This is a genomic window from Rhodococcus sp. 06-156-4, from assembly GCF_002259345.1.
GTDB classification, from domain to species: domain Bacteria; phylum Actinomycetota; class Actinomycetes; order Mycobacteriales; family Mycobacteriaceae; genus Rhodococcoides; species Rhodococcoides fascians_E.
On sequence record NZ_NPGB01000014.1, the window covers coordinates 225,516 to 269,263 of the forward strand.

41 protein-coding genes (1 of these 41 only partly in view) are annotated in these 43,748 nt (G+C 60.5%); 32 read left to right on the forward strand and 9 right to left on the reverse strand.

Annotation, left to right across the window (positions count from 1 at the left end; translation table 11 throughout):
• Window positions 1–103, reverse strand: the 5' end (the start) of a protein-coding gene (locus CH290_RS09185; protein ID WP_033190787.1) for a universal stress protein. It extends 344 nt beyond the left edge of the window; only the first 103 of its 447 coding nucleotides appear in the window; the start codon lies at window positions 101–103; its stop codon lies beyond the left edge, outside the window.
• Between the two features lie 425 nt (window positions 104–528).
• Here CH290_RS09185 and CH290_RS09190 point away from each other — a divergent pair, with 425 nt between their 5' ends.
• The 14 genes from CH290_RS09190 (at window position 529) to CH290_RS09260 (ending at window position 15,955) form a co-directional block, all read left to right on the forward strand.
• Window positions 529–1,401, forward strand: coding sequence for an ABC transporter substrate-binding protein (locus tag CH290_RS09190; protein WP_141216206.1), 873 nt, complete (start codon window positions 529–531; stop codon window positions 1,399–1,401).
• 56 nt (window positions 1,402–1,457) lie between these two features.
• Window positions 1,458–3,173 (forward strand): ABC transporter permease, encoded by a 1,716-nt coding sequence (locus CH290_RS09195; RefSeq protein ID WP_052083354.1) that lies wholly within the window; start codon window positions 1,458–1,460, stop codon window positions 3,171–3,173.
• A gap of 122 nt (window positions 3,174–3,295) precedes the next feature.
• Window positions 3,296–4,348, forward strand: a complete 1,053-nt coding sequence (locus CH290_RS09200; protein ID WP_170947599.1) for an ABC transporter ATP-binding protein — start codon at window positions 3,296–3,298, stop codon at window positions 4,346–4,348.
• Between the two features lie 142 nt (window positions 4,349–4,490).
• Window positions 4,491–5,429: a zinc-binding dehydrogenase gene (locus CH290_RS30945; RefSeq protein WP_371828603.1), complete on the forward strand. Its 939-nt coding sequence runs from the start codon at window positions 4,491–4,493 to the stop codon at window positions 5,427–5,429.
• A gap of 519 nt (window positions 5,430–5,948) precedes the next feature.
• The gene (locus CH290_RS09215; protein ID WP_080748818.1) at window positions 5,949–7,340 is read left to right on the forward strand and encodes an MFS transporter; all 1,392 of its coding nucleotides are present in this window, start codon (window positions 5,949–5,951) and stop codon (window positions 7,338–7,340) included.
• 241 nt (window positions 7,341–7,581) lie between these two features.
• Window positions 7,582–8,325: an SDR family NAD(P)-dependent oxidoreductase gene (locus CH290_RS09220; protein ID WP_033190791.1), complete on the forward strand. Its 744-nt coding sequence runs from the start codon at window positions 7,582–7,584 to the stop codon at window positions 8,323–8,325.
• A gap of 9 nt (window positions 8,326–8,334) precedes the next feature.
• Entirely contained in the window at window positions 8,335–9,552 is a 1,218-nt protein-coding gene (locus CH290_RS09225) for an acetyl-CoA C-acetyltransferase (RefSeq protein ID WP_371828602.1), read from the forward strand.
• Between the two features lie 4 nt (window positions 9,553–9,556).
• Window positions 9,557–10,417, forward strand: a complete 861-nt coding sequence (locus CH290_RS09230; protein ID WP_052083367.1) for an aspartate/glutamate racemase family protein — start codon at window positions 9,557–9,559, stop codon at window positions 10,415–10,417.
• Window positions 10,404–10,745 (forward strand): carboxymuconolactone decarboxylase family protein, encoded by a 342-nt coding sequence (locus tag CH290_RS09235; protein WP_033190793.1) that lies wholly within the window; start codon window positions 10,404–10,406, stop codon window positions 10,743–10,745. Before CH290_RS09230 ends, CH290_RS09235 begins: the two co-directional genes overlap by 14 nt.
• 86 nt (window positions 10,746–10,831) lie before the next feature.
• Window positions 10,832–11,608, forward strand: a complete 777-nt coding sequence (locus tag CH290_RS09240; protein WP_033190794.1) for an SDR family NAD(P)-dependent oxidoreductase — start codon at window positions 10,832–10,834, stop codon at window positions 11,606–11,608.
• A 69-nt stretch (window positions 11,609–11,677) separates the two neighbouring features.
• Complete coding sequence (locus CH290_RS09245; protein ID WP_230621143.1) at window positions 11,678–12,451, forward strand: SDR family oxidoreductase; 774 nt, start codon at window positions 11,678–11,680, stop codon at window positions 12,449–12,451.
• Between the two features lies 1 nt (window position 12,452).
• Entirely contained in the window at window positions 12,453–14,072 is a 1,620-nt protein-coding gene (locus CH290_RS09250; protein ID WP_033190796.1) for a class I adenylate-forming enzyme family protein, read from the forward strand.
• A complete protein-coding gene (locus tag CH290_RS09255) occupies window positions 14,065–14,880 on the forward strand; it encodes an enoyl-CoA hydratase/isomerase family protein (RefSeq protein WP_230621144.1) in 816 nt (271 codons plus the stop codon). Before CH290_RS09250 ends, CH290_RS09255 begins: the two co-directional genes overlap by 8 nt.
• A gap of 85 nt (window positions 14,881–14,965) precedes the next feature.
• Window positions 14,966–15,955 carry an aldo/keto reductase gene (locus CH290_RS09260; RefSeq protein ID WP_033190842.1) on the forward strand — a complete coding sequence of 330 codons (990 nt, stop codon included), beginning with the start codon at window positions 14,966–14,968 and terminating at the stop codon, window positions 15,953–15,955.
• A gap of 77 nt (window positions 15,956–16,032) precedes the next feature.
• Here the strand turns inward: CH290_RS09260 and CH290_RS09265 are convergent, their stop codons facing one another.
• The gene (locus tag CH290_RS09265; RefSeq protein ID WP_033190797.1) at window positions 16,033–17,496 is read right to left on the reverse strand and encodes an aldehyde dehydrogenase; all 1,464 of its coding nucleotides are present in this window, start codon (window positions 17,494–17,496) and stop codon (window positions 16,033–16,035) included.
• Window positions 17,497–17,780: 284 nt separating this feature from the next.
• On the opposite strand from CH290_RS09265, the gene CH290_RS09270 reads away from it, so the two are divergent.
• The 6 genes from CH290_RS09270 to CH290_RS09295 all read left to right on the forward strand — a co-directional run bounded on the left by CH290_RS09270 (window position 17,781) and on the right by CH290_RS09295 (window position 22,124).
• Window positions 17,781–18,740, forward strand: coding sequence for an NAD-dependent epimerase/dehydratase family protein (locus CH290_RS09270; protein WP_170947598.1), 960 nt, complete (start codon window positions 17,781–17,783; stop codon window positions 18,738–18,740).
• A 51-nt stretch (window positions 18,741–18,791) separates the two neighbouring features.
• On the forward strand, window positions 18,792–19,664 hold the full coding sequence (locus CH290_RS09275; protein WP_033190798.1) for an NAD(P)-dependent oxidoreductase: 873 nt from the start codon (window positions 18,792–18,794) through the stop codon (window positions 19,662–19,664).
• Between the two features lie 281 nt (window positions 19,665–19,945).
• Window positions 19,946–20,659, forward strand: coding sequence for an alpha/beta hydrolase (locus CH290_RS09280; protein ID WP_170947597.1), 714 nt, complete (start codon window positions 19,946–19,948; stop codon window positions 20,657–20,659).
• Between the two features lie 84 nt (window positions 20,660–20,743).
• On the forward strand, window positions 20,744–21,130 hold the full coding sequence (locus CH290_RS09285; RefSeq protein ID WP_052083373.1) for a cupin domain-containing protein: 387 nt from the start codon (window positions 20,744–20,746) through the stop codon (window positions 21,128–21,130).
• A gap of 71 nt (window positions 21,131–21,201) precedes the next feature.
• Window positions 21,202–21,744, forward strand: coding sequence for a cupin domain-containing protein (locus CH290_RS09290; protein WP_033190799.1), 543 nt, complete (start codon window positions 21,202–21,204; stop codon window positions 21,742–21,744).
• A gap of 44 nt (window positions 21,745–21,788) precedes the next feature.
• Entirely contained in the window at window positions 21,789–22,124 is a 336-nt protein-coding gene (locus CH290_RS09295) for a carboxymuconolactone decarboxylase family protein (protein WP_033190800.1), read from the forward strand.
• Window positions 22,125–22,176: 52 nt separating this feature from the next.
• Here CH290_RS09295 and CH290_RS09300 read toward each other — a convergent pair whose 3' ends face one another.
• Complete coding sequence (locus CH290_RS09300; protein ID WP_329955251.1) at window positions 22,177–22,986, reverse strand: FadR/GntR family transcriptional regulator; 810 nt, start codon at window positions 22,984–22,986, stop codon at window positions 22,177–22,179.
• Window positions 22,987–23,250: 264 nt separating this feature from the next.
• Between CH290_RS09300 and CH290_RS09305 the strand changes: the two genes are divergently transcribed.
• A complete protein-coding gene (locus CH290_RS09305) occupies window positions 23,251–24,699 on the forward strand; it encodes an aldehyde dehydrogenase family protein (RefSeq protein WP_033190802.1) in 1,449 nt (482 codons plus the stop codon).
• Between the two features lie 77 nt (window positions 24,700–24,776).
• Here CH290_RS09305 and CH290_RS09310 read toward each other — a convergent pair whose 3' ends face one another.
• The 3 genes from CH290_RS09310 to CH290_RS09320 all read right to left on the reverse strand — a co-directional run bounded on the left by CH290_RS09310 (window position 24,777) and on the right by CH290_RS09320 (window position 27,927).
• The gene (locus CH290_RS09310; protein ID WP_094620695.1) at window positions 24,777–25,097 is read right to left on the reverse strand and encodes a WhiB family transcriptional regulator; all 321 of its coding nucleotides are present in this window, start codon (window positions 25,095–25,097) and stop codon (window positions 24,777–24,779) included.
• A gap of 44 nt (window positions 25,098–25,141) precedes the next feature.
• On the reverse strand, window positions 25,142–26,332 hold the full coding sequence (locus CH290_RS09315) for an acyl-CoA dehydrogenase family protein (RefSeq protein ID WP_033190803.1): 1,191 nt from the start codon (window positions 26,330–26,332) through the stop codon (window positions 25,142–25,144).
• A gap of 116 nt (window positions 26,333–26,448) precedes the next feature.
• Entirely contained in the window at window positions 26,449–27,927 is a 1,479-nt protein-coding gene (locus CH290_RS09320; protein WP_033190804.1) for a 3-hydroxyacyl-CoA dehydrogenase NAD-binding domain-containing protein, read from the reverse strand.
• 135 nt (window positions 27,928–28,062) lie between these two features.
• On the opposite strand from CH290_RS09320, the gene CH290_RS09325 reads away from it, so the two are divergent.
• The 6 genes from CH290_RS09325 to CH290_RS09350 are packed head-to-tail and all read left to right on the forward strand — an operon-like array spanning window position 28,063 to window position 34,203.
• Window positions 28,063–28,833, forward strand: coding sequence for an enoyl-CoA hydratase-related protein (locus tag CH290_RS09325; protein WP_033190805.1), 771 nt, complete (start codon window positions 28,063–28,065; stop codon window positions 28,831–28,833).
• On the forward strand, window positions 28,830–29,762 hold the full coding sequence (locus tag CH290_RS09330; RefSeq protein WP_094620696.1) for an acyl-CoA dehydrogenase family protein: 933 nt from the start codon (window positions 28,830–28,832) through the stop codon (window positions 29,760–29,762). The genes CH290_RS09325 and CH290_RS09330 overlap by 4 nt, the downstream gene beginning before the upstream one ends.
• 53 nt (window positions 29,763–29,815) lie before the next feature.
• Window positions 29,816–31,021, forward strand: coding sequence for a CaiB/BaiF CoA transferase family protein (locus tag CH290_RS09335; RefSeq protein WP_033190846.1), 1,206 nt, complete (start codon window positions 29,816–29,818; stop codon window positions 31,019–31,021).
• A complete protein-coding gene (locus CH290_RS09340; protein WP_033190807.1) occupies window positions 31,009–31,788 on the forward strand; it encodes an enoyl-CoA hydratase/isomerase family protein in 780 nt (259 codons plus the stop codon). The genes CH290_RS09335 and CH290_RS09340 overlap by 13 nt, the downstream gene beginning before the upstream one ends.
• Window positions 31,785–32,957 carry an acyl-CoA dehydrogenase family protein gene (locus tag CH290_RS09345; protein ID WP_033190808.1) on the forward strand — a complete coding sequence of 391 codons (1,173 nt, stop codon included), beginning with the start codon at window positions 31,785–31,787 and terminating at the stop codon, window positions 32,955–32,957. Before CH290_RS09340 ends, CH290_RS09345 begins: the two co-directional genes overlap by 4 nt.
• Before the next feature lie 4 nt (window positions 32,958–32,961).
• Window positions 32,962–34,203, forward strand: coding sequence for a CoA transferase (locus CH290_RS09350; protein ID WP_033190809.1), 1,242 nt, complete (start codon window positions 32,962–32,964; stop codon window positions 34,201–34,203).
• 72 nt (window positions 34,204–34,275) lie between these two features.
• On the opposite strand, the gene CH290_RS09355 is transcribed toward CH290_RS09350, so the two are convergent.
• The gene (locus tag CH290_RS09355) at window positions 34,276–35,256 is read right to left on the reverse strand and encodes an NAD-dependent epimerase/dehydratase family protein (protein WP_052083375.1); all 981 of its coding nucleotides are present in this window, start codon (window positions 35,254–35,256) and stop codon (window positions 34,276–34,278) included.
• A 98-nt stretch (window positions 35,257–35,354) separates the two neighbouring features.
• A complete protein-coding gene (locus tag CH290_RS09360; protein ID WP_033190810.1) occupies window positions 35,355–36,071 on the reverse strand; it encodes a FadR/GntR family transcriptional regulator in 717 nt (238 codons plus the stop codon).
• 212 nt (window positions 36,072–36,283) lie between these two features.
• On the opposite strand from CH290_RS09360, the gene CH290_RS09365 reads away from it, so the two are divergent.
• From CH290_RS09365 to CH290_RS09375, 3 genes are all read left to right on the forward strand, one after another.
• Window positions 36,284–37,273: an acyl dehydratase gene (locus CH290_RS09365; protein ID WP_033190811.1), complete on the forward strand. Its 990-nt coding sequence runs from the start codon at window positions 36,284–36,286 to the stop codon at window positions 37,271–37,273.
• Entirely contained in the window at window positions 37,249–38,106 is an 858-nt protein-coding gene (locus CH290_RS09370; protein WP_080748823.1) for an HpcH/HpaI aldolase/citrate lyase family protein, read from the forward strand. Before CH290_RS09365 ends, CH290_RS09370 begins: the two co-directional genes overlap by 25 nt.
• A 166-nt stretch (window positions 38,107–38,272) precedes the next feature.
• Window positions 38,273–39,835, forward strand: a complete 1,563-nt coding sequence (locus tag CH290_RS09375; RefSeq protein ID WP_230621149.1) for an AMP-binding protein — start codon at window positions 38,273–38,275, stop codon at window positions 39,833–39,835.
• A gap of 81 nt (window positions 39,836–39,916) precedes the next feature.
• Here the strand turns inward: CH290_RS09375 and CH290_RS30520 are convergent, their stop codons facing one another.
• Entirely contained in the window at window positions 39,917–40,072 is a 156-nt protein-coding gene (locus CH290_RS30520; protein WP_170947596.1) for a hypothetical protein, read from the reverse strand.
• 19 nt (window positions 40,073–40,091) lie between these two features.
• Between CH290_RS30520 and CH290_RS09380 the strand changes: the two genes are divergently transcribed.
• On the forward strand, window positions 40,092–43,496 hold the full coding sequence (locus CH290_RS09380) for a pyruvate carboxylase (RefSeq protein ID WP_033190812.1): 3,405 nt from the start codon (window positions 40,092–40,094) through the stop codon (window positions 43,494–43,496).
• Between the two features lie 147 nt (window positions 43,497–43,643).
• Window positions 43,644–43,748, forward strand: a 105-nt coding sequence (locus CH290_RS30195) for an NAD(P)-binding protein (protein ID WP_170947604.1), incomplete at its 3' end; no start/stop codon positions are given.

The following is a 43,748-nucleotide window of genomic DNA, read 5'->3' on the forward strand; positions in this document are numbered from 1 at the left end:
TCAGGTGTAGCTCGGCGTCGAGCGCCACTGCCAGTTCAGCGGCGCGTCCTGCTGCGGCCCTGGCGGTGGGACTGCCGTCTACGCCAGCCAAAATTTTGACCATGATGGGTTCTCCGATTTCTTTTATGGATCCATAGCTTGAAAGCTCGAATCGACTGCCGCGCAGCGATTGCGGGAATGCAAGTCGGTTATGGCGGTTGAGATCTCGAGCGAGGATGATCGTAACTATAGTCGTACATTGATCAACTGAAACTGTCTTGACACACGGTATAAATTGTCTTACATTACGGCGCATGTGTCCCCTATCACAGAGGGGGATCAGGCGAGAAGGAGATCGAGTTGCGCACGTACAAGACAGTCGGGGTCGCTGGCGTGGTGAGCCTGATTCTGGTGACCGCACTCGCGGGATGTGGCGGTTCGGGCGCCTCCGGCGGGGGTGAGGCCGCGGGTCCACCCGTCGCAGCCGACGCCGAACAGTGGCGAACAATCGAGAACGACGCCAATGCGGAAGGTGCGCTTACTGCATACGTGTCGTTGACGGGCATGGACCCGGTTTTCGACGACTTCCGAAACGCCTACCCCGATATCGACGTCACCGTCGAGCAGGTGCCGACGGCGGACCTACTCCCTCGACTGGATCAGGAGATCTCGGTAGGTGCAGAGGGGGCAGATGTCGCCTTCCACGCTTCGCCGGGATGGTTTGCAGACAACACCCAGAACTTCGCAACGCTCGAGCTTGGTCCCGCGGTTCAGGAGACCGGTGGCGTCGATCGAGTGGGCGACCAGAACTACACGGGCGTGTACGGATTCCCGAATGTAATCTCGTACCGTACGACTGAGGCGGCGCCTGTGAACCTCGAGCAGCTTCTCGACACCAATCCAGATGCAAGGATCGGGATCGTAGATCCGCGCCGTTCGTCTCCATTTGTCACGTACCAATACAAGGTGCTCCAGGACGCGTTCGGCGACGACTTCATGACGCGACTGTCCGAAGCCAATGTCACTGTCGTACCGTCGAACCCACAACTGACCGAGGGCATCGCCGCGGGTGACTTCGATTACGCCTATCCGGACATCGCCAGCATCACCCAAGCTGTGATCGACAAGGGAGCACCCGTCGGCATCGTAGTTCCTGAGGGTCCCTCAGTGGCAGGGGTCCACTACAACGCTGCGATTCTCGAGAATGCAGCTCATACGAACGCGGCAAACGTGTTCATGAACTGGCTGATGAGTGCACCTGGCGCCACCTCTTTGGCTCGGCACCTGAAGCCGGCCGTAACTCCAATCGATGTGGAGGGCAGTCTTCCATGGGACTCTGTGAGCGTATTCGACGTCGACCAGTGGACCTCGGAAGCCCAGAACGACTGGATCTCAGAAAACTTCGCGCCGAACTTCGGCTGACTCATGGCACGTTTCCCGAATCGTGACGTTCAACCTCGGACGAGAAGGCAAGTGGCATGACGTCGATCATCGATCAGCCAGTGGAGAAGCGACAATTGGGACGTGCCGACCGGCCGAGGACTCGCTCGTCAGCGTCGGCGAGCCTGTGGATTCTCGGGACAGCGGCCCTCGCCGCCGTCGTGATGGTGCCGATCCTTCTGTACTTCGCGCGAGTATTCGAACCCGGGACACTCGACCGGGTTATGGACGTTCCTGACCTGGGCAGGACTTTGGGGATGACGGTCTTCCTCGCCGCCGGGTCGACTGTCATCGGTGCGGTGCTGGCGGTCGCACTGGCGGCGGCCGTCGCTCGGATTCCGGGAAGGCTGCAGTCATTCGCAGCGATTATTCCCCAACTCCCGCTGGTTGTTCCACCGGTCGCAATGGTCTACGGCTGGATCTTCGTTTTCTCGCCTACCGTCGGATACGGAAATTCGCTCTTGAGGATGACTCCGTTTTTCGACCACCTGTCCGAGGGCCCGATCGACGTTTACTCCGTGCCGGCGATCATGGTCATTACCTCGCTCGACTTGGCTGGATTTATTTACGCTTTCGTGCTGGCGCGAATATTCGAGATCAATGGTTCCGTAACCGCCTCAGCACGAGTGTGTGGTGCATCGGCATTCCAGACGTTCATGACCGTCACGTTTCCACTTCTGCGTCCGTCGCTAGTCGCAGGCGTCGTGGTGGCGTTCTTGATCGGTCTCGGTCAGTTCACTGCACCTTTGTTCTTGGGCACTCGGGCGAACGTAAATGTGATCGCAACCGAAATTTTCCGGTTGCGTGAGCAGTACCCAATCGACTACGCAGTGACAGCTGCTCTCGGCCTGCCACTTCTCGCATTCGGCATCGTGTCGATTGTCCTGCAACGCAAAATCGTCGGTGATCAGCGTCGATACATCACTTCATCGAGCGGCCGGGGAATCAGCACGCAGAACGGCCGCTGGCCCTTTGTCACGACGGCAACTTATGGCTTCGTCACAGTAATCGTGCCTATAGCCGCTATCGCCCTGGTTGCTCTGTCACCTTTTTGGAATGGAGATCTCAGCGCGATTACCTTCACTACCGTTCACGTCCGTGACGCCTTCGGCGACCCGAAGGTGTGGGATGCAATTCTCAATACGCTTCGTACATCGTTCATCGCGGCTGCCATCGTATTGCCGATCGGGTTCGTCGCTGCTATTGCGCTCAGCGGTGTGCTGAGAGCACCACGAGCCGTGCGAGCAACCTTGGACTTCATCTTCATCGCACCGCTTGCGGTGCCTCGTGCGCTCTTGGGCATGGCGATACTGTTCGTGTTCATCCAGCAACCGTTCTCGTTGTACGGCTCAGTGACACTGTTCGTCATCGGCTATGCCTTCATTATCTTGCCGTTCTCACTACGGTCCCAGTACAACAGCCTCATCGGCGTCGACTCCTCGTTGTTCGAGGCTGCCCGCGTGTGTGGTGCCGGGCAATTGCGGATGGTCCGCAGCGTCGCCCTCCCAGTCGCAAGGCGAGGAATGGCCGCCGCACTCGGATTGGCCTTTGTCCTGCTCTCCAACGACTTTGCGGTCTCTGTGATGGTCCGAACTCCGGGCAATCAGGTGCTGGGAACACTTCTGTACGAGAGAAGCGTGCAGGGTCTCGTCCCGGACGTAGCGGTGCTGGCCCTGATCATGACTGTCATCACCACGCTCGTTCTGCTACTCACCATCCGAATCGGTGGCAAGTCCAGTCTGAAAGGTTTGTGAACATCGTGCCCACACCTACAGCCGAGGTCGACGCGGTCGCCTCCTCGTTCGACAGGAACGTCAGCGCTTCGATTTCAAGGGTAGGCAAGTCCTTCACTGCGAAAGGCCGTCACGTCGACGCGTTGTCCGACATCGATCTGGAAATCAACGAGGGCGAGTACGTCGTGATCGTCGGGCCGAGCGGGTGCGGCAAGTCGACTCTCATTCGCTGCATCGCTGGACTCGAGGACCCGAACGCGGGGTCGATCACTCTGAATGGGCGGACTGTCTACGACGCAGGACATGGCATCAATCTGCGGGTGAACGACCGCAATCTCGGAATGGTGTTCCAAAACTACGCCCTGTGGCCCCATATGAGCGTCGAAAAAAATGTCGCCTACCCATTGCGCATGCGCAAAGTCGGAAAGGCGGAGCGCGATGCACGCGTGGGGAAGGTGCTGAAGAGTCTCGAGTGCGAGAGTCTCGCGAAACGCCTGCCTGCAGAGCTCAGTGGCGGTCAGCAACAACGTATCGCACTCGCTCGTGCTCTTGTGTACGAACCTGAAGTGCTGCTTCTCGACGAGCCTCTCAGTGCACTCGACGCACTCCTGAGAATTTCGCTCCGCACCGAGCTACTTCAGCTTCACCGAACACTTGGTTTTACGGCGCTTCACATCACACATGACCAGGAAGAAGCTCTGGAGATGGGGGACCGTGTTGTTCTGATGAGGGAAGGTCGAATCGAACAGGTTGGGCCACCGGCAGATGTCTACAAGCGACCGGTGTCGCCGTATGCCGCGCACTTTCTGGGGGTGCGAAATCAACTGGAGGTATCCAGGACTGAACGCGGCTTGGAGCACTCGGGCACCGCAATTACAGGGACAGCAGCCCTTGCACAACGAGTGACAGACGCCTCCGCGCAGTTGAAGTTGTTCGTTCGCGCGCGCGACACTCACGTCTTCCACCGCGACGCGGCTCCGCATCCTCACGACCATCAGATCGACCTCGAAGGGACACTCGCGCAGGTAGTGCTCGGGGAAGGCGGTCGGCAACAATTCGTGATCGATATTGCAGGTACCTCCTGGTTTGCGCAGCACGCAGAGGGGGCGCACTTGAACCGTGGTGATCGCGTCAAGGTCCGTGTTCCGGCGGAACAGGTGCTGCTTTACCAGAATGAGTCTCTGATCAGCGAGTGAGATTCACCAGTTCCGTGGCTCGCGAAGTTCTTGCTGGGTAAGCATCAACTCTAGGAGAGTGTTTGTGAAGGGTGTTGTTTTCGTCGGTGATCGTCGGCTCGAGCTCGTAGAGTTCGCAGATCCGAAACCTGGTCCAGGTGAGGTGGTGCTCCGCATCATGGCATCGGGAATGTGCGGAAGCGACCTCCATCCGTACCGTGCTGAGAGTCCCCCGGAGTGCATTGCAGGTCATGAACCCTCCGGGATTGTCGAGGAGGTAGGCGTTGGCGTGTCGGCGCACATGGCCCAGGTCGGTGATCGTGTCACTGTGCACCACTACGCCGGATGCAACGCGTGCGACCAGTGCAGGTCCGGTTGGTTCCAGCTTTGCCGTGCTGGGACCGTGCGTTACGGTGCGGACGCGAACGGATCGCATTCGGCGTACATGCTCGTCCCCGCCGTGACTTTGGTGAAACTTCCCGACCGGATGACCTTCACCAGTGGTGCCACGATTGGATGTGGGACAGGTACCGCTTGGGGCGGACTGAAACGCCTCGGTGACCTGAACGGGATGGATCTGCTCGTATCGGGCCAAGGTCCAGTCGGTCTGTCTGCCACGATGATTGCGTCAAGTCAGGGTGCGCGAGTGATTGCCGTCGACGTGCAGGCGTCCCGTCTGGAGCTGGCCAAGAAATTCGGTGCGGCAGAGGTTGTCGACGCGAGCGATGTGGACGTGGCCGTTGCAGTCCGTGAGCTGACTTGCGGGGTTGGAGCGCCTCGGGTCCTGGAGACCTCCGGTTCCAGCGGCGCCAGTGAAGCTGCGCTGAAGTGCCTGTCGACTTGGGGACGCGCGTGCTTCCTGGGGCTCGGAGGTGGTTCCTTCGAAGTCGACGTCAGTAAACTGCTCACTACCCAGGCGACCTTGATGACTTCGTGGACGCTGTCGATCGCCGAACTTCAGCGATGTGTCGATTTCGTCGGGCGACGATGCCTGCCCGTCGACGATCTGTTCACGAGCCGATGGCGTTTGGACGATGCGGAGGCCGCGTACGCTCACTTCGATCAGCAGAGCGCTGGAAAGGGAGTATTCATCTTCGATTGAGGTCTGCCCTTGTGCGTGATGCGATGAACGAGAGCTTTCTCAGCCGATGGCGACCCGAATATGCTGCAGGACATCGGTCGATAGCCAACTTGGCGATCGACATCATGCATGAGATGGGTGCCACTGCCTACAGCGTGCTCTATTTCAGCAGAATCATAATTTCTGCGGTACCAGAGACTCCGTGCCGAACCGGCCTGTCGAGGTCGCGAGCGAGCCTACGGTTCGTGGTCGGACTGCCGTCCGCTCGACAATAAAATTCTCGACAACTGAATGAGGGCCGCAGGGCCGATCCTCATCGGTCGCGTGGCCCCCGAAATGATCGAATTCCGCGGTGCGGACGTGAAGGAAGCCATGCTGCCGGGTTCGAGATTCGACGCCCGATCAAAGACCATTGGTAAAAGTAAGACTGTTTAGAAGCTGACTGTTGCATCACTGTCAATCTTGGTCTACTTTCTAGTGGTACACGTCACAGTCGACCACCGGCAGTCTGCTTCGGAGTCGCGTTGCTAGGAGAAGCTTATGAATGATGAGACTGTCAAGTCGCGCGGCACGAGTCAGCAGCCGAGGCATGTGAAGACGCCGCGAAAGGCCGCAGCGAGTGGATGGGTCGGCTCCGTACTCGAGTACTACGACTTCTTCATCTACGCGCAAGCGGCGGCACTGGTCTTTCCGACACTCTTCTTCCCTGGGTCCAATCCGACGGTTGCCATCGTTGCGTCCTTCGCGACATACGGCGTCGGTTACGTGGCGCGTCCGATCGGTGGATTCGTACTCGGTCAGTGGGGCGATCGGCATGGCAGGAAGAACGTCCTGGTGCTCTGCATGCTCATCATCGGCGTTGCCACATTCGGCGTGGGTCTGATTCCGTCGTACGCGGCGATAGGTGTTTGGGCGCCGACCCTCCTGGTAGTTCTCCGTCTGGTTCAGGGCTTTGCAGTCGGCGGAGAGATCGCCGGTGCGAGTGCGATGATCATGGAGCATGCACCGTTCGGCAAGCGTGGCTATTACACAAGTTTCACGATGCAGGGTGTAGCCGTCGGTCAGGTTCTGGCGGCCGCAGCATTCCTCCCCATGGCCATGTGGCTTCCTGAAGAAGCGTTTCAATCCTGGGGTTGGCGCATCCCGTTCTTGCTGAGCGCCGTTGTTGTATTTGCGGGCATCGTCATCCGTCGCAGGGTGCGAGAGACGCCGGCGTTCCTCGAAGAGCAGGATGCGGACAAGACGGCGCCGTCGCCGGTTGTCGAGGCAGTTCGCAACAATGGTGCCGACATGGTTCGTGTTTTCGTGTTGATGCTGATGACCATCATCCCGGTTGTCATGTTGGTGTTCGGCGCGACGTTTGCGACGAACAAGGCGTACGGAAACGGGTTCGCACCGGCCAACCTTCTGTGGCTCTCGTTGATCGGGAATGCGGTGGCGGCTCTTCTGGTTCCCGTCGCAGGCGCTCTCTCGGACAGGTACGGCAGGCGGCCGTGTCTGATCTTCGGGATGCTCAGCTCCACTGCGCTGTGCTTCTTCTACCTGTATGCCATCAGCGTGCACAACGTCGTACTCATGTTCGTCTTCGGGCTGCTTGCCTACGGCGTGACCTTTCAAGGTTTCCAGGGCGTGTTTCCAAGCGCCTTGCAAGAGCAGTTTCCGACTCGAACTCGCGTGACCGGCTTCGCCATCCCGCAGAACATCGCGGGAATGGCCACCGCGCTCATGACGACCGTCTTCGCCCTGATCGCGCCTCCTGGCGCCAATGTGCCGGTGATCGTCGGTTCGGTTGTGTTCGGAATCGGGGTGGCGGCAGCGGTCACCACCTACTTCATGCGGGAAACATATCGGGTACGGATGGACGATTTGGGGCATCGAGACGCACAGGAGGTATCGGGCGAAGAGTACGAACGAATCCGCTCCACTGCGTAGCCTGGACAGTAACTCTCAGGCTCGAAACACGCTGACAAGTATGTACTTTCGGTAGCCCGCCGTCGATATCGACGGCGGGCTACCTGTCGTGGACAGGTGGAAGAAATTTTGCGTCCTGGAGGACCCGTGATGGTCGGTTCATCGTGGTGCGCAGGCTCGCCCTTCGGCCGCTGCCGGAAGATTTGCAGCAACTGGACGCGGCAGCTTGACTAAGGGGCTAGTTGTCAGACATATTACAAGTATGTCTAATCCAGTGGTTGTCGTCACAGGTGCCGGGCGCGGCATCGGGGAGCACGTAGCGCGAGCCCTTGCGAAGGAAGGTGCGCGGGTCGTTCTGGCGGGGCGTACGGTGCTTGCACTCGAGGCCGTGCAAGACGCGATCGAGGCAGGCGGGGGCAAAGCGCTGGTCAGGCCGACCGACGTCACCGATCCAGACTCGATTGCAGGCCTGTTCGACGACACCGAGAAGTCTTTCGGCAAGCTCGACGTGTTGGTAAACAACGCCGGAATCGCCACCCAGACCAACTTGGTGGATCTGGACGAGGCGGAATGGGACCGAATCTTCGACACCAACGTTCGAGGGCTGTTCCTCTGCAGCAGGGAAGCCGGGCGGCGCTTTCGAGATGCAGGCGCGGGCCGCGCGATCAACATCGCCTCGGTGTTCGGCCTCGTCGGCCGCCCTGGCTTCTCGGCCTACTGCGCCTCGAAGGGCGCAGTCATCAACTTCACCCGCTCTGTCGCGGCAGAGTGGGCCCGCTTCGGAGCGCAGATGAACGCGGTTGCGCCCGGCTACATCGCTACCGATATCAATGCCGAGATGCGAGCGGACGAAGCGGCTTACAAGAAGGTGCTGCGCGGAATCCCCGCTTACCGGATGGGTACACCGGAAGAACTGGCGAATGTCGTCACTTATCTGGCCCTTCATGCGCCGGACTTCCTCACCGGGCAAACCATCGCCGTCGACGGCGGAGAATCGAGCGTCTGAGAAATGTCAATGACGACAATAGAAGCGGTCATCTGTGAGCCGGTACGCACACCGGTCGGGCGATACGGCGGGATCTTCAGGGACGTGCCGGTAACCACCCTGGCATCGACAGTCATTGCAGGACTGGTCGAACGCACCGGTCTGACCGGCGCCGACATCGACGACGTAATTTTCGGTCAGGGATACGCCAATGGCGAAGCTGCGGCCATCGGACGAGTCGCGGCGCTGGATGCAGGCCTCGATGTCACCGTGCCGGGGCTGCAGATCGACCGTCGCTGCGGCTCGGGTCTACAAGCAGTGCTGTACGCGTGCATGCAGGTCGCCACCGGTGGCTCCGACCTGGTCGTGGCCGGTGGTGCGGAGAGTATGAGCCAGGCCGAGTACTACATTCCGAACGGCCGCTGGAATGCCGGCGGGCAACCGAAGTTGCTGGACCGCCTTGCAGCCCCGCGCCGCAACTCGGGCGGCTGGCGCTACCCGGTCGAGGGCGGGATGATCGAGACCGCAGAGAACGTGGGACGCGACTACAACATCACCAGAGAGCAACAGGACGCCTGGGCTGTACGTTCGCAACAACGGGCCGGTGCCGCCATGGCTTCGGGGTTGTTCGATGACGAGACTGTTTCGGTATCGGTTCCTCAGCGTAAGGGTGACCCGTTGGTGGTTACGCAGGACGAGCACCCGCGTCCGGACACCACGGTCGAGTCGCTGGCGCGGCTCACTCCCATGCTGGCAGCCACGGTGCCTGGCGCGACGGTGACCGCTGGAAACTCGAGTGGGCAGAACGACGCCGCCGCGGCGGCCATCGTGACAACGCGTGAAAAGGCAGACCAGCTGGGCTTGAAGCCTTTCGCTCGCCTCGTGAGTTGGTCACTTGCGGGCGTCGAGCCGAACCGCATGGGGATCGGTCCGGTGCCTGCGGCAGAGCGCGCATTGGCGCGGGCGTCGCTGTCCTGGTCGGACATCGACCTGATCGAGCTCAACGAGGCCTTCGCAGCACAAGTCCTCGGCTGCTTTCGTGGATGGGGACTCGACGATGCGGACCTGGAGCGGGTGAACGTCAACGGCTCAGGAATATCCCTCGGCCATCCGATCGGTGCAACGGGTGGTCGCATCCTCGCGAACCTATTGCGCGAGATGGACCGTCGCGAAGCGCGTTACGGCTTGGAAACCATGTGTATCGGTGGAGGCCAGGGCCTCGCCGCGATCTTCGAACGAGTGGGATGAGCAGATGAAAATTCTCTACCTGAGTATGTCGCGTGAGGAGTACTCGCCGAACTATTTCCCTTACCTGAGGTCGTACATCGAGAAGGTGAAGTCGCCTGGCACCGAGGTCGAGCTGCGCGGCACCCGGGTGGGTAGGATCGATAGCTTTCGGTTCTTCGAGGTCCTCGACTGGGTGTCGATCATGGACTCTGCGATCGGTGCGGAACTGGACGGCGTCGACGCGATTGCGATCGGCAATATCCTGGATCCGGCTCTGCGCGAGGCGCGTTCCATGGTGGACATTCCGGTACTCGGTCTGGGTGAAACTTCGATGTTGACTGCCTGCATGATGGGCAGCCAGTTCTCCTTGGTGGGTGTCAATCCTTACTTCGGAGGCCGGTTCGAGGAGAACGTGGCCAAGTACGGGCTGCGTGAGCGGCTGGCCAGTATCGAGTGCATGGGACTTACACCGCACGAACTGGACGCCTGCTTCTCCGATCCGGAAGGTAGGCGGAAAGCTATCGACTCGTTCACCACGGCAGCTCGGGCCTCGCTGGACAAGGGCGCCGAGGTGGTGATCCCCGCGGGCGGCAGATTGACCGCATTCCTCAACGCCGTCGACATCCGAGAGGTCGACGGTGCCCCGCTGCTGGACGGCACCGTGTCCTTGGTCGCGGCGGTCGAGGCGGCAGTTCGGGTGCATCGTCAGTCCGGCTCGTTCGTGAGCCGGCGGAGGCTGTACGCACGCGCCCCCGAGGCCTCTATTCGACAGGCCGGCGAGGAATACGCCAGAGGCTACAACGTGCCTGCGCTCGGCAGACTCGCCGCAGGCAACAGCAGACGAACTTCGATCACGGTAAGGGACGAGAACGATGACGAAACCTGATTATCCCCTGAGCAAGCACGAGAATTTCGTTTCCAACCTCGACCGGTTGAGGGAGACTTCGCCCGCTACGGCGGATGCTTTCCGCGCGCTCCGAGTGGCTCAGGACGCCCACGGGCCGCTGGAGCCGGGACAGCGAGAACTCAGTCTCCTGGTCGGCTTCGCCGTGAGCCGCAACGAAGGCGGCTTTCGTGTGCACTGCAACCGTGCCCGGGACGCGGGTGTTCCGTTGGACGCCATCGAGCACGCGGTAATTCTCATGCTCGGCACCAGCCTCGGGTTGGTGCCAGTGGTGGAGGCCTTGAGTTGGGCGAAGGACGAACTTTCCTGAGCGGCAGGGACTTCTGGCAAGGACAAACAACTACCGATCGAACCGACGCGCATTTCTGCGCCGGTGTGACGACAAGGGGTAAACGCATGGCAGGACAAGATGAAACCCGCACGGCACTGGTGGTCGGCGCAGGTTCGGGTATCGGCCGTGCAACCGCACTGAAGCTGGCAGCCTCGGGCGCGCGCGTGGTCGCAGCGGATCTGAATGCCGACTCGGTAGCAGTGCTCGCGCTCGAACACGACAATATTGTTGATCTGGGCGAGTCGTGGAATGCCGTTCGGCCGGAAGAATGCGACCGGTTGGTCGCCTCGGCGGTGGAACGGGTGGGTCATATCGATACGGTGATCTCGACCGTCGGTTGGACTGCGATCACCAAGTTCCTCGACGAGACCCCCGACTACTGGCAGCGGATCATCGACGTCAACTTGATGTCTGCGATCTATCTCTCGGCCTCTGCTGCGAGAGTCATGCAGGAGCGCGGCGGCAGTATCGTGCTGACCTCGTCCGAGGCGGGCACCGTTGGCACGTCGGGAGAGGCTGTGTATTCCGCGGCCAAGGCGGCCGTCATCGGCCTGGTGAAGTCGTTGGCCCGCGAGTGGGCCCGTTACGGCATTCGGGTGAACGCTGTGGCGCCCGGAATCACTTCCACCCCACTCCTGGTGGAGCAGGGCATCACGGGCGGTGACGATTCCCAGGGCGACGGTGACGCTGTGCTCCGCAGCATCCTTCGTGGGGTTCCTCTGCGTCGTCTGGGCGAGCCGTCCGAGATCGCAGACGCGATCACCTTCCTCGCCGGTGACGGCGCCAGCTACATCACCGGCCAGACGCTGTGCGTCGGCGGTGGACTGACCATGGGCTCGTAGAGCCAACCGAACATTCGACGCTGCGCCTCACCCGCGCGTGTCACAACGAACCGAGAGGCATCCATGGACATGCGAGACAAAACCGTCCTCATCACCGGCGGATCCCGCGGAATGGGCCAGCAACTCGCCCTCAAGCTGGGGGCCAAGGGCGCGAACATCGTAGTGAACTATCGTCGCGACGACGAGTCGGCTATGCGCACCGTTGCCGAAATCGAGGCAGTCGGTGGCACCGGGTTGGCGCTCAAAGCTGATATTTCCGACACCGAGTCGGTGCAGCAACTCGTGGATGCGGCCGTGCAGCGATACGGGCGGTTGGATGTCGTGGTCGCCAACGCGGCAGCCAGTGCGTTCAAACCACTGATGGACATCCGCGCGCACCACATCGAGAAGACGATGGGAATCACCATTCAGGGATTCCTCGATCTCGTCCGTCTGTCGTTGCCGCACATGCAAAATGGCGGTCGGGTGCTCGCGGTGAGCGGATGGGACAGCTTTCGGGCGCTGCCGTTGCACGGTTTGCTCGGGGCAGCGAAGGCGGGCATGGAGTCGATTGTCCGAAATTTGGCCGTGGAGCTCGCCGGCGACGGTGTGACTGCGGTGGGGGTATGCCCCGGCCCGATCGATACCGACTCGTTCCGCTTGTACGCGGGGGAGTCATGGGACGACTACGCGAAGAACTGGTTGACCCAAACCCCATCGGGTGCATACGCGACTCCGTCTCAAGTGGCCGATGTAATGGCGTTCCTGTGTTCTCCGGAAAGCGCAGCTATCAACGGTCAAACGATCGTGGTCGACGGTGGTTTGTCGGTGGCAACCATGCCCATCGGATTCGGGCAGATTTGATATGAGCTACCCAACGTCCGCCGTCGCTCAGACCGTGGTTCAGCTGATGAGCCAGGTACAGCGGCGGCCCGGCCACGAGGTCGCAGTCGAGGAAGCGGCAGGTAATCGTTCGCTCAACATCGACCAACTTGTCTCGGTATCCAACAGTCTCGCGAACGCATTCATCGGCTTGGGTCTGCGGCCTGGCGGACGCGTGGCATGGGTCTCCGAGAATCACATCGAATATGTGGTGCTGGAGTTCGCCCTGCTCAAGGCAGGCCTGGTCAAGGTTCCATTGAACAATCGATTTGCACCGAACGAACTCCGTCGATGCCTGGATTTGGCTGATGTCGGACTGGTCGTCGCCGATCCGCCCTCGGCAGGCGTCCTCGACGGGGTGCTGGAGGGCTCGGCGGTCCTCAAAGTGGTTCTCGGCGCGAGAGACGGCTGGATGTCCTTCGACCAGCTGGTCGCGGGTGGAGCGTCAGCACCTGTGCAGGCCGTGACCGGGCCCGACGACTATTACCACATCCGTTTCAGTTCGGGTTCGACCGGAAAGCCGAAAGGCATCCCGATCACTCACCGAGGGGCTCGCGCAGCGATTCTGGGAAACACCTGGGTAATGAGCACCAGCGCCCCCACTGCGTCACCACGCACACTTCAGGTCGCTCCGCTGGTGTATGCGGGCGGCTGGAGTGTTCTGCCGACGCTGCTGTCTGGTGGAACCAACGTGGTCATGAGCAAATTCGATCCCGAGCAGATGCTCGACGTGATCGCCGATCGCGGCATCACCTGGATGTTCGCGGTGCCCACGATGCTGCGGCGGCTTTCGGAGATCTCCGGTCTCGAACGACTCCGCACCTCGTCGCTGGGTTGCATGATGCTCGCAGGCGAGCCAGCCGCGTTGCCTGCGCTCGACGTGCTCACCGAGTACACCGACGCGATGATCAACTGTTGGGGGCAGACGGAGGCCCCAGCATCCACCACGCTGCTGACACGATCTGAGATGCGCGACCGGGCCCTGTGGTCCTCTATAGGCCGTCCCGTACCAGGTGTCGAGTTCTCGGTGTTCGCCGACGGTGCAGTCCTGGATCGGCCCGAGCCGGGGGTCGACGGTGAGTTGGTCATCCGCACAGCAAGCGTGGCGCCAACCTTGCTGGGCGGCGAGGCCGAGCACGCCGATCGAACTCTGCCCGACGGCTGGTGGCGCACTTCTGATCTCGGCCATTTCGACGAGCACGGACGAATCTTCATCGTCGGTCGCGCGAGCGAGACCATCATCACGGGTGGGACCAACATTCAACCGGTGGAAATCGAGCGGGCCCTCGAACTACACCCGATGGTCCGCGAGGCCGTCGTGGTGGGCGTGCCCGACCCGAAATGGGGTGAAACTCCGGCCGCATACGTCCACGTCGACCCTGCGGTGACGGACGTGAGCGGAGAGTTGACCGACGTCCTGCGTGACAACCTTGCGGGATTCAAGCGCCCTGGCCACGTGTACATTTCGGCCGATCCGATTCCGCGTGCCTCGCAGGCTGCGAAGGTTGCGCGCGGCGACATCAAGCGGCTTCTCACCTCATGGGTCGAGGACCCCAGTGCGGTGCCGAGCAACGTTACGAAAGTGGTGAAGGAACGTGGTTGACCCAACAATCGAGACCGGCGATGACATTGTCGTCGAGGTGGTCGATGAAATAGGTACGGTGAGGCTGAACAGGCCCGATCGGGGCAATTCCGTCACCCCGGACGTGGTGACCCGAATGGGCGACGCGGTGGCCGGCCTCGCTGAGACCGATGGAGTCGGTGCGGTGATTCTCACCGGCACCGGCAAAGTGTTCTGCGCCGGCGCCGATGTGAAGGACATGTACGCCGTGTACTCCGCGGATGGTGCGGACGGTCTGATGAATTATCTTGCGGTGACCTGGATGCCTTCCGTCCAGCGCACGGTGCGGTTGCTGTGGAATGCCCCGATTCCAGTAATCGCCGCGTACAACGGACACGCAACCGCTGGCGGGTTGGACTTCGGACTTTCCTGTGACGTCCGTCTGACTGCGTCGAAAGCGAGATTTGCCGAGAGCTATGTCAACCTCGGAATGGTTCCTGTTGCGGGCGGTGCCTACTTGTTGACCAAGCTGATAGGACTGGAAAAGGCGTCTCGGATGATTGCGAGTGGCGAATTCATCGACGCCGATCAGGCACTCGCACTAGGCATGGTGAGCGAGGTGTGTGCCGCCGAGGACCTCTCAGGTCGGGCGGCCGAGGTGGCTCGCGCTATGACACACGGCCCTGCGGTGACCTACGCGAACGCGAAGCGGATTGCACGTGCCGCGTCGACGATCGAGTTGGAAGTAGCGCTAGAGGAGAGTTTGGCCGCGAACATCGCGCTGATCGCGAGACCTGAGGTGCGCAGCCTCGTAGTCGACGTCATGGAAACGTACAGCGTGGCGCATTAGGTCGGCGGACCACCGGGACGGTTGATCCGTCCGCCATGCAGTCCGAGATGATCTCCGGATTTTCTCGCCTCAGGAGGAGATGGAAATGGAATACAAGAATTTGGGACGCTCCGGACTCAAGGTGAGTCGAATCGGTCTGGGCGCGATGAACTTCGGTTTTGTCACGGACGAAGCCGGAAGCTTCGAAATTCTCGATCATGCAGTCGACAGCGGCATCAACTTCGTCGACACGGCTGATGTCTACGGTGGTCCGCAGACTCCAGACATGGAGAAAGGATTCGGCACTTCCGAGGAGATCATCGGGAAGTGGCTGACGCAGGACCGCTCGCGACGGGACAAGATCGTCCTGACGTCGAAGGTCTACCAACCGATGGAGACCGGTCCGAACGATCGGGGGCTGTCGGCCTATCACATCCGCCGGGCTTGCGAGGCGAGCCTCCGCCGACTTCAGACCGACCACATCGACGTGTATCAGATGCACCATGTCGATCGGACTACGCCATGGGACGAGGTGTGGCAGGCATTCGAGCAGTTGGTCAGGGAGGGCAAGATCAGCTATGTCGGTAGTAGTAACTTCGCAGGATGGGACATCGCGACTGCCCAGTGCATCGCAAATTCCCGTCACTTTCTCGGCCTGGTCTCGGAACAAAGTTTGTACAATCTGACCGAGCGCACAGTGGAACTCGAACTGATTCCAGCGTTGCGGAACTATGGGATCGGATTGATTCCCTGGAGTTCGCTGGGGCGCGGCCTCCTGGGAGGTGTGCTCGACAACGCCGGCAGCGGTCGCCGTAGTCGACCCGAAATGCAGGCCAGAATAGAACGGATCCGCCCCCAACTGGAGGCCTACGAAGAGCTCTGCCGGCAGATCGGTGAGCGTCCCTCCGACGTTGCAACCGCCTGGTTGTTGGCGAACCCCGTAGTTTCCACGATCATTGCGGGTCCCCGGACCGTCGAACAGTTCGAGCAGAGTATTCGTGCGTTGGACGTTTCACTGTCCGCGGAGACAATGGCGGAGCTGGATACCATCTTCCCGGGTCCAGGCGGAGAAGCTCCGGCCGCTTATGCATGGTGAGTAAGTCGCCTGGAAACAGCGAGGCCCGGAACCTGCGGAGGTTCCGGGCCCTTTGACTGTTGGTGGCTCCGCGCCTGTCAGGCGAGGTTTCGGGCGAACTCGGAGGGCAGGCCGATCGACCGCAGCTCGGTGTAAGCGTCCAAGCCTTCGACCCCGTTCTCGCGTCCGATTCCGCTCATTTTGAATCCGCCGAAAGGTGACTGCAGCCCGATCGGATTGCCATTCAGCTCGACGACGCCGGTGCGCAACTTGCTCGCAACGCGAAGTCCGCGTTCGAGATCCGAGGAGAACACAGCGCCGTTCAGACCGTATTGCGAATCGTTCGCGATTGCGATCGCGTCATCCTCGTCGCGGTAGGTGATCACGGAAACGACAGGCCCGAAGATTTCCTCCTGTGCCACAGTCGCGCCCCTGGATACCCCGGCAATGATCGTCGGTTCCACGTACCAGCCCTGTGCAAGGTCGGCCGGACGACCACCGCCTCTGACGATGCGGCCGCCCTCCTCCTGTCCTGTCCTGATGTAGTTCTCGACCGTGGTGCGGTGGCGTTCGGTGAATAGAGGGCCGATTTCGGTCGAATCGGCGTGCGGATCGCCGACTGCCATTGTGTCGATCATCGCCGCGAGTGAATCGAGAAGCTCGTTCTCGCGTTTCTCCGATACGAGGATTCGAGTTTTCAACGTGCATATTTGCCCGTTGTTTCGAAAAGAACCCATACGGAGTGCTTCGGCGGTTGCTGCCATGTCTGCATCGTCGAGAACAACTGCGGCCGATTTGCCACCGAGTTCGAGCGTCACGCGACGAAGGTCCGTGCCGCACAGTGCCGCAATTCGACGCCCCGCGCCGGTCGAGCCGGTGAACGTCACTTTGTCCACCCCGTGGTGCGCAATCAAGTGCTCCGACGCCTCACGCTCAGCTGGTACGACGTTGACAACACCCGGGGGGAATCCGGCTTGCTCGATGAGCTCCGCCAGCAAGTATGCGTCCAAAGTCGTCTGCGGCGCGGGCTTCAACACGAAAGTGCACCCCGCGAGGAGCGCAGGCACCATCTTCTGGACGCTGATACCCATGGGAACGTTCCACGGTACGACGGCCCCGACCACGCCGACGGGTTCTCTTGTCACCAACGCGTTCCCGAACGGTCCCGAACGAACGGCGCGAAACGGGTACTCGCCGATGAAATCCAGATACGCGTCGATCACCCTCACCGGGTTGACAGCCTGAATCGCCCGGGACTGGGTGATGGGACATCCCATTTCGGTTGTAATCAGGTCGGCGATGGATTCGCTGTGGTCGACCAGCACGTCGCGGAGTCGAGTGACCACTGCGATTCGCTCGTCGAGTGACATGCGTGGCCACGGTCCGACATCGAAGGCTTTACGTGCCGCGGCAACGGCAACGTCAATGTCGTCGGTCGATGCTGAGGCCACATCGGCGAGAAGCTTCTCGGTGGCGGGGGAGACGACAGGTATGCGCTCGCCGCGTGCGGCAATCCATTGACCATCGACGAACAACTTCCCGTGTCGGTCTTCCATCAGCATTGCTCGATCTCCTTTGGGTGGAACCTCGGTTGAAGGCGGGACGTCCTCGCAATCGACAACGCGGGCGTCGACAACACCCGACGCCTTGATCGTGACGGTTCGTCAGCGTCTGGCTCATGTGATCCACGAACTCCGCCTTCACAAAATATCATAAGTCAGATAGTTGACACTTGGTAAAACATCTGCTGAAATCGATTGTCAAATGTTGCTGCTTCTTCGATCTCCCGACTATCGATTCGAAGGTGCCAGTGGACTGGTGGGATGAGCAATCGAAAGAGGTGCGCGTGACGGTAACAAAGGAGAGCGTGTTGGTGACCGGCGCTTCCGGCTTCGTGGGATCGAAGCTCGTGTCGCAATTGAGCGAGTCGGGTCGCTACCACGTGCTGGCTGCGGACTCGCACTGGACAGATCGATCGGCGCCCTTCAGCGAACTGGCCGACGTCGAGAAGTGCGACATCGACCTTCGTGATCGCGGTGCTGTCGACTCCCTTGTTGCCAGATCGGGGAGCGTTGTACACCTTGCGGCTATTCGGGCAGTGGCTGGCCTCGACGATCCGCGGACCGCATTCGAAGTCAACGTCTCGTCTGCCTACGGCCTGATGGACGCGGCGAAGCGTCACGGAGTGCGGCGGATCGTCTACGGCTCATCGCACAGCGTGTACGGAAACTTCGCGACAAAGCGAACGTACGGGCATCGTGAGGACGAGGTCGCCGAGGGCAGTGGCATCGGAATGTACGGGGCCAGCAAGCTGGCTGTCGAGGCGTATTTGGAGGCGCACGCGAACACGGGAGGGGCCGAATTCATCTCCTTGCGGCTCGGCACCATCTACGGGCCAGGAGTGAACCGGGACAACTCGCTCGGCGGAATGATGATGGATGTCATCGACGCCGTCCGTGCCGGCGGAACTCCCGTGGTGCGGTGGGCGCCCGACGCGCTTCATGATCTTGTGTTCGTCGACGATGCGGCGGCAGCGCTTATGGCCGCACTCACCGTCGATTCGCGTGCGAGAGCGATCAACGTGGTTGGCGAGCCGATCAGCACCACCGAGCTGTTTCGCACACTCGTCGATCTCGTCGGGGGTGACACGTCCACGGTCGAGTGGCAGTCCGAACTGGTTCGGTATCAGCAGGTTTCCCGTGACTTGATGCTTGCCGACCTGGGGCCGGTGCTGAGCACCCGAATCGAGGACGGCCTTCGAGCTTTCGTCGACTGGCATCTCGGGGCATCCTTTTCGGCGGATTGAGCCTGTACAAGTTGCCCTGCCAATTGCATCGAAAATACAAGGAGTCACGCAATGACTGAAAAGATCGGATTCATCGGTATCGGAGCGATGGGCTCTGCAATCGCGGGCCGCCTGGTGGAGCCCTTCGACCTCTACGTCAACGATCGCAACCGGGCGGCCGCCGACGAATTGGTCGCGGCAGGTGCTACTTTCGTCGAGTCAGCAGAGATTGCCCGCACGTGTCGCGTCGTATTCCTATGCCTGCCAGCTCCGACGCATGTCGACCAATTACTGTTCGGAGACGACGGCATCGCCCAATATCTCGCTGCGGGATCGGTGGTGGTCGATACCACCACCGGCACTCCCACCGCTGACTACGAAGTGGTTGCGGCCCTCGCCGAACGAGGAGTGAAACTTCTCGATTCGCCGATCGGCGGCGGTGTGCGTCGAGCGCGGGACGGAACGGCGACGCTGATGGTCGGCGGCGACGACGACGTGTTCGCCGAGGTCGTCGAAGTCCTCCGCGCGGTGACGCCGGACGTGCATCATGTGGGGCCGGTCGGAGCAGGCCATGCAATGAAGCTGGTCAACAATCTCCTCAACAGCTGCAATCGTTTCGCTGCGTTGGAGGCGATCCGGCTCGGGCAGGCGTGCGGTATGGAGCAGTCCACCGTTGTCGCGGTGTTGAACAGCTCGACCGGGAGAAACTACACGACCGAGTACACCTTCCCGACGCTTCTGAGTGAACCCGAGTACCAACTGCAGGGTTTCACGCTCGACCTCATGAAAAAAGACGTGCACCTGGCAAACGAACTGGCCGAGAGCATGAATCATGCGACGCCGATCGGACACCTCGTCGAAGACATGACCGAGGCAGCGATCGAGCGCTTCGGCGGTCACGCCGATCAGAGTCAGCTCATGGCCGAGTGGTACAGCAAGTCCTAGGACCGCTGTTGGCATCGGACCCGAGCACGATGGAATCTGAACACTCGATTGAACGCCGACGGCGGTGCGCAATGTTGTTGCATCCTGTCGCGGAGGAGATGCGGCGTGCAGCCGTTGAACTCCCTCGGCTACACGAGGTTCCGCTCGACGTTGCTCGATCACGCATGCGGACTGCGCTCATCAGGCGGTCCGAGAACTCCTTGGTACGAGCTGACGACTTTGTCGTTCCCGCGAAGGGACGTGGTGTCCGCGTGCGTGCCTACGGTCCGTGTGGGCATCGAATGCCGGCTCTCGTCTTCTTCCATGGCGGTGGGTGGATCTTCAATGATCTCGACACGCATGACGAACTGTGTCGAACGATCGCCGATGTCGCCCACTGCCGAGTCTTCTCGGTCGACTACCGGAGGAGTCCCGAGCATACCTATCCGGCCGCGATCGATGATGGTGACGCAGTCTTCGAGTGGTTGATCGACCACAGCGACGAATTCGACATCGATCCGGCTGCACTCGCTCTCGGAGGTGACAGCGCAGGCGGGACAATCGCAGCGGCACTCGTAAAGCGAATTCGAGACCGTGGTGTTCGCCGGCTTGCGGCACAGTTCCTGCTGTATCCCGTTCTCGATTATTGGGATTCGGACAACGCCTCCTACTCGGAGCGAGGTGAGGGGTTCACGGTCGATCGCACCTTCATGAAGTGGATCTGGGATGCGTATCTGCCCCAGGAATGGGCGAGAGAAGACCCGTACCTGTTCCCGATCAAGGGTTCGATGAATTCACTGCCGCCGACGGTGCTGTGCGTTGCGGAGTACGACGTACTTCGCGACGAAGGGGCGGACTATGCGCGGTTGTTGTTGCGGGCCGGAGTTCCGGTGACATTCCTGTCCGCCGATGACCAGATGCACGGCTTCGCCCACCACACGGCGCTTATGGACTCTGCACGGGAGATGGTGGAGTCGGCAGCGACTCACCTCGGACGCGTCATCCGCGGAGGATGACGAATCGACGAAAACTACCGCGTGCCGTTTACTACGCCCTAAAATGTCAGGTATTAACACTCAAGCGAAAAGGTAGACCTTTCAATGTTGAACGTCATCAGGGGAGCAAACAGCGAGCCGTCCGCGCTGGCGCACGGTACCTTCACCGGCAAGGCCTGGCGTGACATGGTTTTGGCCCCCACCGACGGTGTCGCAGTGGGAAACAACTTCTTTTCACCGTGCGCCCGCACCTACTGGCATTCACACGTCGGTGGACAGCTGCTCATCGTCACGGCCGGTGAAGGACATGTGTCCGACGAGGACGGAATTGTCACCGTTCGCGCCGGTGACATGATCTGGACCCCGCCGGGCGTGCGTCACTGGCACGGCGCTGCTGTCGATCGCTTCATGCTGCACACCTCGATCACGCTCGGTGCCACCGATTGGGAAGTCGAAGTGACCGACGAGGAGTACGGCAAGGCTCGGGCTTGACACTGGCTTGTCCAGTGCTCCCGGCCCCCATGATCACGGGCTTCCCAGCCCATCCTTCGAAGGAGACCAGAATGACCAGTAACGACGAACCGGAGTTGGCTCGGGTTGTGATCACAGGCGTGAACGAACACGGCAAATCGGTTGCTTCGTTCGACGGGCCTACAAAGACCTGGACGAGACGGCCAACGGGCACCCTGGTGATGGAGTTGTGGCGCGAGGACGAGCTACCGATTTCGGTCGACTCCGAGTCCTCACTCGGTAGCGAAGTGATACTTGCGCCGCCTGCTAACGGCGTTGTGGTGCGGACGACGATCTTTCCGCCCGACAGTTCGATCTCCGAGGAGGCGGCTGCAGCGTTCGCGGCGGCTATGGAGGATATCTACGGCCCCGGAAACGAAGCGGGCGGTGCCGTACCGGGAATGCACACGACCGAAACCATCGACGTGATGACTGTGATCGACGGGGAGATCTGGGCTGTTCTGGAAGAGGGCGAAGTAGTCCTTCGCGCCGGCGACTCGATGGTTCAGCGTGGTACGCGTCATGCCTGGCAGAACAGGAGTGATCGGCCGACGACCGTGGTCACGACGATGATGCCCGCACACCGGAACCGGTGATGTACCGCGGCAAGTGTCTCGAAAGTGAATGAACAGGAGTAGCTATGTCGGCAAGCCACAAACGTCCGAGCGGCGATCAGCATCCTTTGGCACGGTTTTCTCCGGGCCTGATCGGTTTCACCGACAAAGTTCTGTTCGGTGAGGTTTGGGAGCGCACGGGCATCAGCCCGAAGGAGCGCAGCATGATCACCGTTGCCTGCTTGGTGACAGGCGGCAACGTGGACCAGCTGCGCTATCACCTGGTGCGAGCTCGAGACAACGGGGCGACGAGAGGCGAGTTGGTCGAAGTGATCACCCATCTCGCTTTCTATGCGGGTTGGCCGAAGGCTATGGCCGCAATGTCGGTAGCGGAGGAGGTGCTCGGCTCGGACGAGTCATGACACCGGAGACCGACAACGTCAGCGAGACACCCCTGACTGGACCGACGCACGCTCAGCAGGGAAGAGAGTACCGAAGAACGAAGTCGAGGTGTTTCCTCATTTCCTCGCCTGCTTTGTCGGCATCGCCTGCTTCGATGGCTTTGACGATCGCGATGTGTTGACGGATCGTCTTCTGCGCGACTTCCTTCGTCACGTCCAGGAACTGCGCTGGATGTGTCGCGTTGTGGACCGCGGCGATGAACGCTGCCAGCAGTCGGTTTCCGGAAGCGAAACCGATCGCGGTATGGAAACGTAGGTCGTACTCCGGAATATCAGGATCGTCGATGGTGGTCTTTTTCTGCTGCTCGATGACCGACTGCATCGCGGCAATGTCTTCGTCGCTGCGGTTTCTCGCCGCCCACTGGGCCGCAGGAATCTCTAGCACCCTGCGAACCTGAGTGATCTCGTCGACGTCCAAAGCGCCAATTCGTAAGATTGTGTCCATTGACTGACTGAGCATTTGACTCAGAGAGTCGGGCGTTACGGTATTGACAAAACTGCCACCCGCAACCCCCGGGATCTTGCGGATGAGTCCGCCGCTCACGAGCGCACCGAGGGCTTCGCGAACGGTCGGGCGACTCACTCCGAACAGAGTGGCAAGCTCCGTCTCGGGTGGGAGCTTCTCACCCTGAGCGAATCGTCCGTCCAGGATGGCTTCTCGAAGCTGAGCCTCGACCTGGTCTCGCGGACGGGTGACTTGCGTAGCTTTGAAGTTGCTTGGTGTGAACGCCATCTGGCCTCCAGGTGTCGTTGGGCGTGCGACCGGTAAATGTCGTACAGCGTCACACGTTGCAAGGTACCCCCACTGCGTTGTGACTGCCATTGAATGACACCCCCCGCTTACGGTGTCAAGTCTCTGCGTACGACGATCTTTTCTTAAACATCTGACAGTATCATCAGCTGTAGGTCAGGATGGACCGGACGGCGCTAGGACCACTCGAGGCGGACGGTTGGGAGCGGTTCGACAGGGTGCAATCAGCTCCTCGGCCCGCTCGAATTTCCCAGGTGGCGCATCGCGTGTTTTGGTTGACTTATAACACCTTCGTAATTAGTCTGACAATAGACATCGACGCGCTGGAGGAACTCAATGGACCACGACTTCGACAAGATGTACATCGACGGTGAATGGGTTGCGCCATCGTCCCCGGGCAGCCGTCCGCTCATCAACCCGGCAACGGAGGAGCCGTGGGCAACCGTGGCTACCGGCGGTGGGGTCGAAGATGTGGACCGAGCTGTGGCCGCGGCCAAACGGGCCTTCGGCGAATTCTCTCGAACATCGGTGCAAGATCGAATCGATCTCATCGACCGGATCATCGCGGCCTACGAGCGCCGCGGGGCGGACCTGTCTGCACTGATCGCCGATGAAGTAGGCATCCCAATCTCCTTCAAGGGGCAGGTCACGTCGTCTCCCGGGCACATGCGAGTTGCGCGAGACGTGATCCGAGACTATGCATTCGAGCGTCAGCTCGATGGCACCATCCTTCGGCGCGAACCAATTGGCGTATGTGGGCTGATCTCACCGTGGAACTGGCCGATTCAAACGTCCGTCATCAAGGTCATCTATGGAATCGCAGCAGGTTGCACGATGGTGCTCAAGCCATCCGATGCGTCGCCTGCCTCCGGTGTTGCACTCGCCGAGATCATGCACGAAGCGGGCACTCCTTCGGGCGTGTTCAACCTGGTCATCGGCCGCGGTAGCGTTGTGGGAGATCGACTTTCGCGGCATCCTGACGTAGATCTGATCTCGTTCACCGGTTCGACCTCTGCCGGGCGCCAGGTCGGCGAAGCTGCAGCCCAAACGGTCAAACGAACATGCCTGGAGCTTGGTGGTAAATCCGCGAACATCGTGCTCACCGACGGCGATCTGAAGAAGGCTGCACAGTTCAATATTGCGCGTGGTTTCTCGAATTCGGGTCAGTCGTGCCATGCTCCCAGCCGGCTCCTGGTGCACGAAAGTCAAGTGGACGAAATTCTTTCTCACCTGGTCGACGCAATCGACTCGATGACAGTCGGTGACCCCCACGACCCGAACACCACGCACGGACCGCTCGTTCACGCGCAGCAATTCAACAGCGTTCAACGACACATCGAAATCGGTCTGCAGGAGGGTGGTCAGCTCATCACCGGCGGTCCAGGGCGTGTTGACGGATTCGACCGCGGCTTCTATTGCAAACCCACCGTTTTGGCCGGCGTCACACCGGATATGACGCTGGCGAGCGAGGAAATCTTCGGACCGGTTCTGGTTGTGATGCCTTACCGCACGGAGAACCAGGCGTTGGAAATCGCAAACGATTCGATCTTCGGGTTGGGCGGTTACGTCTTCAGCGAGGACCGTAAGCGAGGTTACGAGTTCGCTTCGGGAATACGCGCCGGTCGAATTTGCTTCAACGGCTCGAACGCGAATCAAACAACCCCGATGGGTGGATACAAAGAGTCGGGCGTCGGTCGCTCGATGGGTGTCTACGGCCTGGAGGAGTACCTCGAGATCAAATCCATCTACGGATTCGAAGGGGAAGCCAGCACGCTTCCCTTCTAGGCTCTGCAGCAGAAAGCTCCGGGACCATGCAGATGGTCCCGGAGCTTTTTCGTGTAGAAATTCGTAGTTCTATGTCTTCACGTATCGACAGGACGGTAACGGTCGTGTCTGGACATGAGTGACCCGAATGCCCATCTGAGTCGATTACGCTCCTCCGAGGCGAGGGCACCCCACACCCCGTAGGGTTCATTTGCGTTGATTGCATGATCGCGGCACTGTTCGAGTACCGGGCAATCCAGGCACACTTTTTTTGCCGCGTCCACCGTTTCGGTGTCGTCAGAGTCGAAGAGTGACGACCATCGTTCGTCACGGCAACGTGCTCGAAGTTGCCATTGCCACTCGTGTGCAAGTGGCAATGGCAGGTATAGAAGTGCGTTACGTATGATTTTCGACCTCACTACTTCCCGGCGGAAGGCTTCGAAGAACGAACTCGTCCGAGCGATCAGATCTTGTAGTCCTTGAGAAGCGCGCGGCCGATGATGATCTTCTGGATATCCGACGTTCCTTCGCCGATCAGCATGAACGCTGCTTCGCGGTAGAGTCGCTCGATCTCGTACTCCTTGGAGTAGCCATAGCCACCGTGAATACGGAAAGAAGCCTCGACGACCTCCTTGCAGTACTCGCTTGCAACCAACTTGGCCATGCCGGCCTCGACATCCATACGCTCGCCTGCGTCCTTCAATTTGGCAGCGCGAACGACCATGGCGTGGGCCGTCTCTACCTTGGTTGCCATTTCGGCGATACGAAACAGAATTGCCTGATGCTCGGCGATCGGCTTTCCAAAGGTCTCTCGCTGCTGCGCGTAGGTAACACCGAGTTCGAAAGCGCGATTGGCTATACCGACCGCGCGAGCTCCGACATTCACCCGGCCGACCTCGACGCCATCCATCATCTGATAAAACCCTTGACCAGTAATGCCTCCCAAGACCTGCTCGGACGACGCTCTGTGGCGGTCCAGGATCATCTCGGTTGTATCGATACCTTTGTAACCCATTTTGTCGATCTTGCCGGGGATGGTCACTCCCTGAGCGGTCTCCCCGAAACCTGCGTCCTTCTCGACGAGGAATGTTGTCATGTTCTTGTACGAGGAGTCGGAGCCTTCGTCTGTCTTACACAGCACCGCAACGAGGGTCGACGATGCTCCATTGGTCAGCCACATCTTCTGCCCGGTGATCTCGTAGCCCTCGGCGGTACGAACAGCTTTGGTGGTGATCGCAGCTACATCGGAGCCGAGCCCGGGTTCGGACATGGAGAACGCGCCGCGAATTTCGCCGGTCGCCATCTTGGGGAGATATCGCGACTTCTGTTCGTCGGTGCCGTGTTGCTTCAGCATGTGCGCGACTATGAAGTGTGTATTGATCACCCCGGACACGCTCATCCACCCGCGAGCGATCTCCTCGACGACGAGCGCGTAGGTCAGCAGGGACTCTCCGAGGCCGCCGTACTCCTCGGGGATGGTGAGACCGAAGATTCCGAGATCCTTGAGCCCTTCTACGATCTCGGTCGGATACTCGTCGGCGTGTTCCAACTTCGTGGCGACCGGAATGATCTTCTTGTCGACGAACTTACGGACGACTTCGAGGATTCCCTCCTGCTCGACGGACAAGTCTGCGGTACGGACCAAACGACTCATGGGTACTCCTCCGAAATTTGTGTAACCAATAGGAAAGATGTCAGACACATTACATAAAACGTAGAACGTTACAGCCTTCTTGTCGGCCGAATGCCCAGCTCAAAAGGGTGCATGGTTCACCCTGTAGCGGGGTCGCGCAACGAACGACTGGCCCGGTAGCGCCCGTCGTGGTATGCGTCCCACAACTCGTCCAACAAGTTCAGTAGGGTGGCCCGGGACCAGGCAGTGGTCCACTCGAATGGGCCCGCGGGGTAATTGGTTCCGAGTTTCATCGCGACGTCGATATCGTCCTCGCTCGCGACACCGTGCAGGGTCGTTTCCCATGCCTCGTTCGCAATAACAGCCAAGGTGCGGGCGAGGACGAGACCGGGTACATCGGCGATCGGGTAGACAGTGATGCCGGCGCTGTCCATCAGCGCCGCGAGAGCAGGGAGAGTCTCAGGGTCGGAAGCCGACACAGCGATTCCAACAACGTTGTCCATCGAGATGCAACGGTCGATCAGGACCACCGGAGATCCACCTCGTGCCGCCGACTCGGCTCGGGCGGTCCGCCCGCGGGTGACGAGGACGGTGATGCCGTCCATGCTGAGCTCTCCAGTTGCGCCTTCGGATTTCGGCACAGTGCGTTCGATATCGATTCCAGCGCGCGCGACGAGTGTGTCCAGCGCGTCGCACGAGCCGTTCATGACGACTTTCTCGGGCATGATTCCGACGTCTGCAGTCGTCGGGAGATCACGCGTCGCGCCATCTTCGTACGAGTAGAAGCCCTGGCCGCGCTTGCGGCCGTACCGACCGGCCGAGACCAGTTCGTCCTGTATGCGTGACGGCTCGAACCTGGGATCGAAGTTGAAGGCGGTCCACACCGTCCGAGTCACCGCGGCGTTCACGTCGTTGCCGATGAGGTCCATCAGTTCGAACGGACCCATTCTGAACTGTCCGCCGTCGCGTATCGCCGCGTCGAGCGTCGCCGGCGAAGCCACGTTCTCCTGTATGAGCCGAAGAGGCTCACCGTAGAAACCCCGCGCAACCCGATTGACGATGAAGCCTGGTGCGTTTTTCACTCGTACGACCTGCTTGCCCCACGATTCGGCAAGCTTCGCGATGAAATCGCTGACCGGAGGAATCGTCTGCAAGGCCGACACCACCTCGACGAGTTTCATGACCGGAACGGGATTGAAGAAGTGCATGCCGACAACCCGGTCTGGGAGGGGTGATCTGGCGGCGATCTCTGAAACGGACAACGAGGAGGTGTTGGTCGCCAGGATGCATTGCTTGCCGAAGTGGTTTGCGGCGGAATCGAATACCGTGCTTTTCACGTCGAGTGATTCCAAGACTGCCTCGATGACCACGGTGTCCGGGGCCGGTGGCGCTTGATCGATCGACACGCACAGGGTCAAGCGCTCTGGCAGTTGTGCGGCAATCTCGGGATGGCGTTTCGCCAAGCGTGACTCGATGTCCGACGCTGCAGCGGTCAACTGGGTCTGTAGAGGATCAACCAGACTTACGTGGTGCCCGGCCGCGAGTGCAGTCTGCGCAATACCTCGCCCCATAGTGCCGGCGCCTACGACGCAGATCGGGACGGACGTGGTGGTCATGAGATCTCCTAGCGGTGGGAACCGGCCTTGCGGAGCGGTCGGGATACCTTGCTTCAATCTGTATGACAATGTACATTTCTGTAAAGAAACTGCCAACCAAGAAGTTTTGGAACGATGCGTGGGAGTGGTACCGCAATGACATATGAAGACATCGTCGTCTCGGTCGATGACGGGGTGGCGACAATCGCAATCAACCGACCCGAGAACGCAAACAAACTGCGGTTCACCACGGCCCGCGAACTCTTGGATGCGTTTCGAACCGTGCGCGAGACGAAGTCCATCGACGTTGCGGTTCTGACCGGAACCGGCGACAAATTCTTCTGTATCGGTGGCGAACACGAAGAACTCGAGTCGCTCGACTATTCCAGTGTGATGCCGGTGATCGACCTGTACGAGTTCATCGACACGATGCCGAAACCAGTGATCGCGGCCGTGAACGGATTCGCCGTCGGCGGAGGCAACGTTCTCCATGTTGTGTGCGACCTGACCGTGGCAGCACCGCACGCGATTTTCCGACAGGTCGGTCCGATGGTAGGGAGCTTCGACGCCGGCTACGGTACGTGGTATCTGGAAGAGACGATCGGTCGTAAACGTGCCAAGGAGATGTGGTATCTCAACCGAAAGTACACCGCCGAGCAGGCATCGGCATTGGGATTGATCAACGACATCGCCGAAGATCCGGTGGCACACGCGCAAGAGATTGCTCAAACTATGCGACAGCGTGGACCTTTCGCGTTGAGTGCACTCAAGACGGCGTTCTCGGGCCGCCACACAGGAGTAGTGGGGCAAGCGCGAATGGCGCACGATCTCTTACTGACTGCGTATCGCTCCACCCAGGAGGCGGACGAAATGTCGAAATCCTTCGAGGAGCGCCGCGAACCTGACCGGAAGAGGTTCAACAAGTGAACCCGTGGAGCCCAGAGGTAGCGGACTTCCTTGCCACCGCCGACAAGGTAGCTACGGGCTTTGCCGACACCTCAGATTCTCCATCTTCGATCAGAGGGACGCTGGAGGAGACGGGACTCCTGGATCTTGCGAGCGAAATCGTGGAGGAGTCGGATGAATTGGTCTGGCTCGCCCACACGGTTCGGGTCGCTGCGCAGTCAGCGCCGTCGTTGGCGTTCGCTCTTGCTGGTCGTTATGCCGCCGATGCAGTCGGGCGCGAGTGCGGGACCAACGGTTCTACTTTCGCTCTTTCGTTCGACGGCGCCGCGGCAGTCGCGTCGGAGGCGCTGGCGCCGGAGAGGGCCGTTGTCTGGGACGCTGCGAGCAACTCGATTCTCGTTGCTCCCTGGAGTTCGGTGTCCATCGATGCCAGCCAGCCACGGTCGGGACTCCATCGTGCAGAGCTTGTCTCCGTCTCGATGCCTACTGACGTAACGCGCAGCAACGCCAATCCTTCCGAGGTTATTGCTCGTTGGGACCTACTTACCGGGGCTGCGTTGGTCGGACTTGCTCGACGCGCAGTGCAGGAAACCCAGTCCTATGTGATGGGTCGCAGTCAGTTCGGTGTTCCGATCGGTTCGTTCACCGGTCTGCGCGCCATCGTTGCCGGGATGGACCTAGCGGTGGACGAGGCGGAAGCGCTTCTGATCCGGGCAGTCGACGGGGGCACGTCGAGTGCAACTGTGTCTGCGACTGCAGGACGGGTCGCTGTCGCGGTGTGCATCGATGCGATCCAGGCACACGGAGGTTACGGCTACATCGACGAGTATCCACTCGCCGGGTTGCTACGTGATGCCATCAGCATCCAAGCGCGTTCTGGTGGAAGACGATTTCACATTGCTCGGCTCGCTCAACGAGGACTCGGACCACAGGGGAGCGTGCTGCCATGACCGCGGAAAAGAGTTCGGCCGGCGCGCCGACAGTGAATGGAACGGAGTTCGACGTGGCCCCAGCAACCGGGCCCTTGGCCGGTATCCGCGTCATCGACATCTCGTCTTCTTATGCTGCTCCGACGACGTCGATGTACCTTGCGGATATGGGTGCCGACGTGATCAAGATCGAGCCGCTCCGGGGTGATGACGCGAGGGGTTGGGGCCCCCCGTTCCTCAACGGTGAGGCTGCCTGGTTCCTGTCGGTGAATCGGAACAAGCGCAGTATGTGCCTTGATATTCGAGGAGAATCGGGACGTGAGGTTCTCTTCAAGCTGTTGGAGTCTGCAGACGTCTTCATCGAGAATCTCAATCCCACCAAGCTCGTAAAACACGGACTCGATCCGGAGTCCCTCCGAGCGCGGTTCCCGAAATTGGTGATCTGCGCTTTCAGCGGCTTCGGATTGACCGGCCCCGATGCTGGTCTGCCCGGTTACGACCTGATCGCACAGGCAAGGTCAGGAATCATGAGCGTGACCGGTGCCGACGGGGTTCCTCAACGGGTAAGTACTGCCTTGTCGGATGTGGCAGCAGGAACAGTAGCGGCGTTTGCCGTAGCCTCTGCCCTTGTGCGCCAGCAGCTTACCGGCGCAGGTGAAGTCGTCGACGTTGCACTTCTCGAAGCCGATTTGGCGTTCATGTCGCCTCGTATCGCGAGTTACCTTGCTGGCGAACCGGAGCCCAAGCCTTGCTCGGGGAGGGATTCTGTAGTCGCCATCTACCAGTCCATGCGAACAGCGGACCGCCCGATCGTCGTGGCGATCGGTAACGATGGTCATTGGCGTCGCTCGTGCGAAGCGCTCGGCCTTCAAGTGCTCGGCGCACGCGAGGATCTTCGGACGAACGCAGACCGCCGGGCACACAGGGACGAGGTAGTCGACGCCTTCCAGGCGCGTCTGGAGGCTTTTTCGTCGGAAGAAGCCCTGAAGATTCTGCAGGACGTGGGGGTCCCGTGTGCTCGCATCAACTCGTTGTCGGAAGTAGTCACCGACCCACAGGTGGAGGCACGGAACGCGATTGTCGACTACGTTCACCCGGTCGCAGGGACGTTCCGCGGAGTAGGGACGCCCTGGCGTCTGTCCTCGGATCCCAAGGATCGACAGGCCCGGATACCAGCACCTCAGCGCGGAGAACATGGCCGCGCTGTGCTTGCGGAACTCGGCCTGGACGAGTCTGCGATTGCCGCACTGTCCGACGAGGAGGTCGTATGGGTTCCGTGACGAACGTCGAACAACTCGGTCGAGTTCTGACGATCGAGATCAATCGCCCGAATCAATTGAACGCACTCAATTCGACTGTGTTGAGCGAAATTCGGTCTGCGCTCGAACGTGCTCAGCATGAGCAAACGGTCGGCGCCATTGTCATTCGTGGCCGGGGCGATCGAGCGTTCAGCGCCGGTGCGGATCTCGACGAGATCAGAGGCCTCAGCGTGGAGGCCGCTCAGTCCTTCATCCATGCAGGCCAGCGGACTATGTCCGCCATCGCCGATTCCGTTGTCCCCGTTGTAGCAGAAGTCGACGGGTTCGCGCTGGGCGGTGGTTTCGAACTCATGCTGTCGTGCCACGTGGTCATTGCTTCCGATCGAAGTCAGTTCGGGCTCCCGGAAGCACGGATCGGGTGTATCCCTGGATTCGGCGGCACTCAGCGGCTGGCCAAGTCGGTCGGCAAGCCAGCCGCGCTGCTGATGATGCTCGGCGGTGAACGCATCGGATCCGATCGTGCGTGGCAGACTGGACTTCTTTCCGTTCCACCGCTGCCCCCCGAGGACACCGCGACGCAGGCTCGTCGACAGGCAGAACTGATCGCTTCGGGAAGTCGGAGCGGGGTAGCCAACATTCTCGATGCGGCGCGACCGGCATTTGCGGCCGCAGCGCTCGACCACGAGGCCGCGCTTGCTGCCATTTCCATCGCCGGACGGGACGGGCAAGAAGGCATAGCCTCCTTCGCGGAACGTCGCGCACCTACTTTCCACGAGGATCTCCAATGACTACAACCTGGGCCAGCGTCGATTACGACGTAATCGCGGCCGTCGACACACTGATCGCGCAGACCATCGGTCCCCAGGCGGTGACACTCGATGCAACCGGTCAGTTCCCGGCTGAAGGGTTGGCTGCACTGGCTGATGCCGGCCTGGGCATTCTGCAGATGGACAAGTCGTTGGGAGGGACGGGCTCGAGCACTTCGACGTACGCAGAGGCCTTGTCACGGGTATCGGCCGCCTGCGGTGCTACATCGACTGTATACATGACACAGATGCACGCAGCTCACCCGATTCACTTACTGGGCTCACAAGCGCAGATAGACAGATGGATCCCTGCCTTGTGCGATGGAACTGCAATCGGCTCGATTGCGTTGACCGAACCTGGAGCGGGATCCGATGTCGGTGCGATGCGCACAGTGGCTCGTCGCGACGGTGACAGCTACGTGATCAACGGCGAGAAGACATTCATTTCCAACGGCGACCGGGCTGACGTCGTAGTGCTGTTCGCATCCGTCGATACTGCTCTCGGAAAAGCCGGGGTGACAACTTTCCTACTCGATACCGCGGCGCTCGACGGTTTCACCCCTGGTCTGCCCATGAAGAAACTGGGCCAGAAAGGTGCGTCGACCGTGAGTTTGTCTTTCCAGGACTGCAGAATTCCACTGTCGGCGCGCATGGGCGAGGAAGGCCAGGGATACCCGCTCCTGCTGAGGTCGGTCACCCGATCGCGAATCAGCGCTGCAGCTCAGGGTGTCGGCTTTGCGCAGGGCGCCTTCGACGCCGTGGTGACCTGGGCTGCCGAGCGTGACCTGTTGTCGTCCAGGACTTCGCACGCGCAGGATCTCCAGTTCGAACTCGCCCGTCTACGGGGCGAAATCACGGCAGCGCGCACGATGCTGCTCTCGGTGTCCGATCTGGTCGACGCGAGCGCGGAAGAGCCGGTAGCCGAGGTGTCGTTGGTCAAAATGCACTGCACCACTCTGGGCACGACTGCGGCTGCACGCTGCGTAGAACTCCTCGGCCCGGACGGGGATCTGGTTTCACTCGGCGCCGAACGGTGTCTCCGGGATGCGAAGATCGCAGAGATTTACGACGGCACCAATCAGGTGCAGAGCATGCTGGTCGCTCGTGATATTCGGCTCGCCGCAACTGCCGGCAACGAGCGCGAGAAATAAGCGCGTGTCGGATTCGACATCAGCGGCGGCAGGACCACTCCGGGGAGTACGTGTTATCGAAGCTGCCTCGTTCGTTGCAGGGCCATCTGCCGGACTCGCGTTGAGCCAACTCGGCGCCGAGGTGATCAGAGTAGACCCGCCCGGCGGCGGAAGTGACTTCGGACGGTGGCCACTCTCGCGCAAAGGCATGAGCCTGTTCTGGGCTAACCTCAATCGCGGCAAGAAGTCAGTGACGATCGACCATCGCACGCCGGAGGGACGGGAGTTGCTCTTGGGCTTGATCACAGCCCCCGGAGCAGGCCGAGGAATTCTCGTGGACAACATGGTTGGCCGACAGCGAATACGGCACGAAGAACTCACCGATCGCCGGTCCGATGTCATCCACGTTCATATCGAAGGCCGCCGCGGCGGCCTTCCCGCCGTCGACTACTCGATCAACGCAGAGGTCGGCGTCCCTCTCATGACCGGTCCACGAGACTCGACGGCACCGGTAAATCACGTGTTGCCCGCGTGGGACCTTGTCACTGGAATGATTGCCGCGAACTCTGTCTCCGCCGGCCTCGTCCGCAGAGATCGAACCGGAGCTGGGTCGAAAATCGATGTGGCCCTGTCCGACGTGGCTCTCGCCGGTGTAGCCGAAATGGGATGGCTGGCCGAGGCCCGAGAATCGGGTACAGCACGGCCACGTCTGGGCAACCACATGTTCGGGACGTTCGGTGTCGACTTCGAGACCAACGACCGACGCCGACTCATGGTGATCGCGTTGACTCGAGGCCAATGGCACGCTCTCCAGAGGGCCACGGGAACCGAGGATGTCTTCGTTGCACTGGCTACAACCTTCGGCGCGGATCTCGGCGACGAAGGGGAGCGTTTCCGGTATCGCGAAACGATCGAATCCGTGCTGAAGCCGTGGTTCTCTGCACGAGATTTCGACGAAGTGCGAGTGCGTCTCGACGAATCGCGCGTGCTCTGGAGTCCCTATCGCGATATGGCGCAGGTGGTTGAGGCGGCCCTGGCCGACACCTCCAGTATTGTTCGCGAAATCGACCAACCAGGTGTCGGCCCCATGCTGAGTACCGCCGCGCCATGGAGATGGGGCGACCAACATGCACACTCGAAGCCTGCTCCGGAGCTGTCGCGCGACACCGACGATGTCTTGCGGGACTCGCTGGGACTGAGTGCGGCCGAGCTCCACGGGCTACGAGAACGTGGAGTCATCGCAAGCGGTTCTGCAAGAACGGATTGAACCCGATGCCGGCGCCGACTCCTACGAGTCGGCGCCGGCATTGTGTCGTGATGGGACATTCGGCCGCAATGGCTAAGTCCGAGTGGATATACCAGCCCAGTCGATGACGCTACGCAAGCCCTCCTCGAGCTCGACTCTCGGGGTGAAGTCGAGAACCTCTTGCATCCGCTTTTGGCTTACCAACTGGTGGCGGGTGCGACTTTCGTCGAAGACGATCGAGGCAGGATCGGCACCAGCCAGCTGCGCCAGAGATCCATAGATTTCGCTGGATGTGCGGGGGATACCCGAGACATTGATCGGCATTCCGGTGGCATCGGAGAAGACCGCACGACAGATGGCTTCTGCGACGTCGGCGACGTGGATGAGGCCGTGTCGTGCGTTGGATGCCCAAGGAATGGTGGGCGTAGAACCTGCGTTCACTGCTGCGATGAGATCCGTCATCAGCGACGCGTTCCCGCCGGGACTGCTACGCGGGCCATACACAGTGCCCAGTCGCAATGCCAGATAGTCCGGTCCGCCGGACGCTGCAAACGCTTCCAGGTAGGCCTCAGCGGCGAGTTTGGTGGCCGCGTACATGTTCAGTCCGGCGAGTGGCCAGGGCTGGTCTTCGGTGAAGGGTTCGCGGTGTGGGTCCGAGAACGAGCCGTAGACGGTATGAGACGAGCCGAAGACGAAGCGTCGAGTGCCTGCGGCCCGCGCGGCGGTGAGCAGGTCGTACACCGCCCCGACGTTGACGTCGTGTGCGTCTCGCGGCCTCTCGGATGATGCCTGGGTTCGCACCGCGGCGAGGTGCACGATTACGTCACTCTTGTCTACGAGCGAGTCGAGGGCAGACGGCTCGCGTAGATCCACGAGCCTGGTGCTGACACGACTCAACTGTCCCAGTTCCTCGAGCCTGGTCTCACCACCCGCGTCCGTTGCGACCACGATCGCGCGCAAATCGGTCGACAGCGCCTCCACGACGTGTGATCCCACGAACCCGGCGGCGCCGGTTACGACAATTTTCAGTGGCGCTGTCGGGTCTGGCCTCGACGGCGACAAATTGGTACTCATTGATTGATCTCCCAGCGCAGGACGCGTGCGTGACGTGCTACCTGCCGAGTAGTAGTAATTACCTCTTGTGAAGCACGGTGTTCACTGCCCGACCGAATTCAGCATGGAAGCGAGTACTGCAGAACGAAGTCCAGGTGCTCCCGCATCGCAGCGCCGGCACGCGTCGGGTCACCTGCTTCGATGGCCGCTTCTATCGCAATGTGCTGTCGGACCGTCTTTTGGGCGACCTCTGGTGTGACCTCCAAGAACTGAGCTGGATGGGTAGCGTCGTGCACTGAAGACACGAATGCGGCGAGCAGCCGATTTTTGGACGCATAGCCGATGGAAGAGTGGAAACGACGGTCGTACTCGGGAATGTTCGGATCGTCGATCGAAATCTTCTTCTGCAGCTCGATCACAGCTTTCATCGTTGCGATGTCCGCATCGCTGCGGTTGCGGGCTGCCCATTCCGCAGCGGGTATCTCCAGCAGGCGTCTGACTTCGGTGATTTCTGCGATGTCCAGTGCGCCTATTCGAACGATGGTGTCCATCGATTCGCTCAACATCTGGCTCAACGAGTCGGGAGTCACGGTGTTGACGAAGCTGCCGCCGGCAACTCCCGGGATCTTGCGAATGAGGCCACCGCTGACCAACGCTCCCAACGCCTCCCGGACAGTCGGTCTGCTGACTGCGAACAGTTGCGCCAGTTCGGTCTCGGGGGGAAGTTTGGATCCTTGCTTGAAACGACCGTCCAGGATCGCCTCGCGAAGTTGCTGTTCAACCTGATCGCGAGGCCGCGTGACCTGTTGGGCTTTGAATGGCTTGTGAGGGGTCACGGTCGTAAGTCTCCAGTCGGGTCCGTGCTTCGTACGTGCTTCGTCCGGATTCGACGAATGCCGCAAAGTCCTACAGGTCGCGGCAAGTACCGAACGGGCTTCCGTCGGCTCCTCGGTTGGAAACGACGTTAGCGGTGATGCTTGACAGATTCTATCCAGTGCTCCAATAATCTGACACTATACTAGCTGTAAAATTTTGACGGAGGAGATCAGTGACGGTTTCAGGTCGGGAATGTGTTCGCAGCCCATACTTCGACGAATTGACCGTGGGCCAGGTTTTCGACACTGCGCCTGCGGTGACTCTGTCCGACGGTCTGCAAGCAGTGCACGGCGCGATCGTCGGAAACAGGCATTCGTTGTCGCTCGATCACGAACTCGCCCGCACGGTCACAGGTGGCGCTGTCGCCAATCCTGCTCTCGTTTGGGATATCTCGATCGGTCAGTCGACCATCGCTACGCAACATGTGAAGGCGAACCTGTTCTACCGAGGTTTGTTTTTGCATCGATTGCCAATGATCGGGGACACCCTGCGTACGACAACAGTCATCGAAGCGCTACGGGAGAATTCCGGACGGTCCGGCCGGCCACCCACCGGCCTGGCGGTTCTGCATATCACTACAGTCGACCAACACGGGTGCACCGTGCTCGACTACCGACGTTGTGCGATGCTCATGCTCGCTCCAGGCGCCCCGCCAACGGGATTTTCCGACGAGATCGACCGTTCGCAACACTCAGACGGTGTTGTCGATCCGTTCACCTCGGTTGCAGGGTGGAACCTCGGCGCCTTCCCGCGGTTGCCGCGGACACTGAAGGTTGGGGACGAGCTGGAAGTGCTCGGCGGCGATATCGTTTCCAGCGCTCCCGAACTCGCCCGTTCGACCGGAAACCTTGCGCGGGTCCATCACGACTCAGTGGCAGGTGGTGGAACTCGACTGGTTTACGGCGGACACTCCATCGGTATCGCTTTTCATCATCTGTGCCAGGCGCTTCCCGGGCTCATCACCGTTGCGGGCTGGCGTGCATGCGATCACGTGGCACCCGTGCACGAGGGGGACTTTCTGACGTCATCTGTAACCGTGGAAAGCATCGTGACCAATGAATCGGGGTTTGACGCGATGGATCTGCTGATCTCCACGACACGCCGCGCACCCGGCGGAGACTCGGAGGAAGTTCTGACGTGGCGCCCTACAGTGATTGTCTAGACGAGGCCCGCCGAATCATCGAGTCGGCGCGTAGCTTTCTGTTCGTGCCGGCATCACGGCCCGATCGAGTTGCGAAGGCGCACAGTACAGCTGCGGATGTCGTTATCATCGACCTGGAAGACGCCGTGGCGCCGGCGGATAAAGAGGCCGCCTTGCGAGCGGCCGTCGAATGGCTGTCGGCAATCCGTCACGGCCCACTGTCGATGGTTCGAGTCAACCCGCCTGGGTCTCCCTGGCACGACGCAGAGATTGCGTCCCTGTCGCAGCTGGGCACTCCGCTCATGATTCCGAAATCGGAGGCCGCCGAATGGTTGGGTTCCCTACACCGAGAAGCCGGCGTCCCTTTGGTGCCGCTGATCGAGACCCCGCGAGGGGTTCTGCGGGCCGAATCGATCGCAGATACCGATGGTGTTGTTCGTCTTGCTTTGGGGCACATCGACCTCGCTGCTGCACTAGCGGTCGCCCCAGACTGTTACGACGCATTCCGTAATGCTCGTTCGGAACTGGTGTTAGCAAGCGCGGCAGCAGGGTTGGCCTCACCCGTGGATGGCGTTACGACTTCCGTTGGCGACCTCGGGCGACTTGTCGAAGATATCGCACATGCGTCATCGCTGGGTTTCGGCGGCAAGTTGTGCATTCATCCTCGCCAGGTGGATGTGGTTCACGATGCACTTCGTCCTTCCGATACTGAACTCGCCTGGGCCCGAAAAGTCATTGCAGTTGTTGACGCCGACAAGTCGGTTTCTGGTACAGGCGCGATCGCCGTAGACGGTGAAATGATAGACCCGCCTGTGGTGGTTCGAGCCCGCGCGATCGCAGCACGCTCGCTGTAGCTCGTAGCCCATCCCACTCCTTCACTTTCGAAATTAGCGACGCTGTTGTTTCATTGAGTCTTTGGAGGCTAACTTGAATTGGACCACGACCGTTCCCGACGGGAGCGTCGTCACACAAGCCGAAGCGGAGTCGAGGCTACAATCGGGTCAGTGGTCGAACAGTTCGTTGGTCAAATATCTCGACGACGCTACAGCGTCCTATCCGGATCGAATTGCAGCAGTCAGCGTCGACCACGCGGGCCGAACAGTTCGGGAAATGACCTATTCGGAACTGGACTCGGCAAGTCGATCCGTCGCGGCGGGGCTTCGCTCGTACGGCGTCCGCCCCCGTGACGTGGTGACAGTGATGATGACGAACTCCGCAGAGTTTCTGGCTGTGGTGTACGGAGTACTTCGAGCCGGGGCAACGTACTCCGGGATACCGATCACGTACGGAACCCATGAGGTCGAGTTCATGACCAGAACTACCGGAACGAAGCTGTTGATCGTGTCCAGGCGCCACGGTTCCCGCGATGTCGTGACCTCGTCCATTCCTACACGCCTTCGCGAGAATGGCTCAGTGACAGTCGTGGTGGCCGGCGAGTCTGTCCCCGGCACGGTCGCACTCGACGAATTGACGGATGTCGCCGACGAATTCGAAGAAAGACCCGCCGACCCCCTCGGTATCGCTCAATTGGCCTTCACCTCGGGAACCACGAGTGAGCCCAAAGCGGTCATGAACCTGCATGCGACGCTCGACGTGGTGATTCGTGGATGGGCATCGCATGTCGGCGCCGGCTCGCTCGGGGATCCGATGCGTAACTTGGTCATGTCGCCGGTCGGGCATTCGACAGGGTTTTTCTGGGGAGCGCTCTTCACGGTGTATTTGGGCGGAACGGCAGTGTTCATCGAGAAGTGGAGTCCGGAAATCGGAGCGCAGGTCATTCGGGACGAACGGATCACGTTCATGATCGGCTCGCCGACCTTCGTCATCGACCTCCTGGGAGCAGCTGAGTTTCAGGAGCGGAAGGCGAGCCCACTCCGTCTGGTGGCGATCGCCGGTGCACCTATCCCGCGGCCACTGATGCGCGCAGCGGAGCAGGCGCTGGGGTGCACGGTGATCCCGGCCTGGGGTATGACCGAGTTCGGGATCGCGGTGTCCGGGCGACCGGGTCTGACAGAGCTCAATCGTGAAACGGACGGAGTGCCGTTCGGTAGCGCCGAGATCAGCATTCGCGATACCGACGGCACCGAGGCGCCCATCGGTACCGAGGGTCAGCTTTGGTTGCGTGGCACCGGAATGTTCGTCGGCTATTACAACCAGCCCGGTGCCACTCGCGATGGATTCGACACGGACGGGTGGTTCTCGACCGGGGATATTGCGAAATGGGGGCCCCAGGGTTCGGTCACGATCACCGGTCGAAGCAAGGACATCATAATTCGCGGCGGGGAGAACATCCCGGTCGGCTCCGTCGAAAGTCTGATCTTCGAGCATCCTTCCGTGATCGAAGCTGCGGTAGTCGGGTACTCCGACTCCCGGCTCGGGGAACGGGCCTGTGCCTTCTTGCGCTGTAACCCAGGTGCTGACTTAACCGTGGCCGAACTCGGAGCCTTCTTGGTCGAGTCTGGATTGGCTAAGCGATACTGCCCCGAGCAGGTGATCGTGGTGGACGATTTTCCGAAGACCATGAGCGGAAAGATCCGCAAAGTGGACCTACGAGATCGTCTTGCAGCGGCTGTAGAAGGCTGAGGTCCGGCACCTGTATGTCTGGTGCTTGGACGGTGTCCAGCCTTGACAAAAAGTGGATTTGCTTCCATTATGTTAAATGTCTTACAGCAAATACTCGATGTTTCGGTGGTCGCCGAGCAGGCCGGTGAATGCTCCGGCGAGGCTATCGGCGCCGTTGTCGGCCAGGGAGTCGCTGCTGTCCAGCAGACTTCGACCCTGATCGGTCGTGCTCGTCCACCATTCCGTCCTCGTTCGCACAGACAAGGCGTTGATTCACATGCTCGAGAAACTGCTCGTTGCCAATCGCGGTGAAATCGCGATCCGCGCGCTTCGCGCCGCCTACGAATTGGGTATCTCCACTGTTGCGGTGTATCCGTACGAAGACCGAAACTCGGTCCACCGACTCAAAGCTGACGAGTCCTATCAGATCGGCACAGAGGGTCATCCGGTGCGTGCGTATCTCTCGGTCGATGAGATCGTCGGCGCCGCGCAGAGGGCGGGTGCCAGTGCGATTTATCCTGGGTACGGGTTCCTGTCCGAAAACCCCACTCTGGCCGAGACCTGCGCGCGCGAGGGTCTGATCTTCGTCGGACCGCCGGCGCGGGTGCTGGAGCTTGCCGGGAACAAAGCTCGTGCTATCGAGGCGGCTCGGTCGGCTGGACTACCAGTTCTCGCTTCATCGGCACCCTCGACAGACGTCGACTACTTGATGAGTGTTGCATCCGACATGGTGTTCCCGCTGTTCGTCAAAGCTGTTGCGGGCGGCGGTGGTCGGGGTATGCGTCGTGTCGAAAGCCTGGACGACCTGAGGGAAGCGGTCGATTCGGCCGCGCGAGAGGCTGAATCCGCGTTCGGAGACGCGACGGTGTTTCTCGAACAAGCTGTCATCAACCCGCGCCATATTGAAGTCCAGATTCTCGCTGACAACTACGGCAACGTCATTCACCTGTTCGAGCGGGATTGTTCGCTACAACGACGCCACCAAAAAGTGATCGAACTGGCTCCTGCGCCCAACTTGGACCCCGGTCTCCGTCAGCGTATCTGCGCAGATGCAGTGGCCTTTGCGAAGGCCATCGGTTACTCGTGCGCCGGCACAGTCGAGTTCCTCGTAGACGAGAACGGTCGACACGTATTCATCGAGATGAACCCGCGTATCCAGGTCGAGCACACCGTCACCGAAGAAATTACGGACGTCGATCTGGTGCAGGCTCAGCTCCGCATCGCCTCGGGTGAATCGCTCGCAGACTTGGGTTTGAGTCAGGAATCGATTCGGGTTCACGGCGCGGCGTTGCAGTGCCGCATCACAACCGAGGACCCGACGAGTGACTTCCGGCCCGACACGGGAAGAATCACTGCATATCGAACACCGGGTGGTGCCGGCGTGCGTCTGGATGGCGGTACCGTGCTGGGTGCCGAGATCGGCGCCTATTTCGATTCCATGCTGGTCAAACTCACCTGCCGTGGAACTGACTTCGCCACTGCGGTTGCACGTGCGCGTCGCGCCGTTGCGGAGTTCCGAATCCGAGGAGTTGCGACGAACATTCCGTTTCTCCAGGGTGTTCTGGACGATCCAGACTTCCGCGCAGGCAAAGTGACCACGTCTTTCATCGCTGATCACCCAGAGCTACTCGGATCCCGTAGCTCTGCAGATCGAGGTACGAAGATCCTGAACTACTTGGCGGAGGTGACTGTCAATCGTCCCAACGGGGACAGGCCGGTGTCGATCTATCCTCACACCAAGTTGCCCGCGGTCGACATGTTGATCCCGCCTGCGCACGGCTCGCGGCAGCGTCTCGAGGCACTCGGACCCAAAAAGTTCGCCGCCGACCTCCGCCGCCAGTCGGCGCTGGGCATTACCGATACCACTTTCCGCGACGCGCATCAATCGTTGCTGGCAACTCGCGTACGAACGCGTGACTTACTTGGTGTCGCAGGCCATGTCGCTCGGACTACGCCGGAACTCTTGTCCCTGGAGGCGTGGGGTGGGGCGACATACGATGTAGCCCTGAGATTTTTGCACGAGGATCCTTGGGAGCGGTTGGCAGCGCTGCGTGAGGCTGTTCCCAACATCTGTCTGCAGATGCTGTTGCGTGGGCGGAACACTGTGGGCTACTCGCCGTACCCGCAGACCGTGACTTCCGCGTTCGTCGACGAGGCAGCGTCGACCGGAATCGATATCTTCAGGATTTTCGATGCGTTGAACGATGTCGAGCAGATGAGACCGGCGGTCGACGCGGTTCTCGAAACCGGCTCTGCCGTAGCAGAAGTGGCGATGAGTTACACAGGAAACCTGATGGATCCAGGTGAGAACCTGTATACCCTCGACTATTATCTGCGCTTGGCGGAGCAGATTGTCGACTCCGGTGCGCACGTGTTGGCAATCAAAGACATGGCAGGTTTGTTGCGGGCTCCCGCAGCATCGCGACTCGTCGGCGCACTTCGCTCGCGTTTCGATCTCCCCATCCACGTCCACACTCACGACACGCCTGGGGGACAGCTTGCGACCTACCTCGCTGCTGTTGCCGCAGGTGCCGATGCTGTCGATGGGGCGAGTGCACCGCTGGCGGGCGCAACGAGTCAACCAGCGCTGTCCGCGATCGTCGCGGCTACCGCTCATACATGCCACGATTCTGGCCTCGATTTGGATGCGGTGTGTGCACTCGAACCGTACTGGGAAGCGGTGCGCCGTGCATACGCACCGTTCGAATCGGGGCTTCCGGCGCCGACCGGCCGGGTGTACAACCACGAAATACCGGGTGGTCAGCTCTCGAATCTGCGTCAGCAGGCTGTGGCTCTGGGCTTGAACGACCGATTCGAGGAGGTCGAAGCCAAGTACGCGGATGCGGATCGTGCACTAGGGCGTTTGATCAAGGTCACCCCTAGCTCCAAAGTCGTCGGCGACCTTGCGTTGGCGCTTGTCGGTGCCCAGCTGTCAGTCGAGCAATTCGTGGACGATCCTTCGAAACTGGACATCCCCGATTCGGTCATTGGTTTTCTCGAAGGCGAATTGGGAACTCCCCCTGGGGGGTGGCCTGAGCCACTTCGCACCCGGGCCTTGGCCGGCCGACACGTCGCCAAGAGTACCGGGGTCGTGTCGGACACTGACGCAGAGTCCTTGCGTCAGCGGGGGAAGGTTCGCCAGGGCACCCTCAACAGGCTTTTGTTTCCCGGGCCGACCAAGGACTTTCAAGATCACCGTCAGCGTTTCGGCGACACGTCCCTGTTATCGTCGAACCAATTTTTCTACGGCCTGAGGCAGGGCGAGGAACATCACGTCGATCTGGATCCTGGTGTGACCCTTCTCATTGGGCTCGAGGCGATCTCGGAAGCGGACGACCGCGGCATGCGAACTGTGATGTGTCTCTTGAACGGTCAGTTGAGGCCTGTCCTGATACGGGATCGTGCAGCGAAGTCCGAGCATCCAACGACCGAGCGAGCAGATCGTTCGAATCCTGCCCATGTCGGAGCGCCGTTCGCCGGTGCTGTGTCCTTGGCTGTCGAGATCGGCGATCGCGTGGAAGCAGGTGATGTCCTCGCGACTATCGAAGCGATGAAGATGGAGGCTTCGATTTCCGCTCCACGAGCCGGCGTAGTCGAACGTACTGCCATCGCCAGATTGCAGCAGGTCGAAGGTGGCGACCTGATCGTGGTCTTGTCGACCACTCAGTCGGCACCGGGATGAGACACAGGCAATTGGCCGTCGCCGCTTACCGGAGCCGCTCAACGCTTACTGGAAATTGAAACCGAAAGGTTTTCCGAACCGATCCACCAAGGAAGTAGCCCCTTGCACGCCAACGAGAAACCCCTCGGTCCAGGACTCACCCGAGCGCTGGCGCAGCGAGTACATCGGCATCACGTCGTCATCATCGGCTCCGGGTTCGGCGGTCTCTTCGCGGCGAAACAACTGCGCAAGGCCAACGTCGACGTCACGCTG

What these genes read in the sequence shown, in the direction of transcription:
- CH290_RS09195 (WP_052083354.1), top strand. Translation starts at nt 1,458, where the DNA reads ATGACGTCGATCATCGATCAGCCAGTGGAGAAGCGACAATTGGGACGT.
- CH290_RS09215 (WP_080748818.1), top strand. Translation starts at nt 5,949, where the DNA reads ATGAATGATGAGACTGTCAAGTCGCGCGGCACGAGTCAGCAGCCGAGG.
- CH290_RS09220 (WP_033190791.1), top strand. Translation starts at nt 7,582, where the DNA reads ATGTCTAATCCAGTGGTTGTCGTCACAGGTGCCGGGCGCGGCATCGGG.
- CH290_RS09225 (WP_371828602.1), top strand. Translation starts at nt 8,335, where the DNA reads ATGACGACAATAGAAGCGGTCATCTGTGAGCCGGTACGCACACCGGTC.
- CH290_RS09230 (WP_052083367.1), top strand. Translation starts at nt 9,557, where the DNA reads ATGAAAATTCTCTACCTGAGTATGTCGCGTGAGGAGTACTCGCCGAAC.
- CH290_RS09235 (WP_033190793.1), top strand. Translation starts at nt 10,404, where the DNA reads ATGACGAAACCTGATTATCCCCTGAGCAAGCACGAGAATTTCGTTTCC.
- CH290_RS09240 (WP_033190794.1), top strand. Translation starts at nt 10,832, where the DNA reads ATGGCAGGACAAGATGAAACCCGCACGGCACTGGTGGTCGGCGCAGGT.
- CH290_RS09245 (WP_230621143.1), top strand. Translation starts at nt 11,678, where the DNA reads ATGCGAGACAAAACCGTCCTCATCACCGGCGGATCCCGCGGAATGGGC.
- CH290_RS09250 (WP_033190796.1), top strand. Translation starts at nt 12,453, where the DNA reads ATGAGCTACCCAACGTCCGCCGTCGCTCAGACCGTGGTTCAGCTGATG.
- CH290_RS09260 (WP_033190842.1), top strand. Translation starts at nt 14,966, where the DNA reads ATGGAATACAAGAATTTGGGACGCTCCGGACTCAAGGTGAGTCGAATC.
- CH290_RS09265 (WP_033190797.1), bottom strand. Translation starts at nt 17,496, where the DNA reads ATGCTGATGGAAGACCGACACGGGAAGTTGTTCGTCGATGGTCAATGG.
- CH290_RS09275 (WP_033190798.1), top strand. Translation starts at nt 18,792, where the DNA reads ATGACTGAAAAGATCGGATTCATCGGTATCGGAGCGATGGGCTCTGCA.
- CH290_RS09280 (WP_170947597.1), top strand. Translation starts at nt 19,946, where the DNA reads ATGCCGGCTCTCGTCTTCTTCCATGGCGGTGGGTGGATCTTCAATGAT.
- CH290_RS09285 (WP_052083373.1), top strand. Translation starts at nt 20,744, where the DNA reads ATGTTGAACGTCATCAGGGGAGCAAACAGCGAGCCGTCCGCGCTGGCG.
- CH290_RS09290 (WP_033190799.1), top strand. Translation starts at nt 21,202, where the DNA reads ATGACCAGTAACGACGAACCGGAGTTGGCTCGGGTTGTGATCACAGGC.
- CH290_RS09295 (WP_033190800.1), top strand. Translation starts at nt 21,789, where the DNA reads ATGTCGGCAAGCCACAAACGTCCGAGCGGCGATCAGCATCCTTTGGCA.
- CH290_RS09300 (WP_329955251.1), bottom strand. Translation starts at nt 22,986, where the DNA reads ATGGCAGTCACAACGCAGTGGGGGTACCTTGCAACGTGTGACGCTGTA.
- CH290_RS09305 (WP_033190802.1), top strand. Translation starts at nt 23,251, where the DNA reads ATGGACCACGACTTCGACAAGATGTACATCGACGGTGAATGGGTTGCG.
- CH290_RS09315 (WP_033190803.1), bottom strand. Translation starts at nt 26,332, where the DNA reads ATGAGTCGTTTGGTCCGTACCGCAGACTTGTCCGTCGAGCAGGAGGGA.
- CH290_RS09320 (WP_033190804.1), bottom strand. Translation starts at nt 27,927, where the DNA reads ATGACCACCACGTCCGTCCCGATCTGCGTCGTAGGCGCCGGCACTATG.
- CH290_RS09325 (WP_033190805.1), top strand. Translation starts at nt 28,063, where the DNA reads ATGACATATGAAGACATCGTCGTCTCGGTCGATGACGGGGTGGCGACA.
- CH290_RS09340 (WP_033190807.1), top strand. Translation starts at nt 31,009, where the DNA reads ATGGGTTCCGTGACGAACGTCGAACAACTCGGTCGAGTTCTGACGATC.
- CH290_RS09345 (WP_033190808.1), top strand. Translation starts at nt 31,785, where the DNA reads ATGACTACAACCTGGGCCAGCGTCGATTACGACGTAATCGCGGCCGTC.
- CH290_RS09355 (WP_052083375.1), bottom strand. Translation starts at nt 35,256, where the DNA reads ATGAGTACCAATTTGTCGCCGTCGAGGCCAGACCCGACAGCGCCACTG.
- CH290_RS09380 (WP_033190812.1), top strand. Translation starts at nt 40,092, where the DNA reads ATGCTCGAGAAACTGCTCGTTGCCAATCGCGGTGAAATCGCGATCCGC.